Raw genomic sequence first — 40,892 nt, forward strand, 5'->3', positions numbered from 1 at the left:
GGGTCGTTCCACGTCCTGTTCGACAACGGTGGCCTGTACGAGCCGAGCTGGCGGCTGGGCGGCACGGGCTACCGGCCCGTCTAGGGCTCCATCACCTCGACCTCGTAGTCGTCATCGTCGTCGGCGCGAGGTGGTGCCATCGGTCGGCGTGCCACCGGCTTGGGAGGTGGCGGGGTGAGCGCCTGCTCACCCCGCTCCGCCAAGGCGTCGAAGTCCTCTTCGGACATCGACGACAGCACGTCGAGTCCTTTCGCGACCCGCGCTTCCACCCCCTGGCCGAAGACATCGGTCGATGCCGCTTGCCGCAACGACTTCCTGCCCGTGATCACGTCGTCGAGCAGCGCGCGGAACGCCGGATCACCGCTCGTGTCGCGCAGCACGCGCAGCTCGTCGGACATGGCCATCTCAGGCTCCCGGGTGGTCGTAGGCGCCCTGCGGCAACGGATGTCCGGTCAGCGACTGGAGCTTCGACAACGCGGCGAGGATCAGGGCCAGCGACGCCAGGACGGCGTTGTACGCCTTGTCGTGCGCCTCGACGGCCGTCTGCCACACGCGCTCCGCCTTCTTGATCCGCAACGCCGCCAACGCGTACCCGGCGATCGGGCCCAGGATCGTCTCCGCGGTCGCGGTGCCGAGCGCGGCACCGATCGCCGCCTCCAGCATGAGCTCGAGCAGGTTCTCCAGCTGGCTGTCCAGCATCTTCGCCAGGGTCCACATCCGGTACGCGACCTTGTGGAGCTCCTCGCCGATCTCGGTCAGAGCCTCCTGCTGGCCCGCGACCGCGTCCGCGAGTTTGGTGAAGTAGGCGTCCGCCGCTGTGGCCGCATGTCCCTGCCACGACTTCATCAGCACGTTCTTGTGCTCGGTCAGCGCCTGCCCGTACGCCGCGTAGTACTCACCGAGGTGCACCATCGCGCTGCCGGCCTTGCTGTACGAGGCCCAGTCGCCGGTGACGTAGTCGACGAGCCACTGGCCGGGGTTGATGCCGCCGGTGACCCACTCGGTGAGCTTCATGACCGAGTGGCTCACGTTCAGCCAGTCGGCGACGGACAACAGCTCGTCGGCGGCGCTGGGCATCGCGCCCTTCGCCTCCGGCTCGAGCAGCATCTCAACGGGCTTCACGGCTGCTCCCGGTAGGTCTTGTCGAGACGTTCGGCCGTCGCCTGGTCGGTGCGCGAGTACATCGTCGCCGTGCGCACGACCTCGAGCGCGCTGGCGTCGACGAGCTCCTTGAGCCTGTCGAGGTTCTTGGCGACGGCGGCGGAGACGTCGTGGATGCTCCTGATCGCCGTGCCCCAGAGAACGCCACCGGCCCGGCCGGCCTGCCGGTCGGTCAGCGCCACGTGCTTCTGCGCGTACGCCTTGCCCGCCACCGCCTGATCGGCCAGGTCGGAGAGCTGCGCCTGGAACGTGTGGAAGTCCCGGGGCTGAACGCTGAACGTCATGCCGGCCATTACCTCAGCCGGGCCGGTCACCCCGCCACTTCTGTTCCGTTTCCAGGGGCTCTCCGGCGGCGGCAGGTGGTCGAGCAGTCATTCGCCTCGCGACGCCGTGTCCGTCGGGCATGGTGTGGAGACATCACGCCCGGGAGATCGAATCTCGGTGGGCCCGAGCGACTCGTGGAGGAGCCGAAGTGAGCTCACCGGCAGCGAATCACGACTCGTCGCATCGTCATCTCCTGGCCCGCGCCGCCCCGGGCGCTCCAGCGAAGGTGGACGCGATCATCGTTCCGACGTCGCGCCCTTCTTCCTGCCTTCGAACCGTGATCGCGCTCGCGAAGCACCACCGCTGCACGCTCGTCGCGCTGTGCAGCCGCCGGTCGTCGGCGGAAGCCGCCGCGTCGCTCGCGGAACGCGAGGGCGTCGAGATCGTCGCTGTCGACATCGCCGCGGCGACACCCGGCCTCATCCCGGAGTTCCGGACGACCGCGATGCTCCGCGGTGGTGTTTTCGACCGCCGCACCGACACCAGCGTGAAGCGCAATCTGGGGCTGTTGATGGCGGCGGTGGCAGGGTGGGAGCGGGTGGTCTACGTGGACGACGACGTGGTCGTCCCGCGTCCTGATGATCTCGGCGACGCCGCGGGACTGCTCGGCGAGTACAGCCGCGTGGGGCTGCCGGTCGGTGGCTTCCCGGACAACTCGGTCGTGTGCCACGCCCACCGCGACGCGGGTGGGGCTCAGGACACCTTCATCGGCACCGGCACGCTCGCGGTGGGGGAGGCGTCGTTCACCTCGTTCTTTCCGGACACCTACAACGAGGACTGGCTCTTCCTGTTGAACGACACCGGGTTGTCGCCGTCGGCGGTGACAGGACTCGCGATCCAGCAACCGTACGACCCCTACCTGGACACCACGAGGGCGAGGACCGAGGAGTTCGGCGACTGCATTGCCGAAGGCCTGTTCAGCCTGCTGGGCGCCGGACGCCGGCTGACTGACGCCGACGCCGGGTACTGGCACCGGTATCTGGCTCGGCGCAGGCTGTTCATCAACGAGGTCATGGGCATGGCCGAGCGTGCACAACTCGACAGCGTCACGAAGGACCGGATGCGTGCCTGCCTCACGGCCGCGCTGGAGTGCAACCTCCTGATCGGACCGGGGCTGTGCCTGGACTTCATGTCCGCGTGGCGAGCGGATCGGCAGACCTGGCGCAGGCACGTCGAACTCACGCGCCGGCACCACGGTGGGCAGCCGGTCCAGAAGCTGCTGGCCGACGCCGGGCTCGTGCACCGCTACCTGTCAGGTGCCTGATCGAGGTCTGGCCGGGTTCGCTGCCCGAGCAGGCGGGCCAGCACCACCGCGGCCTGGCCGAGTTGATTCGTCCGAGGCAGTGAGGACAGGGCGTCGCGCCACAGCTCGAGATCACGGCCCCAGTCCGCGACGAACCTCGCCAACAGGTCCGGCCAGTCGCCGGTGTGCGTGTCGAGTGCCACCTGGACGACACGTGCGGCGTCGGACACACCGCGCTCCACGAGACCGGCGGACAACTCACGCAACATCGCGCGCCGTTCGTCCAGAAGCGACCTCCAGAAGCCAGGACTGACGACCTCGCTCAGCCGCGGCGTCCTGAGCAAGCCTTCCACCAGGACCTCACCGAACTCCTGGGCGGCCGCGCGCTGCGGATCGCGGTACGGGTCGTACTCCTGCTGTGTCGTCGTGCCCACGACGCAGGCCGCCGCCGGGTCGTGGCGGAGCATCTCCAGCCACAGCAGCATGTCTTCGTTGTAGACGGGTGGGAAGAACGGCGGCAGCGGATCGCAACTGATCGCCATGGCACCCCCGCCTGCGAACGAGACTCGCGCGTCCGTGCCGTGCGTGCGTGCGTGCCCGACGGCGGAGAAGTCGCGGAACTCGTTGATCGCCCAGCCGACGAGGCGCCGCGGGACACCGCCGCGATCCGTTCCCGCGAGCAGGGCGGCCGCGTCCTTCAGGTCCGCCCGGCTGATCGGCTGCACGTCGTCGTCGACGAAGAGCACGCTTCGCCAGCCGAGGATGCACGCGATGATCAGTCCCGCGTTCCTCTTCTGACTGAGATCACCGGTCGTGTTCGCGAGCGGATGCCCGGACGTTCGCATCGGGAGGATGGCCGCGCGAGAGAAGTTCTCGAATGGCAGAACCAGGTACTCGTGCCGGGCGAGACCAATCCCGGCCAGCAGTGTCCCGGCTTCTGCCGCGTCGGTCCGGCCGCTGGTGAGAACCACCAGGCAGGAACCGGCATTGCGCGCGGTGATCGCGGCCGCGCTGAGGTGGTGCGCGCCGCGGGCCGAGGGCACGACGACTCCGTCGAAACAGGATGCCGGACCCTCCGGCGCCTGTGTGATCTTGTGACGATCGGCAGCGGGCATGGTGGCGAGCGACGACCGGTACGCCGTGAAGGCACCGAACTGTTCAACAGCGGTCACGGGACGGAGCCGCCAGGGCACGAGTGCGGCGGCGGAGACGAGGAGCAGCACGAACATCAATCCCTGAACCGTCACAGCAGACCCTCCTGGCAGTCGACGCTCGTCATTCGGTCAGGTCGGCGAGCCGACGGCGGATGTGGTCGGCTTCGGGAGCACCGAGATCGACGTAGATCGCCAGCGCCAACTCCCAGCTCTTCCTGGCTTCTGCGATGTTCCCCAACGCCGCGTGAGCGTGGGCGAACCCTTCGTTCGCCTGCGCTTGCTCGTGACGGTCACCGATCTCCTGAGCGATGGTGAGCGCCTGTTCGTGCAAGTCCATGACCGACTCGGCGCCGCTCACGATCCGGGTGGCGTTGCCCAGTCCGTTGAGGGCTTCGGCTTCCAAGGCCCGATCATGAGTGGCGCGCGCGAGAACCAGCGCCTCTCGGTGGTAGTTCAGCGCCTCAGCGCAGTTTCCCTGGTGCTGGAGTGCCACGCCGATGTCGCTGAGCGCATATCCCTGGCGCGGCCGATCATCGGTTTCCCGGAACAACGCCAATGCCCGCTGAGTGTGCTCGACGGATTCCTCGTGGCGGTGCAACCGGTCGAGAACGAGACCCATGTTGTTGAGCACCGATCCTTGCCCGCTGCGATCTCCGGCGCTTTCGAAGAGCCTCAGTGCCCGTGAGTCGTACTCAAGTGCGTCGTCGAACCGGCCGAGCAGCATCTCCACGTGTCCGAGGTCCACGAGCGCCAGCGCTTCCGCCATCGGATGACCAGTCGGTGAGATCATCGCGATCGCCTGTTCCAGGTGGTCGCGGGCGTCCAGGTAGCGGCACAGGCGCTGGTACACGGTTCCCAGGTTGTGCATGGCCCGGCCGGTCGCGAGTGGATCCCGCTGCTGCCGTCCCGCCGTCACCGCGAAGGTGTGCAGTGTGACGGCGTCGTCGAAGTGCCCTTGAACGTCGAAGTACCGGAAGAGCGTGGCGGACAGGAGACTCGCGTAGATCGCCCAGGTGGTGTCCACGGTCTGAGCCGCGACAGCCAGGAACGTCGCCCGCTCGCCTTCCAGCCACCGCATCGCCTGGGCGTCGTCGACGAAGTTCGTCAGCGGCTCACCGGCCTCCGGGAGCCGAGGCCGGCGATCTTGCTCGTGGGGGAGGAGGACGTCCATCGCGAGCGAAGCGGTGCGTTGGAAGAAGTCGAACAGCCGCCGCAACGCCGCCTCCTGCGCCGCGCTGGATTCCTCTTGCGACGCGAGGTCGGCCGCGTAGACGCGGAGCAGGTCGTGCATCTGGTATCGGCCCGTTCTGGTGCGCTCCAGCAGATGCGAGCGAACCAGCGAGCCGAGGACCCGCCGAGCCCTGGTCGGCGTCGCGTCGATCAGTACCGCGGCACTGACCGGCTCGAAGTCACGGCCGGGATGCAGCCCCAGCAGACGAAACGCGCGTGCTTCGTCAGGTTCGAGATTGCGGTAGGACCACGACAGCACCGCACGCACCGCCGTGTACGGATCGTCTCCCGCTTCGAGCAGGTCGAGCCTTCCCCGCTCGTCCGTCAGGTCGCTGACGAGCTCGGTGAGGCTCGCGTCCGGGTTGCTGGAAGCCAGATCGGCGGCGATCCGGAGAGCGAGCGGAAGCCTGGCGCAGTGCCGGACGAGAGCATCGGCGCCCTCCGGCTCCGCGTCGACGCGGGGACCGACCAGCATGCGCAACAGCGCTACAGCCTGCGCGTGCGGCAGCAGGTCGAGGTTGACCCTTCGGGCTCCGTCGCGGGAAACGAGTCCTGGCAAGGTGTCCCGGCTCGTGACGAGCACCAGGCACGAGGACGTGCCGGGCAGGAGCGGCCGAACCTGCTCCGCGGACCGTGCGTTGTCGAGCACGATGAGCATCCTGCGACCGGCCGCGATGCTGCGGAACCGGGCCGCACGCTCGTCCAGCTCGAAGGGGATGTCCGCGTTCGGGATCCCCAGCGAACGCAGCAGGCTGGCGAGCGCCTCACCGGGCGACACCGGCCGCTCCGGGCCGTAACCGTGCAGGTTCAGGTACAGCTGACCGTCGGGGAACCGGGCGCTGACCCGGTGGGCCCAGTGCGTGGCGAAGGCGGTCTTCCCGACTCCCGCGGTGCCGGACACCGCGGAGATCACCATCGCCGCGGGTGACTCCTCGGCGGACCCGAGAAGAAGGTCCATCTCGGCCAGCTGCTCGACCCTGTCGGTGAAGGCGTGCACGTCGGGCGGCAGCTCGTGCGGCACCGGGACCTCGATCTGCGGAGCCGAATGCAGGTGCACACCACCGGCGATCGACCCGGCTTGAACGACGGCGGCCGCCCTGCCGGACATCTCGTTGGCAGTGCGGGCGTCGTCCTCACCGGCCTCGTTCGACACTCGAGCCCTTCCGTCGTGCTTTCCGAGGCTATCGACGCGCGGGTGTCGTTCGTATCGGCTCTCCGGCACATTGGTGCTGGTGGGTTCTTCCTGTCAGCCATTCGGGTTCGTGCTGTTGGTGGCTGATCACGAAACGTCGATGGTTCGGTGAGGAGGTCTCATGTCCAACTTGCACATCCGGCCCGCTCGACCCGGCGATCTCGGGTCACTGACCCGGCGGCTGGGGCAGGAGCGGTTCTTCGCGGACCGCCTGGACAGGCAAGCTGACGGTCGTGGGGTTCTGCTCACGGCGTGGTGCGCGGATGTAGTGGTGGGGGTCGTCCATCTGTGGATGGAGCAGGCCGAGGAGCGCGAGATTCGTGAGCACCTGCCCGGAGTCCCGTTGATCACCCACCTGGAGATCCACCCGGATTGCCGGCGCACGGGTGTCGGGACCACTCTCGTCCAGGTTGCGGAGAAGTTGTTGACCGCACAGGGATACGACAGGATCGCGTTGGCCGTCGGGGTAGGCAGTGCGGACGCAGGGCAGCTCTACGCCAGGCTCGGCTATCGGGTGTGGCCGCACCCGCCGATCAGGTGCTGCTCAGTCGGTGACGGCCACGGGCATCGACAGGTCGAGATCTGCAACGTCTTGACCAAGGCTTTGGCCCGGTAGGTACCTGCTGCAGAACGCCAGTCCCAAGTTCGCCACGACCTTCTCCACGTTGCCCGCGCGGGGGTTCGCCTTTCTGCTCGGCTGAATTCGCTCGAGGTGCTGTTGCCAGGTTCGGCGGTCGTCCCTCCAAGCCTGCACGTAGGCTTCGCACCACTCGGGCTTGATGTACTGGGAGCGTCCCCATGCTGCTTTCAGCGAGTCGAGCTTCCTGGCTCTCAGCTCCGACGGGCGTTCCGCCCGGACCATCTCCATGGTGTCGAGGATGAATCTCTGTCGGATCCGCAGGTATGCGCGCCAGTAGTCCGTGTCTGCGTCCTGGAGCGGGTATCCCTCGTCCAGCAGCCAGTACAAGCCCTCCGCCAGGACGTCGCCGAGTTCTTCCATGCGGGCGCGGATGTCTTGGGCGAACGGGTCGTACGGTTGCTGAATCGCAATGCCTGTGACGGCGGTATGACCGAGATGATCAGCATCCAGCAGGAAGAACCAGTCCTCGTTGTAGATGTTGGGGAAGAACAAGGAGGTCGACCGGGCGTTGACCGCGAGTGCGCCACCACTCACGAACACGTCCTGCGCTCCGCCGGCCTCCCGGAACGCGTGGCACACGACGGAGTTGTCGGGATAGCCCTGGATGTTCAGGCCGACACCCGCGTACCAGTCGGTGAGGGCCGCTGCTCGGCGGAGATCGAGCGGATCGGGAACAACGATGTCGTCGTCCAGGAAGACGATTCGCTGCCAGCCCGCTGTCCGTGCGATGAGGAGCCCGAGGTTGCGTTTCAAACTGATGTCGTTGTGACGGCCGAACCGGGTTCCCTCCAGCAGGGCGGATGTCCTGAACCTCGGCAACAGGTGCAGGGGAGCTTCGCCCACGTCGACGGCCAGCAGTTCTGCACCTCTGGCGGCCGCGAGTTCCGCTGTCGTCCGGGCTGACGAGTAACAGCCGCTGTGCAAAGTGACCAGCGTGCAGTTGAGCTCCGCCGCGAGGTCGACAGCGTGCGTCAACGCTCGGGGCCGGCGCACGGTTGGCACGATGATCGCGTCTACCGGCGCCATAACCGACGTTCTCGGCGCGGTGTGCAGCAGACTGCGATGTGAACCGTGGTGAGTGTGCAAGCGGCTCTTCAGGGCAGCGGTCATTAGTCCCTCACAGGCCATTCGTGCAGAAGGTGATCGGGGTCGGTCCGATCAGGTGTCACGACCGAACCTTGCAGGACCTGCACTCGACTGAGGATGCTGAACGTGTCCGATCCCGCGAATCGGCTCCGCACATACGCGTTGTTGCGGTCGCGAAACCGCGCATCGGTCAGAGCGCGCACCGCACCGAGGACTCCCCGGGAGTGCGCGCCGTTGCAAATGGTGATCGTGCGCTTGAGGTTGAACGGGTTGGACACCCGGCCGAAGTGCGCGACATCTTCCACGATCACCTTTCGGTACCCCTGGTTGCGCAGTACCGGCCGGAACGTCGTGAGAGCTCCGCGTTCAGCGACCTCGAAACCCGTGACGTCGGAGTCCTCGGCCCGGTTCTGCTGCCTGACAGGCAGATCCGCGCGATGCAGCACTCCGGCGGTGACCTGATTCCAGTCGACGCCGCCCAGCAGCACCAGATGGCCGGTGTACCGGTCGGGTTCGAGGGATGACGCCCCTGAACGCACTTGCACGTTGCTGGACGGGTTCAACGCTCGGATGTGACCGTGCAGCTCGAGAAGCGAGTCCAGATCGGAGTACCGGTACAGCTCCGCGTAGTCGGGATCTTCCGGGTCGGTGAAAGGACGTTGCGTGAGCAGTCGATCGGGCAGTTCGGCGCAGACGATCGTGATGTCCTGAGTCGCCGGAAACCGCCACAGGTCGTCCGCGAACGGAGATGCGACCTCGATCGGGATTCCGCGTTCCGCGCTCTCCCGCAGCCCGGTGAGCTCGGCGAGCAGCGAGTCCCGGACCGCCTGCTCGTCGCACGTCAGCTGGGCGATGATCCGGAACGGTTGCCGCTCGACGGAGCGGGCCGTGGCGAAGAACGTCGCGTAAGCCGCCAGCCGATGTTCAGGCGGCAACACCGGGTCGTGCCGGCGTTCCCACGACGAGAGCAACGGCACGCTGACACCCAAAGCCTCGGCCAGTTGGCGTTGCGCGATGGCTTTGCCGGTCTGGCTCGTCGTCCGCAACGACCGCAGCCGGCCAGCAAGCCGTAAAGCCGGGTCCTCGGCAGAGGGCACCCCGTCACCGTCCTCGGTCAAGGATCAGGCCCACCACCAAGATGGTCGTTCATCGCCGGTCGCAGCGCCAGCGTTCGCGACTGACTCCCGCATGTCACCCGGTCGTGGCCAACTGTCCCGAAGCGGCACCGGCGTGGTGCGCGGATGTGCTTCAGTGATCGGCATGCGCTTCGCCTGGCTCCTGGTCTCCGTCGCCGCCCTCACGGCCTGCACCTCGCCGCCGGAGCCGCCGCTGGACTCGCCGGGCCCGAAGCTCGACCCGCAGGCGATCGCCTACGACAACCTCGACTTCACCCTCTCGCGGAAGCCGGTCTTCGACAGCACGTGCGAGACGCTGCCGTCGAACCTGCAGTCGTTGCTGGGCTCCGTGAAGAAGCCGGCCACGGGCATGGGCGGGACCTGCAACGCGGACATGGAGTGGGGCACGCTGACGATCGGGCTGCTCGGGCCCGGCGCCGGGCGGAAGTCGAACGCGCGGCACTTCGTGGACGTGTGGAACGGCGACCGCGGTACGGCCCACTACTTCCAGCGGTCGATCCTGCTGGACCGCTACTACGCCACCACGGCGATCAGCGGCGAGGTCAACGAGTCCTGCACGGTCACCGTGGACACCGGGTCCGAGCTGCCGTTCGAGGTGCGGGCCGCGATGGACTTCGACGAGAGCATGGCATTGACGAAACAGGACGTCGACCAGCCGATCGACCGCGCCCTGCGGGAGTTCTGTCCCGCGGCCAGGAGTGCGGCGGAGAAGCTGCTGCCGCTGATCGACGAGAACGGCGGCAGCAGGGCGCGCTAGCCGGCGTCGCGGCGCTGCAGGCGGAACAGCGAGAAACCGAGCAGCGCCAGCCACAACACGAGCGAGCAGATGGTCTGCGTCCACCCGGTGCCGAGCCCGGCCAGGTGCCAGGCGGCTTCGAGCGGGTAGATCAGGCCGAACACCTCCGGCAGCGCGAGCCGCGCCACCATCAGGATCGGCACCACGATGAAGAACACCGTGAGCGAACCGCCCGTGTTCGGCACCAGCAGCGAGATGATCAGCGCGGTGAGCAGCACCAGCGCGGTGGCCAGCATGGTCACACCGAGCACCCAGCCCAGCCGCATGCCCAGCAGGTAGTTGTGGTTCAGGCCGTTCGCGGTGGTCTTGATCAGGGCCGGGAACAGGATGAACGTGACGAGTGAGCAGATCAGCCACACCATCGCGAGAACCGTGCCCTGCGCCAGGAAGTAGCGCATGCGGGAGGGCTGCACCAGCAACGTCGGCTGCACGCTCTTGTACTGCCACTCGCCCGCGACGAGCTTGATCACGGTCGCGAAGACGAGCAGGAGTCCTATTTGGACCGCGATCAGCAGCGGCCCGATCTGCTTGCCCGCGCTCGCCAGGTTCGTCTGCGTGAGCGTGAACAGCAACATCAAGCCGACCATGAAGACCGGGGCGAACGCCAGCACGAGCTTGTCCGACCTGGTGCCGACGAGCTTGCGCAGTTCGACCACCACGAGCCGCCAGAACGGTGACCGCCCGGCCGCGCGCTGGACGGGTGGCGGGTAGGTCTGGGTCATGCCCTGCTCCCCGAAGTCAGGCGGAAGAACAGGTCTTCCAGGCTCATCTGCTCCTCGCGCAGCCCGAGCAACGGCACCCCCGCGGCGAACGTGACGTCCGAGACCCGCTCGACCGGCGCGTGCGCGGCGATGAAGCCGTCCGGTGCGGGCTGGATCGCGACGCCGCCCCGTTGCAACGCTTCCGCCAGCCGCTGCATGTCCTTGGCCCGCACCAGGGAACGCGAGGAAGTCGTCAGGCTCGCCAGCGGCCCGTCCGCCACGATGCGCCCGTTCCCGATCACCAGCACCCGGTCCGCGGTCTGGTCCACTTCGGACAGCACGTGACTGGACAGCAGCACCGTGCCACCCCGGGAAGCGTGCCCCCGCAACAGGGTGCGCACCGCCCGGATGCCCTCCGGGTCGAGGCCGTTGATGGGTTCGTCGAGCACCAGCAGCGGAGGGTTGGTGAGCAGGGCGTGCGCGATGCCCAGGCGCTGCCGCATGCCGAGGCTGTACTTGCCGATCTTGCGCGTCGCCGCGTCGGCCAGCCCGAGCATCTCCAGCACCTCGTCCGCCCGCCGGCTCGGCACACCCGCGAGCGTGGCGGCCATGCGCAGGTGGCCGCGGCCGCTCCGTCCAGGATGGACAGCCGCCGCGTCGAGGAGCACCCCGGCCACGTGGGACGGGTTGGGCCACGCGGTGAACGGGCGGCCCGCGACCGTCGCCTGGCCATGATCCGGCCGGGTGAGCCCGGTGATCATCCGCAGGGTCGTCGACTTGCCCGCGCCGTTGGGCCCGAGGAAGGCCGTCACGGTTCCCGGTTGGAGCTCGAAACCCACCTGGTCGACGACCCTGCGTCCCTCGTACGTCTTGGTCAGCCCCCACGCTGTCAGCACGGGCTTCACCGTAGCGGGCGCGGCTGTCCGTCGCGGGCCGAATCGCCCAATGGTGCGGTGCACCATCAGGTGGAGCTTCGATGTGTCGACCGCACACGTGGTGCGGTCCAGTTACCCGGTCTTAGCCTCGGTGTCGTCCTGCCTGCAACGACGGAGGCGAGCACATGCGATCGAGGAAAGCGTTGCTGGGACTGGCGATGGCCACCGGTGTGGCCGCGACCTCCCTGTCGATCTCGACGGCCGCGGTTCCGGCGCCACAGCCGGGAACCCTTGCCAGGTACGACATCACCGGCACCTACGTCAGCGGGCTGTCGTCCGGCGGCTTCCTGGCCAACCAGCTGCACGTCGCGTACTCGAGCGTCTTCCAGGGCGCCGGCATCTTCTCGGCCGGTGCCTACGACTGCGCCCAGAACAGCGTGAACACCGCCCAGTTCGCCTGCATGGACACCTTCCAAGCGCGCAGGACGCCCGCTCAGCTGGAGGAGCTGACCAGGAGCAGGGCGGCCCAGGGCACGGTCGACCCGCCGCAGAACCTGTCGGGTGATCCGGTGTGGCTGTTCCACGGCACCGCGGACCAGACCGTCGCTCCGGCCGTGAACGACGATCTCGCCACCTACTACCGCGACTTCGGCGCTCGGGTGGCCTACCACAACACCTCAGCGGCCGGGCATGCGTGGGTCAGTCCGATCGGCCCGAACAGCTGCGGCTCCACGTCGTCGCCGTACGTCAACAACTGCGGGACGGCCGACCCGGTGAAGGAGATGCTCACCCACCTGTTCGGCCAGGCCGGTCCGGCCGCCCCGGCACCGTCCGGCAAGCTCGTGCAGTTCGACCAGAGCGGGTACGTGCCCGGTGGCAACGCGGCGGCGGTCAGCATGGGCCGGGAGGGGTTCGCGTACGTGCCGCGGGCGTGCGAGACGGGACCGTGCAAGCTGATGGTGACGTTGCACGGCTGCTACCAGTACTACGGTCTCGTCGGCAACGCGTTGATGGACAAGGCTTATCTCAACGAGTACGCCGACACCAACAACATGATCGTGCTCTACCCGCAGGCGACCACGATGACCGGCAACCCGCGCGGCTGCTGGGACTGGTGGGGTTACCAGTCCGCCCAGTACGCGCTCAAGTCCGGCCCGCAGATGACCGCGATCGTGAACATGGTCAAGGCGATGACGAACGGCCAGACCACGACCCCGCCGACAACGCCTGCCCCGGACTGCGTGACCGCGAGCAACTACGCGCACACGACCGCGGGCCGCGCCTATGTCCTCTACGGACAGACCTACGCGCTTGGCTCGAACCAAGCGCTCGGCCTGTGGAACACGTTCACCAGCAGCAGCATCCGCCAGACCTCACCGAACTACTGGGTGAAATGCTAGTCACGGGGCCTGGGCGTCCACGCCATGAAGTTCGCGAACAGCGCGCCGAGGATCAGGACACCCAGCATGATCCCGCCGACCCAGTGCGCCTGGTCGTTGTCGGCCAGCGCGGCCTCGACGACGCGACCGTTCTCCACGTCGTAGCGGATCGTCACGCGGTCGCCGGGCGGGTGGGCCGAGCCGTTCTCGGACAGCGTCATGACCTGCTTCGAACCGTCCGGGGCCGGGAACTCGACCTTGACCGAGACGCTCTTGCCCGACTTCAGCCGTTCCTGCACCACGCCCTCGGTGCTCGCCCACGAGTGCTGCTCGGCGGACGCCCTCATCACCAGCACCAGGCCCCCGACCGCGCCCACCAGCACGATCGCGGCCACGATCCGGCCCGTCCTCGACTTCAACGACTTCGCCACCACGCCTCCTTCGGTGATCACATCGCTGCATCGGCCCCGAATGTGACAGGCATTTGGCGGATGGACTCGCCGCCAGTCGTTGGACACGCTGTGCCGATGTTCAACGGCAAGCACGTGATCATCACCGGCGGCTCCAGCGGCATCGGGCTGGAGACCGCGCGTCTGCTCGCGGCCCGCGGGGCGCGGCTGTCGTTGCTGGCGCGCGGCAGGTACAGGCTGGAGACGGCGGCGGAGGAGTTGCGCGCCACCGGGGCCCAAGTGGACTTCCGCGCGGTCGACGTGGCGGACGTGGCCGGTGTCACGAAGGTGCTGGCGGAACTGGGGCCGTGTGACGTGCTGGTCAGCTGTGCGGGGGTGGCGAGGCCCGGCAGGTTCCTGGAGCTCCCGGACGACGCGTTCCGGCAGATGATCGAGGTCGACTACTTCGGCACGCTGAACGTGGTGCGGGCGGTGGTGCCGGGGATGGTGGCACGACGGCAGGGCAGCGTGGTGGCGGTGTCGTCGGCCACGGCGCTGCTCGGGATCTACGGCTACAGCGCGTACGGGCCGGCGAAGTTCGCGGTGCGCGGGCTGATGGAGTCGTTGCGGGCGGAGCTGCGGCCGCACGGAGTCCACGTGGGCGTCGTGTTCCCGCCGGACGTGGACACGCCCCAGTTGGCCGAGGAGAACAGGTTCAAGCCCGCCGAGACGTTCGCGATCAGCGGTACGGTCAAACCGTTGCCCGCGTCGGTGGTGGCGCAGGCGATCGTGGCCGGGATCGAGAAGCGGCGGTTCCTCATCTGCCCGGACCTGAGCATGAAGGTGCTGGCGCGGTTCGGTTCGCTGCTGGCGCCGGTGCTGAACCGCTACTTCGACGGCAAGATCGCCCGGACGCGGTCCGCGGCCGCCTGAGCGTCGGCGATCACGCGGTCGGTGTCGCCCACCAGCTTGCCGTCCTTCTTCAGCGCCACACCGTTCACGAACACCCACTGCACGTTCACGGGCTGCGTGTTGAAGACGAGCTGGCTCGCCCAGTCGAACCGGGGAGCGAAGTTGAGCGCCTGCGCGTTGATCACCTGCAGATCGGCCTTCTTGCCGGGCGTCAGCGAGCCGATCTCCTTTTCCAGCCCCAACGCCTCCGCGCCGCCGAGGGTCGCCATCCGCAGCACGTCCGCGGGCTTGGGATAACGGCCAGGGTCCGCGGACTGCGCTCGCTGCAGGCCCACGGCGGCGCGCATGTTGTTGAACATGTCGGACGTGTCGTTCGTGCCGCCGTCGAGGCCGAGGCCGACCTTCATGTTGCGCGCCTTCATGCCCGGTACCCGCGCGATGCCGGATGCCAGGCGCATGTTGGAAAGCGGGTTGTGCGCGATGCGGACGTCATGTGCCGCCAACTCGTCCAGCTCCGCGTCGGTCGCGTGCACGACGTGGTTCGCCAGCAGGCCGGGCCGGATCGCACCAGCGCGGCGCAGCACCTCCATCTGGTCGGTCGCCGGGTCCGCTTTGGACTCCAGCAGGTGCACGTTCAACGGCACGCCGAGTTCCTGAGCCAGCTTCTCGGACGCCTCGACGTTCGCCACGTTCCAGTTCGCCGGATGCGTGCCGATCTGCAGGTGCGCCAACGGGTTGCGGTCGATCACGTCCTTCTTGATCCGACGGACCTCCGGAGCGATCCACGAGTCCGTGCCCGCCATGAACGCGAAGACGAACCGTTGCCTGGAGTCCTGGAGCGCCTTCAGGTTGGCGCGCGCGAAGTCCGGGTTGAAGGCGTGCGACCAGTCCGTCACCGTCGTCACGCCCGTGGAAATCGCATCCAATGTGGATAGTCGCGCACCCGCATAGGCGTCGGCCCCGCTCACCGTCGAACCCTGCAACGGCAGCACACAGCCGCCGAGCCACCCGTTGAGCTCCTTGTCCGTGGCGCACCCTCGGATCAGCGACTGCCACAGGTGCGTGTGCAGGTCCACGAAGCCGGGCAGGACGATCTTGCCCCGCCCGTCGACCACCCGCGCGCCCTCCGCCGGCACCCCACGCCCGACCGCCGCGATGTGGTCGCCGTCGATCAGCACGTCGGCGTTCTCGAGCGTGCCCAGCGCCGGGTCCATCGTGAGCACCATCGAGGCGTTGCGGACCAGCGTCCTCCCGCCGGCGGACCCCGGTTCCGGGCTCACCAGGAAACCCACGGCGAGGAGTAGGGCCAACGTCAGCGCGAACACGCGTTTCTCCACGTCAACGGACAGTATCGGCACTCGATGCACTCACTCCAGTGTTGTTCCGTTCCCTGTGCGGAGCCGCCCGGCGGCGGTAAGTAATCTCCACGCCAGAGCGCACCTATGAGAGGGTTCGGGCGATGCCTGGCGTGTTCGTCAACTACCGCACCGGAGACGGTGAATGGGCTGCTGCCCTGGTCAAGCGGGAGTTGAGCGCGCGCTTCGGTGCTGACCAGGTCTTCTACGCGAGCCAGTCCATCCGCCTGGGCGAGGACTTCTCCCGCGAGATCCTGAGCGGCCTGCGCCGCTGCGAGGTCCTGCTCGCCCTCATCGGCCCGCGCTGGTCAGCCGCCGTGGACCGCGAGGGCGTCCGCCGCCTCGAGAAAACCGACGACTGGGTCCGCCGCGAGATCACCGAGGCCTTCAACTGCGGCCTGCGCGTCATCCCGGTCCTCATGGACGGCATCGACCCGCTCACCGAGGCCGACCTGCCGGACGCCCTGAAGCGCCTCGCCCGCTGCCAGTACCTGCGCATTCACCACCGCAGCGACGACCTGGACCTCCCGCGCCTGGTGGACGAGCTCGTCGAGCTGGTGCCGGAACTGCTCAAGGGCCCGTCCAAGCCCGCCCGCGACATCCCCCCGGCCGTCGACGGCGAACTGCGCAGCCCGGTCACCGAGTTCCGCCGAGCCCTGGCCGAACCGGTCGGGCAAACGGTGACCGACCGCGTCCAGTCGGCCGCCTCGGCCGTGCTCGACCTGCTGGCCGAGTCCCGCTACCCGGCCAGCGGCCACCTGGACGACAGCGAGCTGCCCGCCGAGCTGGAGAAACGCCTCACCGGCTACGAGCACGACATGGCCCCACTGCTGCGGCTGGTGGCCATCGGCGTCCGGTCCGGCGACCGCCGCCACGACGACCTGTGGACCACTCTGGCCGAACGCTTCCTGCGCCCGTCGCCACGCGACCGCGGCGCCCAGGACGTGTGGGTCAACGCCGCGTCCTACCCGGCGTTGCTGCTGGTCTACGTGATCGGAGTAGCAGCCGTCGCGTCGGACCGCGAGGACCTCGTCCACCGCCTGCTGTGCCAGACCTCGGTGGGCACGGACGGCCGGACCACACCGGTCCTGCGCGCCCTGGCACTGCGCAACGTCGTCGACCCGCGCCACGCGGCCGCACTTCCGTCGTGGGCCGGCACGCCGCCGCGTCAGGCGTTGAGCGTGCAACTGAGGCAGGTGTTGAGCAGGGTCTTCTTCAACGTCGTCGACGGCAGCTCGTTCGAGTGGGCGTTCGCGGACTACGAGTTCCTGCGCAGCCTGCTGGAACTGCACGAGGGAGCCTTCTCGTCGCTGGGCGAGTTCGCCGTGCAGCTCGACCGCGACGACTCGGTCATCTACGAACGCAACCTCGCCCGGCTCAACGCGGACTCCGCCCTGCTCCGGGCGGGCGCGTTCGGCGGCGAGCCGGATCAGGTGGCCGCGGCCTGGCGCGAACTCCGCCAGGCCACCCGCGCCCGGTACTCCTGAGTCGTCACTCGAGCAGAACCATGCTGAACATCGCACCGGCCGCGACCGCGAGCACGCCGCGGCGGTACTCGTCGGGCACCGCGGTCTCTCCCGCCATGTCGTGGCCCCAGGCGACCACGGAACCGTTCCCCTTCAACGCCAGGGTGTGCTCCCAGCTGGTGTGGACCGAGACGACCCCGCTCCGGGCATCGGGCGGGATCGCCTCCTCACCGCCGAGGTTGACACCCCAGCGCGCGAGCGACCCGTCCGCCTTCAGCACGGCGGAGCGCTGACCTCCGGCGGCGATGGCCGTCACGTGGCCCTGGATCTCGGACGGCACCTTCATGAACGGCCAGTCGTCGTCGCCCCAGGAGATCACCGAGCCGTCCCTCTTGAGCGCCAGGCTGTGGGTGACACCGGCCGCGATCGCGATGACGCCGCTGTCGGCCTCTCGCGGCACGGAGATCTGGCCGTTCAGCTCGCTTCCCCACGCGATGACCGCGCCGCTCCTCTTGAGCGCCAGGCTGTGGCCGCCGCCGGCCGCGATGGCGATCACGTCACTCATGGCCTGCGGCGGCACCGAGAGCTCACCCGGCACGTTGACACCCCAGGTGACCACGGAGCCGTCCGATCTCAGCGCGAGGTTGTGGCTGTGCCCCGCGGCGATGGCGACCACATCGCTGGTGGCCTCCTCAGGTACGTCCGTCTGCCCGAACGTGTTCTCGCCCCAGGCGAGGACAGTGCCATTGGCCTTGAGCGCCAGGCAATGCCCGAAGCCGGCCGCCATCGCGATCACACCGCTCAAGGCCGACGAGGGGACGTGCGTCTTGCCGCCGAACTCATCACCCCACACCGCGACGGCACCCCTGGCCACGGTGAGCTGCTGAGAGGCGTGGGCGGTCAGGGAACCTCGGGTGACGGTGAGCGAGACCGTGTAGATGCCCGGCGTGACGAACCGGTGGTCGAACTCGGCTGTGTCGGCGGTGGCCTCTGGCACGGCCGAGTCAGGTGACGTCACGGTCCACCGCCACTTCTCCGGTTGCCCGGTGGCGTCGGCGCGCAGACGCACCAGCTCACCGGCCACCGGCCGGGGCCGCTCGGCCTGGATCCGGGTGATGGCGGGCGCTGCTCCTGGCACGGCCACGGTCACCGCCGTCTCAGACTGCGCCGACTGCCCGTTCCCGAGGGAGGCCTTGGCGCGGACGGTGAAGGTGCCCGCCCGCAGCCAGCGGTGGTGGACGGTGCTGCCCACCACGGCCGGGGAGTCGTCGCCGAACGTCCACGTGGTGATCGCGGTGCTGGGCGGCTGCAGGGCGATCGTCAGTTCGAACTCGTCGCCGATCACGCCCTGCACGCCGGGCCGGACGATGATCGACGCGGCGGGTGCCGGCGAGGGCCGGTTCGGGGGCTGCTCACCGGGCAGGTTCGTGCGGCCGGGGAGTCCCAGCCCCGAGTCCGGCTTGCGGTGGTCGATCTTCGTCACCGGCTCGGCCTGCTTACGCGGGTCTGGTGCGGGTTGCAGGTCACCCGCGGCGGGGCTCGCGCTGTACTTGGTGATCGTCCGGACGTCGCCCGCCAGGTCCAGCACCCCGGCGACCCTGCCGTTCGGGTCGTTGAAGAAGACGATGCCGTCCTGGACGACCAGCTCGAACCGGACCGGCCGGTCGAACAGCTGCCGCTCGGCGATCACCCGCGAGCCGGCGAGGTCGACGATGGTCGCCCGGCCGGTGGAGTAGTCGGGCACGATCGCGTTGTCGCCGATCTGGATCGGCGTCCCGAGCTCGGCACCGGCGGAACCGACCCGCACGGGCGCGGCGCAGCCGGTGCCGAACCCGCACGAGACCAGCTCACCCCGGCTGCCCGTCGCGATGAGCACGCTAATCCGGTCGCTGGAAGCTCCTATCACGGTCGTGTCGTCGGCACGCACCTCGAGCCGGACCGACCGGGTCACCGCGCCGGTCTCGTGGTCGAGCAGTTCGGCTGTGCCGCGCTCGGGATCTACCAGCACCGGTTTGCCGCCGGCGATGGTGAGGCGTGCGGATTTCGTTGCGGTGGATCGGGTTCGTCGTTCGCCGTGGTCGAGCCAGACCAGGTCTCCGGTGGTGTCGTCGATTGCCCACACGCGGCCGTGTTCGTCGACCCCGGCGCTGCCCGGCCTGATCGTCGTCGCCAGCCGCCGTGGTTCCCCTCTGGGCGTGAACCTGGTGGGGTCGACCTCGACGGTCATTCCACTGTGGACATCGACGACGTCCAGTGCGTCCGCGGTGGTCAGCACGACGAGTCCGTCGCTCGCGGGCAGCACTGGCACCGGTGCGGAGACTGCTTCGGTAGCGCCGTCGACGTGGTTCAGCCGGCCGGTCTTCCGGTTGAGCACGACGGCCGAGCCGCCTCGTTGGGCGACGGTCAGCGCCGTGTCCGCCTCGGCGACCGGTACGCGGGTCTTCACCTCGGCGGCGGCGCCGTCGACCAGGGTCACCTCGCCGGTCTGGCTGGAGGCCAGCCAGACGGTGCCGGACCGCATGCGCATCTGTGCGGCTTCATAACCCGGTCCCACCACGAGAACGGCCGCGCCGATGGCGGCGACAGCGGTCAGTGCGGTCAGGAGGCGAGTGCGTCGCGTCAGCCGTGTCATGATCAGTCGATCTCTTCCCGCAGCAGCATGCTGAAACCGGAGCCGGCCGCGACGGCCACCACACCGCTGTTGTACTCGGCCGGTACCTGCGCCGCGCCCCCAGGCACAGGGCCCCATCCCAACGCTGTGCCGTCCGATTTCACCACCAAGGCGTGCTCCCAGTTGTAGTCCATCGCGACGACGACCGCGTCCTTCAGCGTCCGCGGCTTCATCAAGACGAAGCGGCCGGGGTCGCCCCAGTTGGCGAGCGAGCCGTTCTGCTTCAACGCCAGGCAAGCCTCCTCTCCCGCGGCGATTGCTCGCACACCACCGAGGACCCTGGCCGGTACTGGCCCCTGACGATGCGACATCGTGTCGCCCCAGACGACGATGGAGCCGTCGGCTTTCAACGCCAGACTCGTCCTGGGCCCGGCCGCGATCGAGACCACACCGCTCAGCGCCTCCTGCGGCACGGTCTCCAGCCCGAAGCCGCCGCCACCCCAGGTGACCACGGACCCGTCCGACTTCAACGCCAGGTTGTGCCCCCACCCGGCGGCGATCGCGACCACCCCGTGCCGGGCGCGTTCCGGCACGTCGGAGTTCCACCTCTCGCCGCCCCAGATGATGACCGAGCCGTCGGCTTTCAGCGCCAGACTGCGGTCCCAGGCGGCGACGATCGCGGTCACCCCGCTCCGCGCCTCGTCGGGCACAGTCGCCTGCCCCAGGTTGTCCCGCCCCCAGGCGACCACCTGGCCGTTCGCCTTCAACGCCAGTGCGTGACCGTTCCCCGCGTCGATCGCGATCACCCCGCTCCTGGCTTCCTGCGGAACGTCCAACTCGTGGGAGAAGTTCTCGCCGCCCCAGGCTTTGACGACACCTCTTCCCACGGTGAACTCCTGGGACGACTGCGCGGTCTGGGACCCTCGCGCGACCGTGAGCGCGACGGTGTAATGGCCGGGTGCGGCGAACGCGTGGTCGAACTCGGCGGTCCGCGAGATCACTTCGGTTGCCGGTAGGCCTCGCCTGGTGACGGTCCACTCCCACCTGTCCGGCTTTCCGCCGGTGTCGGCGCTGAAGTGCACCGGCTCGCCGATCACCGGCTTCGGCCGCCGGACGTTGAGCGAGGTGATCCGTGGCGGGGCTCCTGGCGGGTCGACGGTCACCGTGGTCTCCGCCCCGACCTGCTTTCCCGCGTTGATGGTGGCGGTCGCGCGGACGGTGAACACCCCTGGTGCGGACCAGGAGTGCCGGACCGAACTGCCTGACGCTTCAGCGCCGTCGCCGAACGACCACCGGGTCGTGTTGCCGGACGCGGGCCGGAGCACGAGCACGATGGTCAGCTCGAACTCGTCGCCGACGACACCGCGGTCGCCGGGTTTGACCACGATGGACGCTGTGGGACCAGGAGCCGGCACGTCGGAACCAGGACGGTCGGTCTGCCGCGGCAGACCGAGGCCGACCTTCGGCTGCTGCTGCCCGACCTTGGTGATGTCGTTGGCCCGCGTGGATCGGCCGGGTGTCGGCGAGGGATCCTGGGTGGCGGGTTTCCCGGTGTACTTGGTGATCGTCCGGACCTCGCCCCACAAGTCGAGCACCCCGGCCTTGGCACCGTTCGGATCGTTGAAGAAGACGATGCCGTCGCGGGTGATCATCTCGAACCGGGTCGGCTGCTCGAACAGTTGCCGCTGGGCTACTACACGGGCTGCGGCGAGGTCCACGATCGTTGCCTGGCCGGTGGAGTTGTCAGGCACCACCGCGTGGTTGCCGGATTCGACCGGTGCGCCGAGCTCGGCGCCCGCGGCACCGACCTGCACCGGTTCGGCGCAGGAGGCGGTGTCGAACGAGCACGAGATGAACGAGCCGCGGGACGGGATCGCGATCAGCAGCCGGGACGAGTCGGCGGAACCGCTGACGACCACCTCGTCGTCGGCATGCACGTCGAGCCGGACCGATCGGGCGACGGCACCGGTACCGGGGTCGAGCAGTTCGGCCGTGCCGTGCTCGGGATCGACCAGTACCGGCGTGCCGTTCGCGATCGTGAGGTGTCCGGACTTCGTTGCGGTGGCTCGGTTTCGTCGTTCGCCGTGGTCGAGCCAGGCCAGGTCGCCGGTCGTGTCGTCGATCGCCCACACCCGGCCCCCGCCGTCGACGACGACACTGCCGGACCTGATCGTCTCCGCCAGCCGTCGCGGTTCCCCTTTCGGCGTGAGCGATGCGGGGTCCACCTCGGCGGTCATTCCGTTGTGGACGTCGATCACGTGCAGCGCGCCTGGGGCGGTCAACACGACGAGTCCGTCGCTCGGAGGCAGCACGGCCACCGGTGGGGAGATCTGTTCGGTAGCGCCGTCGACTTGGTTCAGCCGGCCGGTTTTCCGGTTGAGCACGATGGCCGAGCCACCTCGTTGGGCGACGGTCAGCGCCGTGCTCGCCTCGGCGACCGGTACGCGGGTCCTCACCTCGGCGGCGGCGCCGTCCACCATGGTCACCTCGCCGGTCTGGCTGGAGGCGAGCCAGACGGTGCCGGATCGCATCCGCGCTCGGGAGACCTCATAACCGGGTCCCACCACGAGAACGGCTGCGGCGATCGCGGCGACAGCGGTCAGCGCGGTCAGGAGACGGGTACGTCGCGTCTGGGATGTCATGGTCAGTCGATCTCTTCCAGCAGGACCAAGCTGAACAGCTGGCCGGCCGCGACGGACAGCACACCGCTGTTGTACTTGGGCGGCACGACCTGGATGTCATCGCCGGCGTCGCCCCACCCGACCGCGGTGCCGTCCGACTTCAGCGCCAAAGCGTGTTGCCCGTGGAAGTCCACCGCGGCGACACCGCTCATCGCTTCCTCCGGCACCCGCAACACCTTGGACTTACCGCCGCCCCAGCTGATCACCGAGCCGTCCTCCTTCAACGCCAGGCCCACGTTGAACCCCATGGCGAGTCCGCGTACGGCACCGGTGATCTCGGGCGGCGCCGGTGGTTCCCATCCCCAGGTGACGATGGAGCCGTCGGCCTTCAGCACGAGGCTTTTCTCTTCCCCCGCGGCGATCGCGACCACATCACGCCGGGCCGCCGGCGGCACGTCCGACTCTCCGGCGATGCCACCCCAGGCGACGACGGTGTGATCCGACTTCAACGCCAGGCTGTGGTAAACCCCGGCGGAGATCGCGATGACGCCTTGCCGGGCCTCTGGTGGTATCTCCGAGTCCTCGGGGTCGATGCCCCACCCGATCACGGAGCCGTCGGCCTTCAACGCCAGACTGTGCTGCCCGGAGGCGGAGATCGCGACCACACCTGTCAACGCCCGCGAAGGCACAGTCACCGGCCGTTGGTCCCCGGGGTACTGGCCCCAGCCGATCACCCGGCCGTCCGCCTTCAACGCCAGTGCGTGACCGTCCGCGGCGCTGATCGCGATCACACCGCTCTCGGCTTCCTTCGGCACGTCCAACTCGTGGGAGAAGTTCTCGCCGCCCCAGGCTTTGACGGCACCTCTTGCCACGGTGAACTGCTGGGATGCCTGCGCGATCTGGGATCCCTTCCTGACGGTGAGTGCCAGGGTGTAGCGGCCGGGTGTGGCGAACCTGTGGTCGAACTCGGCGGTCCCCGCGGTCACCTCTGGTGCGGGCTGATCTCGCCGGGTGACCGTCCACTCCCAGCTGTCGGGCTTCCAGGTGGTGGTAGAGGTGAAGTGCACCGACTCCCCGATCACCGGCTTCGGTCGCACGATGCTGAGAGCGGTGATCTGAGGCGGGGCTCCTGGCGCGTCGACGGTCACCGTCGTCTCCGCCTCGGCCCGCTTCCCCGTGTCGAAGGTGGCGGTCGCGCGGACCGTGAAGACGCCCGGCGCGGACCAGCTGTGCCGGACCGAGGAGCCGGACGCCTCGGTTCCGTCGCCGAACGTCCACCGTGTGGCGGTCTTGGCGGGGGACCTGAGTACCAAGGTCAGCTCGAATGCGTCTCCGGCCACACCGCGGTTGCCGGGCTGGACCGTGATGGACGCCTCGGGTGCCGGAGCCGTCAAGCCGGGCAGGCCGGTCTGACGCGGAAGTCCCAGGCCGTCGTTCGGCTTCTGCTGCCCGACCTTGGTCACGTCGTTCGTCCGCGTGGGCTGGCCGGGTGTCGGTGAGGGTTCGTGTGTGGCGGGGTTCTCTGCGTACTTGGTGATTTTCCGGACGTCGCCCCACAGGTCGAGGACCCCGGCGGCGCTGCCGTTCGGGTCGTTGAAGAAGACGATGTTGTCGCGGATGATCATCTCGAAGCGGGTCGGCTGTTCGAACAGCTGGCGTTGGGCGATCACGCGTGATGTGGCGAGGTCCACGACCGTCGCTTGCCCGGTGGAGTGGTCGGGCACCACTGCGTGGTTGCCGGCTTCGACCGGTGTGCCGAGTTCGGCACCCACGGCGCCGACTTGCACTGGCTCGGCGCAGGAGCCGGTCTCGAACGAGCACGAGATGAGCGAGCCGCGGGACGGAATCGCGATCAGCAGCCGGGACGAGTCGGCCGAGCCGCTGACGACCACCTCGTCGTCCGCGCGGAGATCCGGGCGCAGGGATCGCCGGACAGCACCGGTTCCGGGGTCTAGCAGATCGGCCGTGCCGTGCTGGGGATCGACCAGCGCGGGCCGGCCCCGGGTGATGGTGAGGACCCCGTTCTTCGTCGTCGTGGCTCGGGTGTGTCGTTGCCCGTCGCTCAACCAGACCAGGTCGCCGGTCGTGTCGTCGATCGCCCACACCCGTCCCCCGCCGTCGACGACGACGCTGCCCGGCCGGAGCGATTCGGCCAAGCGCTCGGGCTCGCCGCGCGGCGTCAGCGTCGCGGCGTCGACCGAGACGATTAGTCCACTGTGGACGTCTGCCACCCGTGGTGCGTCCGGTGACGGCAGCACGACCAAGCCGTCGCTCGCCGGGAGGACGGGCACGGGTGAGGAGACCTGTTCGGTGGCGCCGTCGACCCGGCGCATCGCACCGGCCTCCGAGTCCAGGACGAGTGCGGCGCTGTTCTGCTGGGTCACCGTCAGCGCCGTGCCCGCGTCCGCTACCGGCACGCGGGCCTTGACCTCGGCGGAGGCGCCGTCCACCAGTGTCGCCTCGCCGACCCGGCCGGATGCCAGCCAGACCGCGCCGGAGAACATCCGTTCCTGTGAGACCTCATAACCGGGTCCCACCACCAGAACGGCGGCGGCGAGCGCGGCGACGGCGGCGAGTGCGATCCGGACGTGTCCGGGCTTCACCGGTATCGCCCCATCTCCAGGCTTTCCCTCGCCCGCCACCTGCGCCGCCCGTTGCTCCACGAGGTCCACAGCGGACGCGGGTCCAGTGCGGCGCGCAGGCGTGCCGCGGAGATGCGTCCCGGGTAGAGCCCGGCGTTGAGTCGCGCCACCAGTTCCCAGGCGTGGTCGGCCTCAGCCACGCTGAGGAGTTCCGGCGCGTAGACCGCGGTGGTCGCCAGTTCCGCGCTCGCGGTGATGGGGTTCGCCGCGTCACCGAGGCTGCCGCGCACGTGCCGGGCCACCTCGTGGAACGTGAGCGAGACCGGCGGTGTGATGCCGCGCTCGGTCAGCCGGTCGAGCTGTTCGTGCCACGCCCCGAGCACGCGCGCCGCGAGATCCGGGCCGCGGCGCCGCTGCCTGCGGCGACCCGCTTTGCCGAGAACCACCAGCCCACCCGCGAGCAGCACGAGCAGAACCACCGACGGGATCAGCACGAAGGTCCCGCTCAGGACGTTGCTCCAGCGGAAACCCGCGTCGTCCGGCGCGTCGGCGGGCTGCGACTGTGCGGGTGGCACGAGCGGCGGCGCGGTGGTCGACGGGGAAGGCGGCGGTGGTACTACGCGGGGTGCCTCCGGCGGCGGAGTCGGTGCGTCCGAGTTGTCGTCGCGGCCGGGGTCGTACGCGACCCAGCCGTATCCCGCGAAATGCACCTCGGACCACGCGTGGGCGTCGGCGGTGGTGACCTGGATGACGCCGTCCTTCTGGGTGCGCAGGCGATAGCCGACCGCGACCCTGGCCGGGTACCCCCACATCCGGGCGACCAGCGTGAACACTGCGGAGTACTGCTCGGCGTACCCGCCGCCGGTGCCGTCCGCCCGAGACAGCGCGCGAGCGAGCGCGGCGTACGAGTGCCCAGGCGGCGCGTTCGGCAGGTAGACCCTGCTCCGCAGATCGGTTTCGAGGGAGTCGAGTCGTTCGCGAGGACGTGTGTTGTCGTACCGTTGCCCGATCGTCGAGGCCAGCTCGCGCAAGGCCTCCGGGACACCGTCAGGCAGCGGTGGCGTGGGGGTCACGACCGGGGTGGCGCGCGGCAGGTCCTTGTCCCGCTGGTAGATCTCGCCCGTGACGTCGTAGCGGAACCCCAGCGAGGTGGGCCCAGTGCTCACCACCACGCCCGAGTCCGGATCGAACCCGAAGCGGCCCCTGGTCTCGCCGGGAACGTCCAGCCGGGAGGGCCAGCCGATGACCGGGAGGTAGGGGCCGGTGAGCTGCTGCACCTCGATGCGCGCCGTGATCGGCTTGCGGTGGACCAGTTCAGGGTCGCCGGTGAGGTAACTGCCGGCCACGCGATAAGTGTCGCCCGCGGTCCAGGTGGTGCCGTCGAACGTGTCCAGCGCGGCGGTGCGCACTCTGCTGATCAGCGCGGCGGACTCGGCGTCGGTCCGGACGGTGAACAACGTGCGCGGCGGGGACTCGTTGAGCTGCTTCTTGAGCTGTGCCAACGGGGTGAGCGTGTCCGTGCCGACAACCGGCGGCGCCAGCATGTCCCGCAGGTCGAACCGGTGCTCGCCGGTCGCCAGGTGGGAGAACTGACCGCCTGCCACGCCGAACAACGCGCTGGCGGCGACCACCGAGCCGACGACGAGGAGTGCGGCGACGGGCTTGGACGACCGGCGTTCCACGCGAACCGAGGCGCCGCCGGCCCCGCGGTGAGTGCGGACCGCGACGAGGCACAGTGCCGCGACCAGGAACGCGACGGTGGCGACGAGGTGTCCGCCTGCCTGGTTGCCGGCGACGAAGAGCGCGAACAGGAATCCGGCCAACGAAGGTAGGAGCGGGGCCATCGCACTGCGCGTCCGCAGCACGAGCACGACCGACGAGAATGCCGCCGCCCACGCCACGAGTGCCGGCGTCGCCAGCAGCTCGCCCCACGCGTCGGCGGGCGCTGCCACCGTGAGCAGACGGTTCCAGCTGCCGCGCACGCCGCCGAGGACAGCGGAGGTGGCGCCGCCGAACACGCCGTAGATCATCACCGCGGCCAGTCCCGCGACGGCCAGCACCAGCGTTGTCCACACACGACGGTGACCCAGCGCCGCCGTCACGCCGCCCACCAGGCACGCGCCCAGGAGAACAGGTAGGTAGTCCGTGGTGAAGAACCGCTGGTACACCAGCGTTCCCGCGGCACAGGCCACCAACGCCAGCAGCACCTCGGCGAGCGGGCCGCCCGGGACGAACCTGCGCCAGTTCATCGCAGCACCAACCGGTTCCAGTGGGTGGCGAACTGCTCGCTGCCCGGCGCGGCGACCGCGAGCACACCGCGCGGCCGGGCCGGCACGGCGGAGTCCGATGAGACGAGCTGGGCCAGGCTGACCGAGAGGAACCTGGCGCGCAACGACATCAACAGCTGGGTCGCCTGGGCGTCCACCCGGCCGGTGACGATGGTCAGCGCGACGCCCTGGGTGTCCGAGACCACGTCCCGCACCAGGTCGGTGAGCGCGGCGAGCCCGCGATCAGCGCCGGATGAGTCCACAGTGGACAAGAACTCCAGTGCGGAGCCGCTCGACTCCCGCAGGGCTCCGCCGGTGGTGCGCAGCTGCAGCGGAAGGCTGGAGCGTTCGGCCGCCACGCAGAACGACGCGGCGACGCGGACCGCCTCCTCGAAGAACTGCGCGCCGGCGTAGGGCGGGGAAGCGGTGTCGAGCACGACCAGCTGGCGTGGTTCGTCCGGCACGACCACGTGGCGGGTCATCACCGTGCCGGTGCGAGCCGTTGCGCCCCAGTGGATGCGGCGCCAGTCGTCGCCCGGTGCGTACTCGCGCAGACTGTGGAACGCCACACCGCCGAGCGGGGCGCTGCTGGTCGTCTGGCCCTCGGTGTCCTGCGGGCCGCCGGCCGAGATCATGGTCAGCAGGTGTACGCGCGGGTAGACGTGCACGACCAGTTCGCTGCCGGAGGCGCGGCCGCGGTGCAGCAGCCGCAACGGGTCGGAGTGGCCGAGTTCGACCGGCGGGATCAGGTAGCGGCCGCGGCGTGCGACCGGGAGCGGGTAGCTGACCGTGCAGCGGTGTCCGGCGGTCAGCGCGGGCACGGTGACGGTGGTGCGGTGGCCGCCGACCGTCTCGGTGACCATCAGGGGAGGGCTGTTGCGCTTGCCGACGTTTGTCACGGTGAGCGTGCCTTGGGCGGCGCTGCCTTCGAAGACGCGCCGGGGGCGGACCTCGCGCACCACGGTCAGCTTGGGGGAGACGACGAGCCACGCCACGGCCACGAGCAGGGCACCACAGGCGGCGAGGCCGAGCGTCACCAGTTCCGGGTAGTCGGCCCAGACGCCGAGGGCCACCAGACCCGTGGCGGCAGCGATCATCCCAGCCCCGGACCTGGTCAGCACTGCACTCACCGGCCTGCCGGGACCGGCGCGGCGGCCAGGACATCGGTGAGCACGGACTCGGTGGTGCGTTGCTGGATGCGGGCTTCCGGCGTGAGCAGCAGGCGGTGGTTGAGGACCGGGATCGCGACGGCCTTCACGTCGTCCGCGGTGACGTACGGGCGACCGGCGGCCAGCGCGTAGGCCTGGGCCGCCGTCACCAGAGCGATGCCGCCTCGAGGAGATACGCCCAGCTCGACGTCCGGGTGGACGCGGGTCGCGCGGACGACGCGCGCCACGTACTCGCGCAGGTTGTCGGCCACGCGCTGTTCGCGGACCGCGCGGATCATCAGGCGCAGGTCGTCGAGCTCCATCACGGACTTCAGCTCGTCCGGACGGCGGCGGGTGACGCCGTAGGACAGGATGCTCACCTCGTCGGCCAGGTCCGCCGGGTAGCCGATGCTGATGCGCATCATGAACCTGTCGAGCTGGGCTTCTGGCAACGCGTAGGTGCCCTGGTGTTCGACGGGGTTCTGGGTCGCGATGCACAGGAACGGGTACGGCACCGCGATCGGGCGGCCGTCCACGGTCACCTGGCCCTCGGCCATGACCTCCAGCAGCGCCGACTGGGTCTTCGGCGAGGCGCGGTTGATCTCGTCGCCCAGCAGGATGTTCGTGAAGACCGGGCCCTGGCGGAACTCGAAGCGCGAGCGGCCCTGGTCGTACACCTGCACGCCGGTCACGTCGGACGGGAGCAGGTCCGGGGTGAACTGGATGCGCTTCACCTCGGCGCCCGCGACGGACCGGGCGATGGCCTTGGCGAGCGACGTCTTCGCGACGCCCGGCACGTCCTCGATCAGCAGGTGCCCCTCGGCGAGCAGGCACACCAGCGCGAGCCTGACCACCTCGGGCTTGCCCCGGATGAAGTCCTCGACGTTCGCGGCCAGCGCCTCGAACCTGCGCTGGAAAATCGCGGCATCGGACACTTCGGTTCCCCCAGAAACTCGTGAACAGCTAGTGGATCGGGCCGCGCAACGCCGCGTTGAGCCGCGGGTACACGTCACGCACGGCGGGATGCTCGCGCTCCCGGCCGAGCAGCCGGGCGAGGCGCTTCAGGTCCTGCCGGACGGTAGCCGAGTCGACCAGCTCCGCGGCATCGAGGACCTTGGTCGCCAGCGCGGAAGCGTGGTCGATGTCCCCGGCGGCGGCGTACGCGAGGGCGCGGCGGGCACCGAAACGGGCGTGCGTGCGGTGGGCGTTGCCGGGCACGAGCGAGAGCTGACGGTCGAACACGTCGGCTGCCTCGCGGGACCGGCCCAGGTCGTGCATGCACCACGCCGCGACCAGGCTGTTCAGGTCCGCACCGCTGACCGAGGCCGAGCCGATCGTCATGCCGCTCGCCGTGTCGTGCTTGTCGAGCAACGCCGCGGCGCGGTCCAAAGCGCGCTGGCAGTTGTCGTAGTCGCAGGCCAGGGCGTGTCCCTGGGCTTCACGCAACGCCGCGAGACCCTGCACGCGCGCGGACGTGCCCGGCGCGGCCTGCGCCTGCTGGGCCAGGTCGATCGTGCCCACGGCGTCGTCCCGGTAGAGGGTGATCAGCGCCTGCCTGATCAGCGAGTACGTGGCCAGCTCGGTGTCGCCGGCCGCGGCGCCCATCTCGACGGCGTTGCGGGTCCACCACATCGCGGCCCGGTCGTCGCCCGCCTCCTGCGCCATCCCTGTCTCTTATACACACGCCCGCCTCCTGCGCCATCCACCCGGCGTACTCGCTGTAGCGGGCGGCCAGACCCAGCAGCTCCTCGCGCACGGGCGTCGGCGCGCCGTTGGCCATGCCGCGCAACGTGTGGGTGTGCACCGTGACCATCGGTAGCACCACCGACGGGCTCGTGGTCTGCCCCAGCTGCCTGACCTGCGCGAACAGCGACCGGAACGCCGCCAGAGTGCCGTCGTGCGCCGCAGCCGCCGAAGCGCTGCGGGGAGTCCCCAAGGTCAGTCCCAGCAACGAGGCCGCGCCTGTCGCGATCGCCTCGCGCCGAGGCATCGGGACCATCCAGCTCGATCCGTCCGGAGCCATGCTCATCACCCACACTTCGCCGTCGGCCTCGACAGCTGACGGCGGGCTCGCGGGAGCGGGCTGGTCCACCATGCGGGCCAGACGTCCACCGGCTCCGAGAACCGCGTCACAGCGCCGGGCCAGATCAACACCTGGTTGTTTCACGCCAGTCTCGATCTTGCCCAGATAGCCCTTGCTGTAGTGGACCTGCTCCGCCAGCGACGCCAGCGACAAGCCCGCCGCGGTCCTCAAGCGCCGCAACTCCACACCAAAGACATCCGACTGCTCAGCCATGTGGCCCCCAGACTGCGAATCGACCGTCGCAGACTAACGAACCCCCACGTCCGAGGCACAGACCTGGCGCGTTCGCAGGGCTGGCCTCTGGCTGCACGAACACGAGTCTGATCGGCCGTCCTGCCGATTCCCAGGCGTCTCCCGTCGCCTCCTCGACCAGGAGACGGGAGACCCCTGCCCTTCCTGCTCGCGTGGCGTGATGCTGGTGTCAGCCGGCGGCGATGGTGACTTCGCCACCGGGCCTGGGGGGTGGCGGCAGGGCTGGGCTGGGGGCCAGGTCCTGCCGCCACAGCAAACGTGCAGGGGGAGGGAACATGAACAGGGACTGGACGGGCGCGCCCTCCTGAGCATCAGGCGAGATCGGGCCGGAACGCGTGGCACTGCGCGTGGAGCAGCCAGCCGTAGCGGCCCACGACAGGCCGATCCGCATGGGACCGACGTTACTGCTGTGGTGCCAGCACGATCTCGAACTCGGTCCGCGTCCAGGGCTGGTCTCCTGGCTGCTCGGTGAACTTCTTGACGAGCGACTCCTTCACCCCGAACACCGCGTCGCCGATCTCCAGCTGCGGGTCGCCCTCGACGAAGATGTGCGTGACGAGCGTGCGGAACCCTGCCGCGGACACCATGAAATGCAGGTGTGCGGCGCGCATGGGGGAGCGGCCGGCAGCCCTGAGCAGCTCGCCGACCGGACCGTCGTGCGGGATCGGGTACGCGGTCGGCGTCACGCCCCAGAACGAGAAACTGCCGTCGGGCTCGGAGAACAGGTGCCCGCGGCCCGCGATCCGGTCGTCGTCGTACTGCACGTCGTAGAAGCCGTCCTCGTCGGCTTCCCACACCTCGATCCTGGCGCCGGGCACCGGGTTCCCTGCGGTGTCGCGCACGGATCCCTCGACCAGGCAACGGGTTCCGGAGGCGCCCGCGGCGATGTCGCCGCCGGTGCCGATCAGCGGCGACTCCTCCACGAAGAACGGGCCGAACACCGTGGCCTCCGTCGCGTTCCCGTAGGCCTCGTTGTTCACCGCGATGGTCTGCATCGAGGCGCCGAGCACGTCCGACAGGAGGATGAACTCCTGCCGCTTGTCGTCGGTGATGTGCCCGGTGGCGGTCAGGAACTCGATCGCCTTCGCCCACTCCTGCTCGGTCAGCCGGACCTCGCGGATGAACGCGTGCAGGTGCTTCGTCAAAGCCTGCAACAGTTCGCGAGTCCGCAGGTCCGGGGTGCGGGCGAACGAGGCGACGACCTCGTCGGTCAGGTGCTGCTCGATGTCCTGCTGGGTGGTCACGCTCGGCTCCACTCACTCGGGTTCTCGCCCGCCGAGGCAGCGGCGAGCAGTGCGGTCAGGTCGTCCTCGGTGACCTGACGCGGGTTCGACGGGGGGACGGACGGCAGGATCAACCGGGCGGCCTCGCGGACATCAGGCACGCCGTGAAGCACGTGCGAGGCACCGATCTCGTCGTAGAGGGAGATCAGCGAGGTGCCCAGCGCTTCGGTGATCCTGGCGGCTTGAGGTGCCGCGGGAGCGTTGAACGCCAGCACGTACGGCAGGATCGCGGTGTGCGTCTGGGCGTGCGGGAGGTTGTACGCGCCGCCCAGGACGTGGCAGATCTTGTGGTGCAGCCCGGATCCCGCGGACGCGAACGCCACGGCGGCCAGGTAGGCGCCGTAAAGCGTCTGTTCGCGACCCTCCAGACTGCTGATCTTGCGCAACCCACTGCCCAACGCGCGGATACCTTCCACCGCAAGCGCTTGGTTGATCGGGTCGGCACGCGGAGCCCACATCGAGTCGACGCAGTGGGCCAGCGCGTTGCAACCGGAGGCGATCGCGAGCTCATCAGGCAGCGACGCGGTGAGAGCGGCGTCGTAGATGACGGTGACCGGCAGAACGCGGTCATCGCTGCCGGTGGTCTTGCTCGCAGCCTCGGTCAGGCCCCACACGTTCGTCGCCTCCGAGCCCGCGTACGTCGTGGGCACGGCGATGATCGGCAGCCCGCTGGTCAGCGCGACGGCTTTGGCCAGCCCGGTCGTGGACCCACCGCCGACGCTCACCAGGAGATCGGCGTCCGCAGCCTGCTCGCGAGCCCGTGCGGCGTTCTCCACGGGCACGTGCGGCGCCACGTCCGTGCATCGGATCGCCACCTGGATCTTCGACGTGACGTCCGGGGCGGTCTCCTCGGCGATCAGCATGACCCGTTGCGCGCCAAGGCGTTCGACCTCGTCGGCGAGGTTCTGGGAAGCGAGCCCCGTACCGAACCGCACCCGCTGGCCGAGCGTGACGTGCTTCCAGCTCATGCGCTCTCCTCCCGGCTGAGAACCGTGGTCAGCACGGACATCAGCGAAGCCTCTGGATCGTCCGGCAACGATCCGGCGCGCCACGCGATGTGCTTGTCCGGACGAACGAGCACGGCACCGTCTTCGTCCACACCGGACAGCCGGGACCAGTCGAAGTAGAGGTCCGTCACCTCGCGCCCTGGCCCGATGACGACAGTCCGCACCGGCACGCCGAGCCGGTCGGCCGCTTTCTGCGCCGCGTCGGCCCACGCCTCGCCGTTGACGCCCGTCAGCAGCGTGAACTGCCCGTACGGCACGAGATCGTGCGTCGAGAGCTTGCGCCTGCTGTCCCCGACCCACGCGTGCGGCAACCGGGCACCGGGGAACGTCGACGGCTCGTAGTACAGCTCGGGATCACGTGAGGGCTCAGGCGCGACCGAGCCGTCCGGGACAACCGCGCTCGACGAGTACGACTGACCCATCTCGACGCCGTGGGCGTTGAACTCGTAGTTCTTCAGCTCCATGGCCTCCCGGACGGCGGCACGTTTCGCGGCACCGGCCAGGCTGCTGTCCTTGCGCTCCTCGATCTGCGCGTGCATCTGCTCGGCGGACTCGGCCGCGTCCAGCCCCAACGCCTCGAACAACGCCCCGAACTCGCGCGCGGACTTGTTGGCCCGCAACACGATCTGCCGCGCCACGGGTGCACGCTCCGCGGTGTAACTCTCCAGCAGCTCGGAGCCTGCCTGCCCGTTCAGCACCAGCGCGAGCTTCCACGCGAGGTTGTACGAGTCCTGGATCGACGTGTTGGACCCGAGCCCGTTCGACGGCGGGTGCTTGTGCACGGCGTCCCCGGCGCAGAACACCCGGCCGCGTTGAAGAGCAGTCGCGTACTGCTCGTTGTTGCCCCACAACGAGATCCCGGTGATCTCCGCGTCCAGCGAAGGCTCACCGACGAGGTTGCGGACGATCCGCAGGGCGTCCTCGGAGGTCACCTCGGGCACGCCCTGCGCGAGGTCGAAGCCCCACACGATGAGCCATTCGTGCCACGGCCGCACCATCCGCACGAGCCCCGCGCCGATGCCACCGACGTTCGCGCCGGGCTGGATCACCCAGTACAGCACCGAAGGCCGGTGCCGGCACAGCTCCGCGAGGTCGGCCTTGAACGTGATGTTCATGGACCCGGCGACGTCCATCCGCCCTTCGTACGGCAGATCCAGGTCGGCCGCCACCGCGGACCGAGCGCCGTCCGCGCCGATGAGGTACTTCGCCCGGATCGTGTACTCCGAGCCCGTGAGCCGGTTCAGCACCCGCACGGTCACGCCGTCCGCGTCCTGCGTGTGCCCCAGGTACTCGGTGCTGAACTGGGTCTGCGTGCCGCGCGCGGTCGCGTTGCGGACCAGGATCGGCTCCAGGTAGGTCTGCGGGATGTCGCAGTTGTGCGACGGCGACGCCAGCTCGTGGTCTGCGTGCCGGGCGGGGTGGTTGCCCCAGGTGAGGATGCGGCCGATCTCCTCACCCGCGATCGCGGTGCAGAACACGGTGTCGCCGATCAGGTGGTGCGGGGTGGCGTCGGCGAGCACCTGGTCCTCGATGCCGACGTCGCGGAAGATCTCCATCGTGCGCTGGTTGGTGATGTGCGCGCGGGGCGTGTTGGCCGTCCACCGGTACTTGGTGATCATGATGTTCGGGACGCCCAGAGTGGACAGGAAGAGCGCGGCGGAGGCGCCGGCCGGACCAGATCCCACGATCAGCACGTCGGTCTCGACCGCGGTGTGAGTCGGTGGGGCGGTGTCGGCCAGGCCGTCGTGGAAAGTCACCATGGCGGAAACGGTGACGCGTCCGGAGGTCGGTGAACGCTCAACTTTCAGACGTGGCGGAAACAGGCAAAAACGCGCGGCGGTCCTGGCGCGGCGTCACCCCGAACCGGGCCTTGTACGTGCGCGAGAAGTGCGCCTGCGAGACGAATCCGTTCCGCGCGGCGACCTCGGCCAACGAGATGGGCTCGCCGAGAATGGCCCGCGCGGCATCGAGCCGGGCATTCAGCACAGCCTGCGGCACGCTCTGCCCGGAGTTCGAGAAGAGTCGTGAGAGGTGCCGTTCGGAATATCCGATGGCGGCGGCGATCCGGCCCGCGGACAGGTACTGGTCGGCCAGATGAGCGGTGATGAACGCGTGCGCCGCGGCGAGATCGGCGGCAGCCGAGCACCCACCGCCGAGCAACGTGCCGAGCAGATCGGTCGCCACGGTCTCCAGCCCGTCCCAGTCCGCCGGCCCTCCGCGCAACGCCCCGGACAGCGCCGTCACCAACGCCCGCGCGTGCGCGTCGTGCTGGAAGCCGAACACCTGCGGCTTCACGGTTCCCGGCCGGATCTCGCGCAGCAACGACCGCGGCGCTTTGAGCACCAACTCGGTGAGGCCATGTGCGAACGTCCGCCGGAACGGCTGGTCGCCGTCCACCACGAGCGCCTGGCCGGGGACGATCAACGAAGTCCCGCCGCGATGTGAGAACTGGTTCTCGCCGGACAGCGAGAAGTAGACGACCACGCCGTCGGCGGGGTGAAGAGCGATCTGCCGGACGTCCCGGTCGACGGCGTGCGGAGTACCGGTCACCCGCGCCACCTGCAGGCGCGGCAGCGTCAGGTTGACCTCGGTGCCGTCGAACGAGTCACCGAACGGCTCGGCGCGCAGGCCCACCAGAGCGCGGGCGTTGTGCTCCTCCCACCCGGTCAGCCTGCGCGAGCACGGGAGGTCATGTGTGCGGAACCTGGTCAGGCCGTGCACAGCTGCCATCCCACCAAGATAACCCCAGCTCACACGCGAGCGATGAACTTGATCTCGATGAGCTGCTCGGGCAGCGCGAGCCCTGGCGTGCCGACCAGAGTGCTGGCCACCTGCGGATCCGGCCGCCCGTAGGCCTCCTTGCGCACCGGGCCTGCCGCAGCGAACGCCGCCGGGATGTCGAGCACGTACAGGACCTCCTCCACGACGTCGTCCAAAGAAGCACCGAACCGCGACAGCAGCTCCGCGGCGTTGACGTAGGTCTGCCGCATCTGCGCCTCCATCGCGGAGAAGTCCGTGACCCGGCCGTCCGCGACCGGTGCCGGAGCCACGAAGTCCGCGCCGGAGTGCGACAGCTGCCCGGAGAGGTAGATGGTGTCGCCGTGCTTGACGGCCTGCACGTAGCCGTACGCTTCTTCCCACGGCACACCGAAGCTCTGAGTTTCCATGCGGAAAGCCTCGCGAAACGCCCGCGTGGACGACACCGGCGACGGTGCCCGAAACCGCAAGGATCGTGCCAAACCGGCGTACTGTCGCGAGCTGTGCCGACCGTCGCGATCCTGGCGTTGCCGAACGTGATCCCGCTCGACCTCAGCATTCCGGCGCACGTGCTCGGCACGCAGGACGGCTACGACGTCAGCGTCTGCACCGAGGACCTCACGGGACTGAAGCGAGCGGACATCGTCGTGGTGCCCGGCTACGAGAATCCGGAGCGGCCTCCGGCGGAGGAGTACCTCGACGCACTGAGTGAGGCTCATGATCGCGGCGCGCGAATGGTGGCCATTTGTACCGGCACCTTTGCCCTCGCGGCCACAGGCCTGCTCGACGGCCGCGACGCCACCACGCACTGGAAGTACCTGGACAGCCTGCGTGAGTTGCACCCGTTGGTGAAGGTGCACGAAAACCGGCTCTTCGTCGAGGACGGAAACCTCCTCACGTCCGCGGGCGCCGGCGCGGGCATCGACGCGTGCCTGCACCTGATCCGCGCCGACTTCGGGGTGGTGGCGGCGCATGAGGCCGGCAAGGACGTCGTCGCCTCACCGGCCCGTGATGGCGCGCAGCCGCAGTACGTCGACGTGCTGAGCCCGGTCCGCGCGGACCTGTCGCCGATCCGCGGGTGGGTCATGGCGCACCTCGGCGACGCGATCACCGTGGACGTCCTGGCCGAACGAAGCCACCTCGGCCGCCGCACGTTCATCCGCCACTTCGAACGCGAGACGGGTCTGTCGCCGATGCGCTGGGTGATGTTGCAACGGATCTTGAGCGCGCGCCGGCTGCTGGAGACTTCTGACTGGTCAGTGGACCGAATCGCCGCCGCCACCGGCTTCGGCACCGGATCGAACTTCCGCTCGGTGTTCCGGCGCGAGGTCGGCACCACACCGACCGCGTACCGCAAGGTGAATTCGCCGAATAACGATGGGTAACGGAAAGCAACCGACGGTTGCACTCCGCGTCCCCTTAGAATATTTCACCTGGAATGTCAAGTTGGTGCAATAGCCACTGTGTTCGTGGTGTTCGGCCGCAGAAAGCCCAGTCGGGTTTGCTCTGCCCGCAAGACGTATCGGTGACCGTTCTACCTGCGAGAGCGTGTTCACGCACCACAACACGGGTTCATCTCAACGTGCCGAATCCGGCGTGAGGGGGTGTTGCGATGGTCGGGTGACTGAGTAGTCTCTACGCGCCCCCAAGATCATCGCCGGTTGATCCTGTTGATCACGCGATGCTATCTTTCCGTCGCCAATTCGGGTGCTCGTGGAGCGTTGTGAAGCTGAAGAACGTGCCTGAGACGAATTACAAGACAATTCGTTCCCGGCTCACTGGTGTCGTGGTGGTTCCCAGCGTCGTCCTGCTCGCCATGTGGGCGCTGTTCTCCTCCTACACGGTGTTCGAGGGGCTGTACCTCCAGCTCGTCGCGTCGGGCGTGAAGGACGCGTCGATCCCGGCGGTGCAGACGTTCGCGTCGCTGCAGAAGGAACGCGAGCTGAGCATGACGAGCCTGAGCCGGCCCGGCTCGAGCACGTCGGCGTTGCTCAAGCAGCAGCAGTCGACCGACGCGGACGTCGGCAAGATGAAGACCGCGTTCGCCGAGCTCGCCTCCAAGGCACCGCAGGAGATCGTCGACGGGATCGGCAAGCTCAACGGACTGCTGGACCAGCTTCCGGACGTGCGGGAGCGGCTCGAGTCGGGTGCCGCCTCCAAGGACGAGGTCTACCGCTACTACAACAGCCTGCTCGACTCCGGCGCCGCGCTGTTCACGACGCAGGCCCGGATCGTGCCCGACGCCGAGACCGTCGGTGCGGCGTTGCTCGCTCCCCAGTCGTTCCAGGCCGTCGACGCGATGTCGCGGTCCGGTTCGCTCGCCGCCGCCGCGCTGTCGGTCGGCAAGTTCACGCCGGAGGAGCACCGGGAGTACGTCCAGCTCGTCGGCGCGTACCGGTCGCAGCTGGCCGCGATGGAGCCCTACGTCCTGCCGAACGTGCGCGACCACTACAAGCAGATCACCTCGAGCGCGCAGTGGCAGCAGCTGGCCGGCCTGGAGAACAAGCTGCTGCAGACCGCGGAACGCCCGATCGGCAACCAGGTCACCCTCGCCGACTACGAGACCGCCAGCCGTGCGGTGTCCACCGAGCTGACCTCGATGGTGGAGCAGCAGTCGATCGGCGCGGTCAACGTCGCGATGGCCAACGGCGAGAGCAAGTTCACCACCGTGCTGATCGGCAGCCTGATCGCTCTCGTCGCGGTGATCGTCGGGATCTTCCTCGCGGTCCGCATCTCCAGCCGCCTCGTCAACAAGGCGTTGATCGTCCGGTTGACCTCGCTGAAGAGCGACTCGCTCAAGCTCGCGCACGAGAAGCTGCCGGACATCGTCGAACGGTTGCGCGACGGCAAGCACATCGACATCGACGCCGAGGTGCCCCCGCTGGACTACGGCAACGACGAGATCGGCCAGGTGGCCGACGCGTTCAACGCCGCGCAGTACACCGCCGTCGCCGCGGCCGTGAAGGAGTCGCAGACCCGTGAAGGCGTGAACCGGGTCTTCCTCGACATCGCGCGCCGCAACCAGGGTCTGGTGCACCGCCAGCTCAAGATCCTGGACAAGCTGGAGCGCGAGGAGGAGAACCCGGACCACCTCGACGCGTTCTTCCAGCTCGACCACCTCGCGACCCGTGCCCGCCGCAACGCCGAGAACCTGATCATCCTGACCGGTGAGCAGCCGGGCCGGCAGTGGCGCAAACCCGTGCGGATGCTGGACGTCGTGCGCGCGGCCGTCGCGGAGACCGAGCAGTACGCGCGGGTCAAGGTGCACCCGGTGCCCGAGGTCGCGCTCGCCGGCGCCGCCGTCGCCGACGTGATCCACCTGATCGCCGAGCTGGTCGACAACGCGACGTCGTTCTCGTCGCCGCGCTCGCAGGTCGAGGTGCACAGCAGCGAGGTGCCGCAGGGGCTCGTGATCGAGATCGAGGACCACGGTCTCGGCATCAAGCCGGAGGACCGCGAGCAGCACAACAAGATGCTGACCGCGCCGCCGGACTTCGAGGCGATGCGACTGCGCGGCGAGTCCCGGCTCGGCCTGTTCGTCGTCGCGCGGCTGGCGGCCCGGCGCGGCATCCACGTCGAGCTGCGCGACTGCCCGTCCGGCGGCACGATCGCGCTGGTGCTCGTCCCGGCCGACCTGATCGTCGGTGAGGCGGGCGTGGCCGATCCCGCCGACTCCCCGCAGATGGTGCCGAAGCCGACGTTCCGGCAGCAGTCCCTCGCGCAGGCCGCACTTCCCGTCGCCGAGGACGTCGTGCTCGACGCGCGGCCCGGCTCCGAGCTCAACGAGTTCTGGGCAGGGGGAGGAGTGGGAAACGACCGCGGCTCCCGCCCAAAACTGGTCACGGTGGACGAGGACAGCGGGAGCATCGTCGGCGTGCTGCCGGCGCAAGACCTGCCGGCGGACCCGTGGCCGGCAGAAGACGCCCCAGAAAATGCCAGGGACGGTGACGACTCGCGCCAGGACGACCGGCCGGAGCTGCCCCGGCGACGCAAGCAGCAACACCTCGTGCCGCAGCTGGCCAACGACGACCACCGGCCCGACCTCGACTTCGCCCAGACGCACTCCGAGGAACGGGCCGAACGCACTCGCGACGGCATGTCGGCCTTCCAGCAGGGCACCCGAGACGCCCGCCAGGCCGACGACGCCGTCGAACCGTGATGACTCCAACGACTGAAAGGGCTCTTTCCGTGGACGACGACCTGACCGGCGGGCACCCCGAGCTCAACTGGTTGCTCGACGACCTCGTCGCCAGAGTGGTCGGTGCCAGGCACGCGGTGGTGCTGTCCGCGGACGGTCTGCTGCTCGCCCGCTCTCCCGAGTTGTCCAAGGACGACTCCGACCACCTTTCCGCGATGGCGTCGGCGTTCCAGTCCCTGGCCCGCGGCACGGGACGGCACTTCGGCGGTGGCCAGGTCCGGCAGACCATCGTGGAGATGGAGCGCGCGCACCTGTTCGTGACCGCCGCGGGGCAGGGCGCCTGCCTCGCCGTCGTCGGTGACGAGGAAGCGGACATGGGCATGATCGCCTACGAGATGAACATGCTCGTGAAGCGCGTCGGCGCCTACCTCTCGTCGGCACCGCGCACACTCGCGTCGCCTCGCGTGCCGGGGCTCTCGTGAGTCCCCGGTCGTCGGACTGGTGGTACGACGAGGCCGCCGGTCCGCTCGTCCGTCCCTACGCGCTGGTGAGCGGCCGCACCCGGCCGACGTGGGGCCGGTTGAACCTCGCGACCCAGGTGCGGGCGATCCGCACCTCCTCGGACACCAGCGCGCTCTCCGTCGAGCACCTGGAAATCCTGCGGCTGTGCCGCAAACCGCTGTCCGTGGCGGAGGTCGCCGCGTACCTGCACGCGCCGCTCGTGGTGGCGAAGGTGTTGCTGAGCGACCTGATCCAACGTGGTGACGTGATCACCAGCGACGCGTCACGGATGGCGGTCGCGCCGGACCGGAACCTACTCCAGAAGGTGCTTGATGGCGTCCGTGCAATCTGAAGAGCTCACCGTCCCGTCCTCGGTGAAGATCGTCGTGGCGGGTGGGTTCGGCGTCGGCAAGACGACGCTGGTCGGTGCGGTCAGCGAGATCACGCCGCTGCGGACCGAAGAACTGCTCACCGAGGCGGGCACGCAGATCGACGACCTGGCCGGCGTCGAGGGCAAGACCACGACGACGGTGGCGCTGGACTTCGGCCGCATCACGATCAACCCCGAGGTCGTGCTGTACCTGTTCGGCACGCCGGGCCAGG

Annotated in this window: 34 protein-coding genes and 1 pseudogene; 11 read left to right on the top strand and 24 right to left on the bottom strand. The window is 69.1% G+C overall.

Annotated elements, in window-relative coordinates; all coding sequences use genetic code 11:
- Nucleotides 1-80: 80 nt before the first annotated feature.
- The 3 genes from UK23_RS27105 to UK23_RS27115 are packed head-to-tail and all read right to left on the bottom strand — an operon-like array spanning nt 81 to nt 1,445.
- On the bottom strand, nt 81-404 hold the full coding sequence (locus UK23_RS27105; protein WP_052685090.1) for a hypothetical protein: 324 nt from the start codon (nt 402-404) through the stop codon (nt 81-83).
- Between the two features lies 1 nt (nt 405).
- Nucleotides 406-1,122, bottom strand: a complete 717-nt coding sequence (locus tag UK23_RS27110; RefSeq protein WP_045314476.1) for a WXG100 family type VII secretion target — start codon at nt 1,120-1,122, stop codon at nt 406-408.
- Nucleotides 1,119-1,445: a hypothetical protein gene (locus UK23_RS27115; RefSeq protein ID WP_156213409.1), complete on the bottom strand. Its 327-nt coding sequence runs from the start codon at nt 1,443-1,445 to the stop codon at nt 1,119-1,121. Before UK23_RS27115 ends, UK23_RS27110 begins: the two co-directional genes overlap by 4 nt.
- 317 nt (nt 1,446-1,762) lie before the next feature.
- Between UK23_RS27115 and UK23_RS27120 the strand changes: the two genes are divergently transcribed.
- Nucleotides 1,763-2,749 (top strand): hypothetical protein, encoded by a 987-nt coding sequence (locus tag UK23_RS27120; protein ID WP_156213410.1) that lies wholly within the window; start codon nt 1,763-1,765, stop codon nt 2,747-2,749.
- On the opposite strand, the gene UK23_RS27125 is transcribed toward UK23_RS27120, so the two are convergent.
- Together UK23_RS27125 and UK23_RS27130 are read right to left on the bottom strand one after the other, a co-directional pair.
- Nucleotides 2,731-3,975: a hypothetical protein gene (locus tag UK23_RS27125; RefSeq protein WP_156213411.1), complete on the bottom strand. Its 1,245-nt coding sequence runs from the start codon at nt 3,973-3,975 to the stop codon at nt 2,731-2,733. The genes UK23_RS27120 and UK23_RS27125 overlap by 19 nt on opposite strands.
- A 28-nt stretch (nt 3,976-4,003) precedes the next feature.
- Complete coding sequence (locus UK23_RS27130) at nt 4,004-6,265, bottom strand: ATP-binding protein (protein ID WP_052685093.1); 2,262 nt, start codon at nt 6,263-6,265, stop codon at nt 4,004-4,006.
- 160 nt (nt 6,266-6,425) lie between these two features.
- On the opposite strand from UK23_RS27130, the gene UK23_RS50595 reads away from it, so the two are divergent.
- Complete coding sequence (locus tag UK23_RS50595) at nt 6,426-6,920, top strand: GNAT family N-acetyltransferase (RefSeq protein ID WP_045314478.1); 495 nt, start codon at nt 6,426-6,428, stop codon at nt 6,918-6,920.
- Here the strand turns inward: UK23_RS50595 and UK23_RS27140 are convergent.
- Nucleotides 6,849-8,072, bottom strand: coding sequence for a hypothetical protein (locus UK23_RS27140; RefSeq protein ID WP_156213412.1), 1,224 nt, complete (start codon nt 8,070-8,072; stop codon nt 6,849-6,851). The two genes, UK23_RS50595 and UK23_RS27140, sit on opposite strands and share 72 nt — an antisense overlap.
- Nucleotides 8,054-9,148: a helix-turn-helix domain-containing protein gene (locus UK23_RS27145; RefSeq protein WP_231114689.1), complete on the bottom strand. Its 1,095-nt coding sequence runs from the start codon at nt 9,146-9,148 to the stop codon at nt 8,054-8,056. The genes UK23_RS27140 and UK23_RS27145 overlap by 19 nt, the downstream gene beginning before the upstream one ends.
- Nucleotides 9,149-9,290: 142 nt before the next feature.
- Here UK23_RS27145 and UK23_RS27150 point away from each other — a divergent pair, with 142 nt between their 5' ends.
- Entirely contained in the window at nt 9,291-9,923 is a 633-nt protein-coding gene (locus UK23_RS27150) for a hypothetical protein (RefSeq protein ID WP_156213413.1), read from the top strand.
- On the opposite strand, the gene UK23_RS27155 is transcribed toward UK23_RS27150, so the two are convergent.
- Together UK23_RS27155 and UK23_RS27160 are read right to left on the bottom strand one after the other, a co-directional pair.
- Entirely contained in the window at nt 9,920-10,684 is a 765-nt protein-coding gene (locus tag UK23_RS27155; RefSeq protein ID WP_045314481.1) for an ABC transporter permease, read from the bottom strand. The genes UK23_RS27150 and UK23_RS27155 overlap by 4 nt on opposite strands.
- Nucleotides 10,681-11,559, bottom strand: a complete 879-nt coding sequence (locus tag UK23_RS27160) for an ABC transporter ATP-binding protein (protein ID WP_045314482.1) — start codon at nt 11,557-11,559, stop codon at nt 10,681-10,683. The genes UK23_RS27155 and UK23_RS27160 overlap by 4 nt, the downstream gene beginning before the upstream one ends.
- A gap of 164 nt (nt 11,560-11,723) precedes the next feature.
- Here UK23_RS27160 and UK23_RS27165 point away from each other — a divergent pair, with 164 nt between their 5' ends.
- A complete protein-coding gene (locus UK23_RS27165; RefSeq protein ID WP_045314483.1) occupies nt 11,724-12,938 on the top strand; it encodes a PHB depolymerase family esterase in 1,215 nt (404 codons plus the stop codon).
- On the opposite strand, the gene UK23_RS27170 is transcribed toward UK23_RS27165, so the two are convergent.
- Nucleotides 12,935-13,348 (bottom strand): DUF3592 domain-containing protein, encoded by a 414-nt coding sequence (locus UK23_RS27170; protein WP_156213414.1) that lies wholly within the window; start codon nt 13,346-13,348, stop codon nt 12,935-12,937. The genes UK23_RS27165 and UK23_RS27170 overlap by 4 nt on opposite strands.
- 96 nt (nt 13,349-13,444) lie before the next feature.
- On the opposite strand from UK23_RS27170, the gene UK23_RS27175 reads away from it, so the two are divergent.
- Complete coding sequence (locus UK23_RS27175; protein WP_045314500.1) at nt 13,445-14,239, top strand: SDR family oxidoreductase; 795 nt, start codon at nt 13,445-13,447, stop codon at nt 14,237-14,239.
- Here UK23_RS27175 and UK23_RS27180 read toward each other — a convergent pair.
- Complete coding sequence (locus tag UK23_RS27180) at nt 14,194-15,555, bottom strand: amidohydrolase family protein (protein ID WP_082115009.1); 1,362 nt, start codon at nt 15,553-15,555, stop codon at nt 14,194-14,196. The genes UK23_RS27175 and UK23_RS27180 overlap by 46 nt on opposite strands.
- A 122-nt stretch (nt 15,556-15,677) precedes the next feature.
- On the opposite strand from UK23_RS27180, the gene UK23_RS48975 reads away from it, so the two are divergent.
- The gene (locus tag UK23_RS48975; RefSeq protein WP_052685098.1) at nt 15,678-17,060 is read left to right on the top strand and encodes a toll/interleukin-1 receptor domain-containing protein; all 1,383 of its coding nucleotides are present in this window, start codon (nt 15,678-15,680) and stop codon (nt 17,058-17,060) included.
- A gap of 4 nt (nt 17,061-17,064) precedes the next feature.
- Here UK23_RS48975 and UK23_RS50600 read toward each other — a convergent pair whose 3' ends face one another.
- From UK23_RS50600 to UK23_RS27245, 13 genes and pseudogenes are all read right to left on the bottom strand, one after another.
- Nucleotides 17,065-19,671 (bottom strand): PKD domain-containing protein, encoded by a 2,607-nt coding sequence (locus UK23_RS50600; protein WP_156213415.1) that lies wholly within the window; start codon nt 19,669-19,671, stop codon nt 17,065-17,067.
- Between the two features lie 2 nt (nt 19,672-19,673).
- Nucleotides 19,674-22,292, bottom strand: a complete 2,619-nt coding sequence (locus tag UK23_RS48980; RefSeq protein WP_052685099.1) for a PKD domain-containing protein — start codon at nt 22,290-22,292, stop codon at nt 19,674-19,676.
- Nucleotides 22,293-22,294: 2 nt separating this feature from the next.
- Nucleotides 22,295-24,874, bottom strand: a complete 2,580-nt coding sequence (locus tag UK23_RS48985) for a PKD domain-containing protein (RefSeq protein WP_052685100.1) — start codon at nt 24,872-24,874, stop codon at nt 22,295-22,297.
- On the bottom strand, nt 24,871-27,102 hold the full coding sequence (locus UK23_RS27205; protein ID WP_045314485.1) for a transglutaminase TgpA family protein: 2,232 nt from the start codon (nt 27,100-27,102) through the stop codon (nt 24,871-24,873). Before UK23_RS27205 ends, UK23_RS48985 begins: the two co-directional genes overlap by 4 nt.
- Nucleotides 27,099-28,250, bottom strand: a complete 1,152-nt coding sequence (locus UK23_RS27210; protein ID WP_156213416.1) for a DUF58 domain-containing protein — start codon at nt 28,248-28,250, stop codon at nt 27,099-27,101. The genes UK23_RS27205 and UK23_RS27210 overlap by 4 nt, the downstream gene beginning before the upstream one ends.
- On the bottom strand, nt 28,247-29,203 hold the full coding sequence (locus UK23_RS27215; protein ID WP_231114690.1) for an AAA family ATPase: 957 nt from the start codon (nt 29,201-29,203) through the stop codon (nt 28,247-28,249). Before UK23_RS27215 ends, UK23_RS27210 begins: the two co-directional genes overlap by 4 nt.
- Before the next feature lie 28 nt (nt 29,204-29,231).
- Complete coding sequence (locus UK23_RS53990; RefSeq protein ID WP_231114694.1) at nt 29,232-29,933, bottom strand: hypothetical protein; 702 nt, start codon at nt 29,931-29,933, stop codon at nt 29,232-29,234.
- Nucleotides 29,934-30,429: 496 nt separating this feature from the next.
- A pseudogene (locus UK23_RS53995) lies at nt 30,430-30,564 on the bottom strand (helix-turn-helix domain-containing protein); the annotation flags it as partial.
- 440 nt (nt 30,565-31,004) lie between these two features.
- On the bottom strand, nt 31,005-31,847 hold the full coding sequence (locus UK23_RS27225; protein ID WP_231114691.1) for a dioxygenase: 843 nt from the start codon (nt 31,845-31,847) through the stop codon (nt 31,005-31,007).
- Nucleotides 31,844-32,854: a maleylacetate reductase gene (locus UK23_RS27230; RefSeq protein ID WP_045314488.1), complete on the bottom strand. Its 1,011-nt coding sequence runs from the start codon at nt 32,852-32,854 to the stop codon at nt 31,844-31,846. The genes UK23_RS27225 and UK23_RS27230 overlap by 4 nt, the downstream gene beginning before the upstream one ends.
- Complete coding sequence (locus UK23_RS27235) at nt 32,851-34,653, bottom strand: FAD-dependent oxidoreductase (RefSeq protein WP_045314489.1); 1,803 nt, start codon at nt 34,651-34,653, stop codon at nt 32,851-32,853. The genes UK23_RS27230 and UK23_RS27235 overlap by 4 nt, the downstream gene beginning before the upstream one ends.
- Nucleotides 34,654-34,690: 37 nt before the next feature.
- Nucleotides 34,691-35,623, bottom strand: a complete 933-nt coding sequence (locus UK23_RS27240; RefSeq protein ID WP_045314490.1) for an AraC family transcriptional regulator — start codon at nt 35,621-35,623, stop codon at nt 34,691-34,693.
- 20 nt (nt 35,624-35,643) lie between these two features.
- Entirely contained in the window at nt 35,644-36,060 is a 417-nt protein-coding gene (locus tag UK23_RS27245; RefSeq protein WP_045314507.1) for a Rid family hydrolase, read from the bottom strand.
- Between the two features lie 93 nt (nt 36,061-36,153).
- Between UK23_RS27245 and UK23_RS27250 the strand changes: the two genes are divergently transcribed.
- The 5 genes from UK23_RS27250 to UK23_RS27270 all read left to right on the top strand — a co-directional run.
- Entirely contained in the window at nt 36,154-37,035 is an 882-nt protein-coding gene (locus tag UK23_RS27250; RefSeq protein ID WP_052685101.1) for a GlxA family transcriptional regulator, read from the top strand.
- 353 nt (nt 37,036-37,388) lie between these two features.
- On the top strand, nt 37,389-39,809 hold the full coding sequence (locus tag UK23_RS27255) for a nitrate- and nitrite sensing domain-containing protein (RefSeq protein WP_231114692.1): 2,421 nt from the start codon (nt 37,389-37,391) through the stop codon (nt 39,807-39,809).
- A 29-nt stretch (nt 39,810-39,838) separates the two neighbouring features.
- A complete protein-coding gene (locus tag UK23_RS27260) occupies nt 39,839-40,270 on the top strand; it encodes a roadblock/LC7 domain-containing protein (RefSeq protein WP_231114693.1) in 432 nt (143 codons plus the stop codon).
- Nucleotides 40,267-40,641: a DUF742 domain-containing protein gene (locus tag UK23_RS27265; protein ID WP_045314493.1), complete on the top strand. Its 375-nt coding sequence runs from the start codon at nt 40,267-40,269 to the stop codon at nt 40,639-40,641. Before UK23_RS27260 ends, UK23_RS27265 begins: the two co-directional genes overlap by 4 nt.
- A partial coding sequence (locus UK23_RS27270) for a GTP-binding protein (protein WP_045314494.1) occupies nt 40,622-40,892 on the top strand: 271 nt, incomplete at its 3' end. The genes UK23_RS27265 and UK23_RS27270, both read left to right, overlap by 20 nt.

This window comes from Lentzea aerocolonigenes (genome assembly GCF_000955955.1).
GTDB lineage: Bacteria > Actinomycetota > Actinomycetes > Mycobacteriales > Pseudonocardiaceae > Lentzea > Lentzea aerocolonigenes_A.

Bases quoted from the DNA above. Each gene is read 5' to 3' on its own strand.
- UK23_RS27105 (WP_052685090.1), bottom strand. From the start codon at position 404: ATGGCCATGTCCGACGAGCTGCGCGTGCTGCGCGACACGAGCGGTGAT.
- UK23_RS27115 (WP_156213409.1), bottom strand. From the start codon at position 1,445: ATGACGTTCAGCGTTCAGCCCCGGGACTTCCACACGTTCCAGGCGCAG.
- UK23_RS50595 (WP_045314478.1), top strand. From the start codon at position 6,426: ATGTCCAACTTGCACATCCGGCCCGCTCGACCCGGCGATCTCGGGTCA.
- UK23_RS27140 (WP_156213412.1), bottom strand. From the start codon at position 8,072: ATGGCCTGTGAGGGACTAATGACCGCTGCCCTGAAGAGCCGCTTGCAC.
- UK23_RS27150 (WP_156213413.1), top strand. From the start codon at position 9,291: ATGCGCTTCGCCTGGCTCCTGGTCTCCGTCGCCGCCCTCACGGCCTGC.
- UK23_RS27155 (WP_045314481.1), bottom strand. From the start codon at position 10,684: ATGACCCAGACCTACCCGCCACCCGTCCAGCGCGCGGCCGGGCGGTCA.
- UK23_RS27165 (WP_045314483.1), top strand. From the start codon at position 11,724: ATGCGATCGAGGAAAGCGTTGCTGGGACTGGCGATGGCCACCGGTGTG.
- UK23_RS27175 (WP_045314500.1), top strand. From the start codon at position 13,445: ATGTTCAACGGCAAGCACGTGATCATCACCGGCGGCTCCAGCGGCATC.
- UK23_RS48975 (WP_052685098.1), top strand. From the start codon at position 15,678: ATGCCTGGCGTGTTCGTCAACTACCGCACCGGAGACGGTGAATGGGCT.
- UK23_RS50600 (WP_156213415.1), bottom strand. From the start codon at position 19,671: ATGACACGGCTGACGCGACGCACTCGCCTCCTGACCGCACTGACCGCT.
- UK23_RS48980 (WP_052685099.1), bottom strand. From the start codon at position 22,292: ATGACATCCCAGACGCGACGTACCCGTCTCCTGACCGCGCTGACCGCT.
- UK23_RS27205 (WP_045314485.1), bottom strand. From the start codon at position 27,102: ATGAACTGGCGCAGGTTCGTCCCGGGCGGCCCGCTCGCCGAGGTGCTG.
- UK23_RS53990 (WP_231114694.1), bottom strand. From the start codon at position 29,933: ATGGCGCAGGAGGCGGGCGACGACCGGGCCGCGATGTGGTGGACCCGC.
- UK23_RS27230 (WP_045314488.1), bottom strand. From the start codon at position 32,854: ATGAGCTGGAAGCACGTCACGCTCGGCCAGCGGGTGCGGTTCGGTACG.
- UK23_RS27235 (WP_045314489.1), bottom strand. From the start codon at position 34,653: ATGGTGACTTTCCACGACGGCCTGGCCGACACCGCCCCACCGACTCAC.
- UK23_RS27240 (WP_045314490.1), bottom strand. From the start codon at position 35,623: ATGGCAGCTGTGCACGGCCTGACCAGGTTCCGCACACATGACCTCCCG.
- UK23_RS27245 (WP_045314507.1), bottom strand. From the start codon at position 36,060: ATGGAAACTCAGAGCTTCGGTGTGCCGTGGGAAGAAGCGTACGGCTAC.